Source organism: Glaciimonas soli (assembly GCF_009497155.1).
Lineage (GTDB): Bacteria > Pseudomonadota > Gammaproteobacteria > Burkholderiales > Burkholderiaceae_D > Glaciimonas > Glaciimonas soli.
Genome location: NZ_WINI01000001.1, coordinates 1,208,450 through 1,266,120, shown reverse-complemented (window position 1 = coordinate 1,266,120; position 57,671 = coordinate 1,208,450). Strand labels below are relative to the sequence as shown.

Sequence of the window (57,671 nt, the reverse complement as noted above, 5' to 3'; positions counted from 1 at the left end):
CTGGCCGTAATCAACTGCGTCAGCATTTCGGCCCGATCCGGGGCAAAGTGGGCAATGGCGGCTAATGCAGATTCATCCAGTTCTGTAGCCAATGATGGATGCGCCACCATCAAACGAATAATTTGCCGTTCAAGTCCCACTGGTGCCGGGCGATTGCTACGCGGAGGGGCAATACGAGCGCGCGCAACCGGTTTGCTTAATTCAAATAGCGATTCAATTTCAGTCGGTGCTGATTGCGTTAATTGGGCTAGTCCTCGCACGATTTGTAGTCGTAGCGACGATGGCGGCATGGCTTGAATTAAAGGTTTTGCATCAAATTGCACGCGTGCTCGACCTTCGTGCGTGCTTAAGTCACTTTCACCACTGACTTCGTTCAGCAAGAACTGTGACAGGGGCATAGCGTCACGAACTTGTTGTTCAAATGCCTCATGGCCAAATTCACGAACATAGCTGTCTGGGTCGTGTTCTTTTGGTAAAAATAGAAATTTGATAATTTTGTTGTCAGTGGCGTGCGGCAAGCAGGCATCTAATGCGCGCCGTGCTGCGCGCCGCCCAGCGTTATCACCGTCAAAACTAAAAATCACATGATCTGTCTGGCGTAGTAATTTATGCACGTGCGTGGCAGTGCAAGCGGTACCCAAAGTGGCGACCGCTTGTGGAAAACCAAGCTGTGCTAGAGCGACGACATCCATATAACCCTCTGTCACCAGCACATAACCCGCTTCACGAATCGCTTGTCGCGCTTCAAATAAGCCGTACAGTTCATTGCCCTTTTGAAATAAAGGTGTTTCCGGTGAGTTTAGATACTTAGGCTCGCCTTGACCGAGAACGCGACCACCAAAGCCGATAACTTGCCCTTTGGCGTTGCGAATCGGAAACATGATGCGATCGCGGAAGCGATCGTAGCGTTTTCTGTTGTTACCTTCTTCATCGGTGCGGTCAATGACCAGGCCACACTCTACTAAAGCCATGGCTTCATAATCGGGAAAGACGGCGCGCAGACTATCCCAATTGTCGGCGACATAACCCAAGCCAAATTTGGCTGCAATTTCCCCGGTCAGACCGCGTCCTTGCAAATAGGTAATGGCCTGTGGGGCAGAGCGTAAATTTTGTCGATAAAAATCGCAGGCGATGCGCATCGCATCAGACAACGCCATGCTTTGCGCTTGCAGCGCAGCGCGTTGTGCTGGTGGAATTTTGTCATCGCTTTCAGGCACCACCATGCCGACGTTTTGCGCTAAATCTTTTACTGCATCCACAAAGCCCAGGCCGGAGTACTCAATGAGAAAGCCGATCGCTGTGCCGTGTGCGCCACAACCAAAGCAGTGGTAAAACTGTTTGGTCGGGCTGACCGTAAAGCTAGGGGATTTTTCATTGTGAAAGGGGCACAATCCCATGAAATTTGCGCCGCCTTTTTTCAGTTGCACGTAACGACCCACCACGTCGACGATATCAACGCGGTTGAGTAGGTCCTGAATAAAGGATGGTGGGATCACTGATGAAAAGGAGGTTTGCTTATTTAGTTAGGGCGGCTTTAATCATAGCTGAAACCGTACCCATGTCAGCACGTCCAGCCAGTTTTGGTTTGATAATGGCCATGACTTTTCCCATGTCTTGTGGGCCAAGTGCACCGCTGGCACTGACGGCGGCAGTTACTTCAGCTTGAATTTCTGCGTCAGACAATCCTTCAGGCATATAGGCACTAAGTACTACGAGTTCAGCCTTTTCGATATCGGCCAAGTCCTGGCGACCGCCGGCTTCAAATTGGCTGATAGAGTCTTTGCGTTGTTTGATCATTTTTTCGACGATTGCCAACACTTGTGCATCGTCTAACTCTATGCGTTCATCAACTTCTTTTTGTTTTATGGCCGCAGTGATAAGGCGTATGGTGCTTAGCTTTGCGCTATCTTTCGCACGCATTGCTGTTTTCATATCTTCGGTAATTTGCGCTTTGAGGCTCATGACTTCTCCAATTGAAAATACGTAAGGCTTACACAGCACTGCTTCAGCGCTGTTGTGTGGCGCCGCCTGAGAGCGGCGCACTTTGCGAGGGCAGTTTTGTGTAAATCCTAATATGATTACATTCTAATCAAATGATAAAGATCAAAACCCGCTGCGGCACAACACCGGAGCGGGTTTTTGTATTCTAGTCTATCTACCGCAACATGCGCGGCGTCGGATTAGTATAGTTTTTTCGGCAATTGCTGGCTACGGATACGTTTGTAATGACGCTTCACTGCAGCTGCAAGCTTGCGTTTACGCTCAGCCGTTGGCTTTTCGTAGAACTCACGTGCGCGCAACTCAGTCAGCAGGCCAGTTTTTTCAATAGTGCGCTTGAAGCGGCGCATAGCGACTTCAAACGGCTCGTTTTCTTTAAGACGAATTGTGGTCATGTGAAATTCAAACCATGGTTAGATTGGGAAGACGGCGATTATAGCAAGTCCGAACATTAAATGGAAGTGCTGTATCGGATTTAAATTAATTTAATGATGAATGTTGCGGTAAATCTGCCACATTTCTGCCGCAGATTGTGTGGATTGGCTATTTTAAAGGGCGCTGCGATCGCGCCATAGTGCTATTAGAACACCAGCGATAGAGCCTAGCAGCAAACCTGCTAAAAGAAATAACGACAGCTTAGGGAAGTACGGTCGTTCGGGAACGTAGGTAGCATCCAACACAGCAGTTGGGTAAGTGTTGGAGGGTAATAAACTATCTGTGAGGGCGGACTTTTCCATCGTTAACTCACGTATTTTTTGATCTTGTTTAACTAATACATCGGCAGCAACGACGCGTGATGAGAACTGGCTGTCAGTCTTCAATGCCCCCGTATTTGTGAGTGCCTCTCGCATCTGAGTTTGCCGTGTTTCTGCCTCTGTCAATTGGCGGCTATTTTCTTTTAAGCGCTCCTTGATGCTATTAACTATAGGGTCCATACGTTTGTTGTGAACATCGATTATTGCTTGCGCTGCAGCGGTGAGACCTTTTTTGGCATCCGCTGCAGAGTACGCATCTAGGCTCACTTGAACAAAATTCGTATTCTGCACCACTTTTCCGGTTAATGATTTGCGAAACAAGGCGGCGTACTTGTCGTTTACATCATCGGTTGATTGACCAAGTGCAGTTAAGGCTTGGTCTTCAAGTTCACGCTGATCAAATCGCGCTGCCGTTTGAGCCGGCGGTTCTATTAAGGCAAATGTGGACGGTGCGCCAGTTGGAATTTGCCCGATTTGAAGCATAGTTGTGGCTTGCCACTTTGACGGCAATACATACCAAAACGCAACAGCAAATATCAAGGCAAGCAAAATACAAGTCAAAAGAGTTACCCGCTGACGGATGATGGTTGCCCATACCTTGCTTAAGTCAAGAAATTCTTCGTCTGCGATGGAGTTAGTGAATTCTTTTGAGTGATTGTTTGATGGCATAGTCGCGATATGTAACGTAATACTTCTGCAGTTAAATTTTAGCTCGGTAATGTAGCATCAAATGCTATAGAGTCCAGACTGTTTTGTAACAAAATTCTTTAAAGTGACAGGCCAGTCGCCGTACCCGAGGCCCACGCCCATTGGAAATTATAACCACCTAACCAGCCAGTCACGTCGACTGCCTCACCAATAAAATGCAAGCCGGGAATTCTGTTGACAGCCATGCTTTGTTGCGATAATTCTCGTGTATCAATACCACCTAAAGTGACTTCAGCCTTGCGGTAACCTTCGGAACCGTTAGGCGTTATCGGCCAACGATTGACTGCGTCACCTAATTTTTTCAGCTGTTTATCGGGCATATCCGCGATACGAGCGGCCGGATCGAAACCGTTTGCTTCTAATATGCCGAGCGCCAGTCGGTTTGGCAGCCATTGTGAAAACACATTGCCCAGATTTTTTTTGATAGTGGATTTTTCTGCTATCAGTGTTTCGGCAACATCGTGTTCTGGTAGCAAATTAACATTGAGTGCTTGTTGCGGCTGCCAAAAACTAGAGATTTGTAAAATGGCAGGACCGGATAAGCCACGATGAGTGAATAATAAATCCTCTTTAAAATGGCCCCGCATTTTTTTCTCGCCAGCTTCAACCTCGACTGGCAACGCAATTCCTGCCAATGGTAAATAGGGTTGCCAGCCAGAGGCCTCAAAAGTCAGTGGCACCAAAGCAGGGCGTGATTCCACCAGTTTCACATCAAATTGCCGTGCGATGCGATAAGCGAAATCAGTGGCGCCGATTTTAGGTATAGATAAACCACCGGTCGCGATCACGACGTTATTTGCTAATACGTCGCCGGCGGCAGTCGATATTCGAAATAGCTCGCCTTCTTTAACTATGCTTGCCACGCTACACGGCATGCGCCAGGTTACATTTCCAAGGTCGCATTCTGCTTTGAGCATGCTGATAATTTGCTCCGCACTGTCGTTGCAAAACAATTGGCCTTTGTGTTTTTCGTGATAACCAATGCGGTAGCGTTTTAGCAGATTGATAAAATCTTGCGGGGTGTAGCGGGATAGTGCGCTTTTACAAAAGTGCGGATTTTGCGATAAAAAATGTTGTGGCCCTGCGCCAATATTGGTGAAATTACAGCGACCTCCACCAGAAATGCGAATTTTTTCTGCCAGCTTGGTGGCGTGATCAATCAAAATTACTTTTTTCCCACGTTGGCCAGCGACGGCGGCACACATCATGCCGGCGGCACCTGCGCCAATTACGGCGACATCATATTGTTTTGTCATGCTTATTGAGAGTAATTACTAAAATATCTGAAATACTTATTGAAAATGAATTGGTGGGTTTTGACCCATCCATAATTCTGAAGATAGCCGCATCATGTCATTTAATGAGCCACGCTGTGCAAATGTTTTACGCAACCAATCGGCGTCGCTCAAACAATTGTGTGCCATGTGGCTTAAATGAAGCAGCGTATCTTGCTCCGCATCATTTTGTGCGTATTGTTGCAATGTTTTTAAGTGCGTTAGCAAGTGTTCAAAAACTGGTTGTTTGAACGAGGTCTCCAAGGTTTCTCCATGCGTCGCATAAGCGCCACGCAAACCATAACGACTGGCTTCAAAACGATTGATTTGATACAACAAATAAAAGTTATCAGTAATAGTAAATGGACGTTCTGTTAACAGCCAGCGCGCTAGCAGTTGTGCATAACAGCCCAGATGGGCAGCGTGCTCTATGGTTAGGGGTGTATCGCACACACGAATTTCAACAGTGCCATATTCTGGTTTGGGTCTGATGTCCCAATAAAAATCTTTCATGCTGCCAATAATGTCCATCTGCAGCAATTCACTGTAATAAGTTTCAAAATCTGTCCATCGCTGGAATGTTGGCGCGGTGCCCGACAAAGGAAATGCACGTACTACATTACTGCGCGAAGATGCAAATTGTGTATCCGTACCTTGCGCAAACGGCGATGCGGCCGAGAGCGCAATAAAATGCGGCACGAAACGCGAAAAAGCATGTGTCAGATATAAGGCGTCGTCGCCATTTGGCACGCCGATATGGATGTGTTGACCGAATACCGTAAACGTTTTCGCCAAATAACCATATTTTTCGTGCAGAAAATGAAAGCGTTCATTCGGCGCAATGCGTTGTTCGTGCCAATGCTGAAACGGGTGTGCTCCGCCGCCAGAGATGTCAATATTCAAATGCTGTGCACCTGTATTGAGCGCAGCGCGCAAACCTTTTAACTCTTCTATGAGTTCGTCAACCCGGGTGTGTACATCAGAGTTGAGTTCAATCATCCCTTGCGTCACTTCCAACTTGATTTGCTTTTGCAGAGCGCGCGGTTTGATCCATGCCAGCAGATCAACAGCATCGCTGGCCAGATTGTAATTACGTCGGTTCACCAATTGCAGTTCCAGCTCAATGCCCATGGTAAATGGCGTCGATGCTGTGAACGGCAAAATACTTGCCGATTCACCGGATGATTTGGATGGTTCGGATGGTTCGTTATCTAGCATATCAACTCTCACGTCCGCTTTCGCCTGATTTGATCAGTGCAAACTGGGTAGCGATCGGACCGAATAACTCCAGAACGATCAAGCAACCCGCTAGTAGGGGGAGAACATGGGCAATGGTTTGTGGGTAAAGGTATGAAATTGTTTGCATCAAACCAAGACCAGCTTCTGTCATCGGCAAAGTGCCCAAGGTAATCAGTGCCGCTTGCTTCCATTTGGTTCTGGAGAAATAGGCAAACGTAAACACGCCACAGGCCATCGCCAAAAAGCGTGCCGCTATCACTACCGCAACCGAGGCGCCAATCATCGACAAATCCGTTAAGCGTATTGATGCGCCGATGGTGACGAACAGCAGAATAATAAACAATTCATTCGCCACGCCGAATTCCAGTTCCATCAAATCATATTGATGATCCAAGTTTTTCGACATGATGGCGAAGATCAGCATGGTCAGTAAAACCGGTAACTGCAATGCATTTGCCGCACCTATGGTTAACGTGATGATGGCGATCACCAGGACGAATTGACGACTAGGTTGGCGCCCTAACAAACGCGCCAACGGCATCATCAAACGATAAGTAATGTATGCCAGCACCAACGAACCACACAGTGAATATAAAGTATGCGTGAGCAAGGTCATGAATGGCGTTGTACCTTCATGCGCGATTACCGGCAACAATGCATAGGCAGCCAATATCGCGACAAAATTGTTCAGCGCAGTCATTGCTGCCAGACGACGCGTCACTTGTCCTTCTGCTTTCAGATCGCGCACCACCACCATGATCACAGCCGGTGCTGTTGCAATGGCGAGTACACCGCTTAATAGCGCAACGATTTTTGATGTGCCCAGCCAGATCAACGCACCGCTGACAAAGATGAAACACAATGTGGAACTGAGCAGAACGGTTGCCAGCAACCATTTTTCGCGCCGCAGCCAACCAATATCAACGTAACGCCCAAGCTGATAAATGACCAGCGCAACAGCTATGTCAGCAAAAATATTTGCCAGTTTAAGGACATCGCCAGATAGCAAATCCAGGCCGCCTACACCCAGAATGAAGCCAACTAACAAATAACCAGTGATACGTGGGATCCAGGATGTTTTGGTGACGATGTAACCGCCCACCAGCCCGAATAACAACAAGCTACCGAACAATAATAAAGCATTCCATTGTATCGGCTGCGCTAGAAAAAAAGGTGGAAGAGACCAATCCATGGATGCTCCAAGAGGTTGGTTTGATCAAATTTGGACTAACGAAAAATCGCCCCTGCAACGCTATCCTTGCCGTACGTTTGTACTGCCTTCGTCGGTAGGGTTTAGTCAGCTCGTTGCTGGAGCAATTTTGCGCAAGTCCAAAAATACTGATCCATATCGATTGGGCAACCTTAGCCAGGCTTGGTTCCCTTTAAGATGTGTTCTTCATCGACAACGAGTGACCGATTGTGCCGGATTTTTAGCGCTTTGCATACCTCTAAGCATTGCGTCACTTGTATCGCAATAGAGGATGGAACCGGAATGTTCCCTTTTAAAACGTCACTAATCCATCGTGCGGTTGTGCTTGCATCGCGATCTTCCGGTAAGTCTGGAATTTCGTCCGCAATGGTTTGTTTGGGTACTAATAACGTTTCGGTTCCCTCATGAAACCAGTCGATCTGCTGTGCTCTTTTCGCGCTGGCTACCGTTTCTCCCTCAGTGCCGCGCATCAAAAATATATCGCCGCGGTCAGCCGCTGCGGTGGTGAGAAAGTAGCTGCGCAACATGGTCAGATATTCTGGGTGGGTATATGAGGTGAGGCGCAATGCCGGGGAACTGAACGGTTGCATAATCTTGACTAAAGTATGCGTCGAATTACGCACACCTAAAATGCTGCGCATCGCTAGTAAACGCGCCATTTCTGGTGCTAAGACAGAGATAGGCATGAAAGCTGGCTGAGACTGTGCAAAGCATAGTTCTGCGTCCCCGATTGAGAGAGAAGCAGGATGATTAAGCGCAGCAAAAATTTCTGCGCTAGTGACTCGACCATGATCATGTATCACGCCATGCATCAGGGTAGGCACACCTTCACGCGCTAGAAGTAAAGCTAGCAGCGGTGTCAGATTTGCCATGTGACGCGAGCCGTTATAACTGGGAATGACGATCGGTGCGTAGGTTGATGTCGTGTCATTGACTTGCAATGGGATAAAAGAGGCTTCTGCTGCAGCTAAAAATCCTGCAATTTCTTCCACCGATTCCCCTTTGATGCGCATCGCCAGCAAAATCGCGCCCATTTCCAGATCAGAGACTCTGCCATCAAGCATCGCTGCATACAGCGATTGTGCGTCTTCGCGAGATAAACTACGCGCACCATCTTTGCCGCGACCGATTTCCTTGATGAAGCGTGCGGCGGGAAACATTTCTGTTGAATGATTATTTTGCATGTTTGATCTGCATATGGTGTAAGAACAATTTTACGTAAGTTCTGAATGCGAGGATTGATCAGGTAAAATTGCTGAAACTAACATTTTTGTTCTTCTTTTGCTTATATTTCTGTGTATTCGCCGATGAATCATAGCGACCGTATTTTATCTGGATAACTGATGACATTTGATCCGCGCGAGCTTGACGCACTACGTCCGCAATTGCTGCGATTTGCGCAATTGCAGTTGCGTAATGCTACGTTGGCCGAAGATGCTGTATCGGAAACCATTCTGGCGGTGATGGAGCATCAAGAGCGTTTTCAGCAACAGTCCTCGTTTAAAACTTATGTTGTCGGAATACTCAAACATAAGCTTTTAGATCAATTGCGACGCAGTAAGCGCGAAGTGCAATTGAACAGCAGCGAAGATGCTGATGATGATCGCAGCGATGCGGAAATGGTGGATGCTTTGTTCACGCAAACCGGCCATGCAATGGCAGCTGCGCCGAGCTGGGGTAATCCGGATCACACTTTGCAAAGTAAAGAATTTTTCGAGATTCTGCAATTGTGTGTCGATAAATTGCCAGCTAAAACCGGTCGCATTTTTATGATGCGAGAATGGCTGGAACTTGATACAGAAGAAATTTGCAAGGAGTTATCCATTACGGCGGCGAACGCCTGGGTGCTGTTGTATCGTGCACGAACGCGACTAAAGGAGTGTTTGCAGCAGAACTGGTTTGGCGATCAGGTGAACACCAATAACATTTGATTGTTATTTGCTTATTATTTCATTTTAATAAAATAAATAGTGTTATTTTTTGCTGCCCGGTTCGACTACTTTACATATCATCGCATTCGGATAGATCAAACTAAGCTTAATCATGTCACAAAACCGTTTATTTCCTACCTGCCGAGAAACGCAAAGCCTGTTGTCAGAGGCGCAAGATCGCAATCTGCCTTTATTGCACCGCGTACGTGTTCGTGTGCATTTGTGGACATGCACGGCATGCACGCGTTTTTCTGAACAAATTCATTTTTTGCGCAAGGCGATGCAACGTCTTGGTAAGGATTGAGTGAATTTTAAACGTAGTGAGGCTTATGCAAAACCAACTACAATATTACATTGTAAAAAAATGCACCTATTTGTCTCCCTATGATTGTTCTCGGCGTTGAATCCTCCTGTGACGAAACCGGCATTGCGTTATATGACACGCAACACGGTTTGCTTTCCCATGCTTTGCACTCGCAAGTGGCGATGCACGAACAATATGGCGGCGTCGTGCCGGAGCTGGCATCGCGCGATCACATCCGGCGCGCGATACCTTTATTGGAACAGGTGTTGGCGGGCGCTCACATAGATCGTCATCAAATTGACGCAATCGCCTACACCCAAGGTCCTGGCTTGGCTGGCGCTTTACTGGTTGGCGCATCGGTGGCTTGCGGTTTAGGTTTGGCGCTGGATCGGCCGGTATTGGGCGTGCATCATCTGGAAGGGCATTTGTTATCGCCTTTGTTGGCAAGTGAGCCGCCAACTTTCCCGTTTGTAGCATTGTTAGTCTCTGGCGGCCATACGCAACTGATGCGGGTCGATGGTGTTGGCCAGTACGCATTGTTGGGCGAAACACTGGACGATGCTGCAGGCGAAGCATTTGATAAGTCCGCCAAATTGCTTGGCTTAGGCTATCCCGGAGGTCCCGCCATTTCACGTTTGGCTGAATTTGGCGATCCATCGGTTTATCAATTGCCGCGTCCAATGTTGCATTCCAAGGATTTGAATTTCAGCTTTTCGGGCCTTAAAACCGCCGTGCTGACATTGGTAAAAAAACAAACTACCAATCTTTGTGAGCAGGACAAGGCGAATATTGCACGGGCGTTTGTCGATGCTTTGGTGGATGTTCTGCTTGCCAAATGTTTGACGGCAATGAAGCAAACCGGACTTAAACGTTTGGTGATTGCAGGTGGCGTTGGTGCTAATTCGCAATTACGCAACGCACTTAATGCCGCCGCGCAGAAACGTCGGTTTCAGGTTTATTATCCAGAATTAGAATTTTGCACCGATAACGGTGCGATGATTGCTTTTGCAGGTGCGATGCGCTTGCAATTGAAGCCGGAAGCAGCGCAACGGGATTACGCATTTAATGTAAGACCACGCTGGCCATTAAATGAATTAGGGATTTAAGACCGGGCGAACGCAGGTGAAAATAAAGTAACCTTACAGCAAGGCGTATAATGCCGGGCTGTAGCGCACAAATATGTGCAAAAATATGTCGCCAATAATGTTTTACGGCGATCCTGAAAGAAATTCACACAATTCATTGAGAGTAAGGTCTTAACGACGTAACAATATGTCGATATTGTGTCGAAGTTACGTCTATAGTGCGTAACTGCACGCAACAATTAAGGCCACCAACAAACATGTCCGATATTCAGTCCGAACAGTCGCAGCACCCAGAATCCCGCATTACACCTGAACCTGCGGCTGTTGCACCAGTTGCGCTCGTCGAGCCTATCGCCGCTATTCGCTTCGCGGATTTTGGGTTATCACCCGAAATTTTGCGGGCATTGACTGACCAGGGTTATGTTCATCCGACGCCGATCCAGGCTGAAGCTATTCCCGTTGTGTTGCAAGGCAGGGATGTGATGGGTGCTGCGCAAACGGGAACAGGTAAAACTGCCGGTTTTTCATTGCCTATTATTCAATTATTGCTTGCGCACGCAAATAGCAGCGCTTCACCGGCACGTCATCCAGTACGCGCCTTGATTTTGACGCCGACTCGTGAGTTGGCGGATCAGGTTGCAGAAAACGTCAAAGCTTATTGTCGCCACACGCCATTGCGCGCTACCGTCGTTTTTGGCGGTGTCGATATTGCACCGCAAAGTGCCGCATTGCGCTCTGGGGTCGAAATTGTGATTGCAACGCCAGGTCGTTTGCTCGATCATGTGCAACAAAAAACCATTAACTTGTCGCAAACGCATTTACTGGTGATGGACGAAGCGGATCGCATGTTGGACATGGGATTTTTGCCAGATTTGCAACGTATCGTCAATTTGCTGCCGAAAGAACGCCAAAGCCTGATGTTTTCGGCGACTTTTTCGCCAGAGATCAAAAAACTGGCTGCCAGTTTCCTCAAAAATCCTGTCACGATTGAAGTCGCGCGTAGTAATGCTACTGCCGACAATGTCACGCAAACCATGTACAAGGTCAACGATCAGACCAAACTTGATGCGGTGGCGTACATTATTCGTGAACGCAATTTGAAACAAGTGATTGTATTTTCCAACACCAAAATTGGCGCTTCACGTTTGGCGCGCCATTTGGAAGCCGAGGGAATTAAAGCCTCCGCGATTCATGGTGATAAAACCCAGAACGAACGCATGGCGGGATTGGAGGCATTCAAGCAGGGCGAGATCGAAGTGCTGGTTGCCACCGATGTTGCTGCACGTGGTTTGGATATTGCCGAATTGCCTTGCGTGATTAACTGCGATCTTCCGTACAACGCAGAAGACTATGTGCACAGGATAGGTCGTACCGGCCGTGCGGGTGCTTCTGGTGATGCGATTTCTCTTTACACCGACAAAGACGAGCGTTTGCTGGTTGATATCGAAAAGATGATCAAGCACAAATTTGTTCGCGCTGAATTAACTGGATTTGTACCGAAATTACGCGCACCGGAGCGCGGTAGTGAGCGCAGCCAAGAGCGCGAACGTGCACCACGCGGTGACAGCAGCAATGGCCGAACAGCGGAACGTAGCAGCCAACATACGCGCAGTGCTTACTCAGCCGGTTCGCGTAAAGAAAAAATAGATCCGTGGTTCCTGAAGCCGTACGAACCGTCGGTATCCGCTGTCGATAGTGCGCAGCAGGGGCAAGCTAATGCAACAACAAAACAGCCAAAAGCGAAAGTGGCGGCATTGTTGGGTGGGATACCTAAGCGCTAAATGCACTAGGTTTAAGTGAGATATTTTTGGAGTAGGAAGCCCGGCATTTTGCGCGCTTCCTATTTTTATAGGCAGCTTCTTTCTTTGAATTGCTTATCCCATGCAGTAATCGCCAGCGGCCAGAATGCTGCAATGGTGCCAACCTTCCCAATTTCCAATCCCAGAAACCACGCAGCTTTGCATAAAGTTTGCAGTGGGTGTGACAGATCGAGCGCTTGCGCGCCGTTTTGTTTAGAAAGTTTTTCACCATCAGCATTGGTGATGACTGGCACATGCAGATAACTTGGCGTTGCCAATTTGAGTAGGCGCTGTAAGTAAATTTGCCGCCCGGTAGACGCCAAAAGATCCGCGCCGCGCACCACATGCGTGACGCCTTGATCAGCATCATCGACGACAACGGCAAGTGGATAAGTCCAAAATCCGTCCACACGTTTTAATACAAAATCTCCTGAGTCGCTGGCTAAACATTGTTCTATTGGGCCCAGCAGGCGATCAGTAAATCGGATAGTCGTTTCTGGTGCCGTCATATCGGGCACACGTAAGCGGTAAGAACGAGTAGCTTTACCCACCGATAAACCGGAGCGACAAGTGCCGGGGTAAACCGCTGCGCCATCAGGCGTGATGCCGATTTGTGAATCGACAATTTCTCGCCGTGTACAGCCACAAGGATAGGCCTGTCGGCCCAATTGATCGAATGCCGCCTCATATAACGTGGTGCGGTGGCTTTGTAGAACAATCTCACCATCCGACTTCATTTCTAGTGCTGTGAGTGCCTGCAAAATGGCATCAATGGCACCGGGGACAGTGCGTAGTTCGTCGACATCTTCTATCCGCACCAGCCATTTCCCATCATGCGTTTTGGCATCCAGATAACTCGCCATGGCAGCGACCAAAGAACCATCGTGCAGAGGTCCGGTAGGGGAAGGGGCAAAACGTCCAATGTAAGGTGATCGCTTATGCATAGCAGAAGTGCATCCTTTAACTAACTGATGTTACACACATATCATCTTCATTCCCGCGAACGTCGGAATCCATTTTACGGCAATGCAAAGCGACGTTGACATCATGTCGACCAATATGCGAGGCAGGCTATATAGTCGTTCCTGCGAAAGTGGAGATCCAAGTGTCGACCTCAATATGGATCCCCGCGTTCGCGGGAATGACGGTGGTTAGATTATGACTCCGCGTATTTGTTACCCAAGCAGACTGCGCAAAATTGCCGGATCATTCAAGCGATTGATAAACCATTTAAGTGACTTTCCCAATACTGGCGTACGCCAGGCAATGTGGGTTTTGTTGCTGGGTTTGGCTTCAGATGTTTGCTTTTCGATTAATGCCCCGGATGCTAAGTAAGGTTCGGCCAGTGTACGAGGTAAATGACCGCAGCCCAAACCATAAAGTTGCGCCTTCAATTTGTCGGGAATGCCGGGTACCGTCAACGTATCCTGACCTGTGAGTAAGCCCAGATTCATACTCGGCAAAGCGCGGCTGGTGTCGCCTACCGCAATGGCGCGATGTTGTTGAATGAGATCAGCGCTCAATGGTTCTTCTGCATTTGCCAGAGGATGTTGTGGCGCGACAGCAAATACCCAATCGATGACACCGATAGGATGAGTTTTATAGTTGCCGCTCATGCGCATTGTGTCGGGCCCTTCATGTGGCGCCCCAATCGCCAGATCGGCCCTGTCATTTAATAACGCTTCCCAGACCCCTGACAGGGTTTCATGCGTAAAGCGCAAACGCGTACCAGCATTTTCACGATCAAATTCTGCGATGAGAGGCAATAAACTTTCAAATGGAATAATGCTATCGACGACAATCCGTAATTCCACTTCCCAGCCAGTAGCGGCACGTTTGACACGGCGTTCCAACTCTTCTGCGGCCTGTAATAGATGTCGACCTTCTGTCAGCAACTCCACGCCGGCACTGGTCAGTTTGGCGCGATGGCCACGTCTATCGAACAGCAATACATCCAGATCATCCTCCAGTTTGCGTACGCTATAAGTCAACGCAGACGGAACCCGATCCAATTCAATCGCTGCCGCCGCAAAACTCCCCATGCGATCTATAGTGTCGAGGATATGTAATGCTTCAAGGGTGAGATTCATAGCTTTTATGTCATGAAATGCATAATTGACAAGTCGTTCATATAAATTGAATGTTATATCGAAAATCCGGGTCTGTCTAAAAGAGCTGATCCTATTTATAGTGATAGCTATTGGTTCTAAGTAATGAACAGCACAAGCGGAGAGAAATCATGATCACAGTACGTAAAAGCAGTGACCGCGGCCATGCCAATCATGGATGGTTAGATTCGCATTTCAGTTTCTCCTTTGCAGAATATTATGACCCTGAGCACATGGGGTTTGGTCCTCTGCGTGTGATTAATGAAGATAGAATTCAAGCCGGAACTGGTTTTGGTACGCATGGCCATAAAGATATGGAGATCATTACCTATATCTTGGAAGGTGCATTGGCGCACAAGGACAGCATGGGAACCGGCAGTGTAATTCGACCCGGTGATGTACAGAGAATGAGTGCGGGTTCGGGCGTGCGCCATTCCGAGTTCAATGACGCGCCGACAGAAACTCATCTGCTGCAAATCTGGATCATGCCGAATGTCGCCGGAATCGCGCCAAGCTATGAAGAGAAAAACTTTTCACGCGCGGATAAAGATGGCAAGTTGCGTCTGATTGCCTCCAGTGATGGGCGCGATGGTTCCGTGATGATGCATCAGGACGCTAGTCTTTACGCAGGATTGTTTGACGGCGCGCAAAGCGCCACGCATCCATTAACGGCACAACGCTTAGCGTATATCCATGTGGCCCGCGGTAAAGTGACTGTTAATGGCGAGAAACTAAATGCTGGAGATGCCGTTAAAATAAGCGCGGAGACAGAAGTCCGCATTAATGATGGTGAGCAGGCAGAGGTATTGTTATTTGATTTACCCGTTTGAGATTGCCAGATAAAGTCGCTGCGAAGTACTTTTTTATTTGATTAAATCATTTCATTTTTTAAGGAATTATCATGACTAAAATTGCGATTGTTTACCATTCCGGCTACGGCCATACCAAAAAACAAGCTGAGGCGGTCAGTGAAGGCGTCAAACATGGTGACGCAACACCTGAATTGATTGCCATTGACGCTGAAGGCAATCTGACAGAAGCGCAATGGGCGGAACTGGATGCTGCTGATGGCATCATTTTTGGTTCACCAACCTACATGGGAAATGCTTCATGGCAATTCAAAAAATTTGCAGATACGTCGTCTAAAAAATGGTTTACCGGCGCGTGGAAAGATAAAGTTGCTGGTGGTTTTACTAATTCTGCTTCGCTGAATGGTGATAAACATTCTACGATTGCGTATTTCATGACATTTGCTATGCAGCACAGCATGATCTGGGTTGGTACTGGCATGATGCCAGCTAATACCAAGGCAGCTACGCGTAACGATATCAATAGTTTGGGTGGATTTTCGGGCGCATTATCTAGCAGTCCATCGGACTCATCTCCTGAAGAAGCACCAACATCAGGCGACTTGGAAACAGCTAAACAATTTGGTAAGCGTGTCGCAGAAACTGCACGCAGATTCAAGAAGTAATTTTCCGCATCATAAAAAATCCCGCTGGTGATCACATCATCAGCGGGATTTTTTTGTATTGCCAGACCGGGCGGTTATTGACCGTTATTGCGTTGCTACCTGCGCTACAGCGGCTGGATCTTGTTCAGCAGTCAGTCCGTGCTCCGGTTTGCAAGAAGGGCATGATTTCCCCGCAACGTAAGAGGGCGACAATTGTTCGCGTGGCGTTACGACGGCACGGCAGCCAAAACACTGTACTGTCGCTGTTTCTTGCAATTGCGGATTAAGTGCGGTGCGATAGTCAAACACAAAGCAATCGCCTGTGTAGTGCGCGCCGCCGCATTCTTCAAAATATTTCAAAATTCCGCCTTCAAGCTGATATACGTCAGCGATGCCGATTTCTTGCATATGTATCGCCGCTTTTTCGCAACGAATACCGCCGGTGCAAAAAGTAACGACGGTTTTGTCTTGCAGATCATCTTTGCGGGCCGCAACGACGGCAGGAAACTCGGTAAATTTTTCGATGCGATAATCGATGGTGTTGTCAAAAGTGCCAACATCAACCTCAAATGCATTGCGTGTATCCAACATGACGACTGGTTTGCCGTTATCGTCATGCCCCTGATCTAACCAGCGCTTCAGTGTTTTCGCCTCTACAAAAGGTGCGCGCCCCAATTCCGGTTTGATCAACGGATGTTTCATCGTGATGATTTCCGCTTTTAGTTTGACCAACATACGCGTGAATGGCTGCTGTTCGGAAAAGCTTTCTTTTACTTCAATATCAGTAAAGCGCGCATCTGCACGCAACCAGGCGAGATATTGGTCAATGTTTTCGCGCAAACCTGCCAAAAACATATTAATACCTTCCGGAGTCAGCAATATCGTGCCTTTTAGCTGAAGTTGATTACAGATATCCAGGAATTCAGCGCGCTTTTCAGCTGTGTCATTAAACGTAATAAATTTATAAGCGGCGATATTGACGTAAGTGGGCGTAGACGACATAGAGGGCTCTTTGTTAAATCTCTGTAAATATTTTGTAAAGATAAGTGATGATGAGTTGAGTATCGGCAAACTTGCCCGATGTTGCTCTAACTCATTGATTTAACAGTATTATAAATTGAAAATGCGGCGCAACATGAATTTACATATAGTTTCTTATCAGTATTACGAATGGCGTGAGTGACGATGTAAAATACGCCCCTATGACGACACCGCAATTTACTCACCTCCGCCTGCACTCAGAATATTCCATTGTTGATGGCTTAGTCCGCATCGATGACATTGTTAAAGCCGCAGCATCAGACCAGCAAGCCGCACTCGGTATTTCCGACCTCGCCAATTTGTTCGGCATGGTCAAATTTTATAAAGCCGCACGTGGCAAAGGTATTAAGCCGATTATTGGTTGTGATGTCTGGATCACTAACGACGATGACAGAGACAAGCCATCGCGCTTATTGTTGTTAGTTAAAAATAAGCGCGGCTATTTGCAGTTGTGCGAACTGCTATCGCAAGCATGGCTGGAAAATCTCTATCGTGGCCGTGCTGAAGTGCGCGCTGAATGGTTGGCCGCTTTGCAACAACAAGAGGGCGGCAACGGCTTACTCGCCTTGTCCGGCGCGCATTTTGGTGATATCGGGATTGCGGTTGATAACGGTAATCTGGCCTTAGCCGAGCGTTGTGCCAAACGCTGGATGCAGATTTTCCCCGACAATTTTTATATCGAAGTACAACGCGCCAACCAGCCCAACATGGAGCCGCATGTGCGCCACGCGGTGGCATTGGCGGCTCAATTGCAATTGCCGGTGGTAGCAACGCATCCGATTCAATTTCTCGATAAAGAAGAATTCATCGCGCACGAAGCGCGCACCTGTATTTCCGAAGGTGAGATGCTGGCAAATGCACGCCGTGTACGTCGCTTCAATGATCAACAATGCTTCAAGACGCAAGAGGAAATGGCAGAGCTGTTCGCCGACATGCCCGCCGCATTGCAAAACTCAGTTGAAATTGCCAAGCGCTGTAATTTGACGCTGCAGCTTGGAAAGCCGCAGTTGCCTGATTTTCCGACGCCAGATGGCATGAGCATCGGTGAATTTTTGGTGCAGCAATCTGAAGAAGGTTTGGAACTGCGTTTGCAGCATTTGTATCCAGATGCAGAAAAGCGCGAGCAGAATCGTCAACGCTATCAAGAAAGATTGAAGTTTGAAACCGACACCATTATCAAGATGGGTTTCCCTGGTTATTTCCTGATCGTTGCTGAATTTATTCGTTGGGCCAAAGAAAATGGTGTGCCGGTCGGTCCGGGCCGCGGTTCTGGTGCTGGTTCGCTGGTGGCGTATTCGCTGCAAATTACCGATCTTGACCCGTTGCAGTACAACTTGCTGTTCGAGCGTTTTTTGAATCCGGAACGGGTATCCATGCCCGACTTCGACATTGACTTTTGCCAGGAAGGTCGCGATCGTGTGATTCAGCACGTGAAAGATTTATACGGTAAGGAAGCGGTGTCGCAGATTGCTACTTTTGGAACGATGGCCGCCAAGGGCGCGATTCGTGACGTTGGTCGGGTGCTTGATTTTGGCTACAATTTCTGTGATGGCATTTCCAAACTGATTCCATTTAAGCCAGGCAAACACGTAACGATTGCCGATGCCATCAACGAAGAACCGTTGCTGGCCGAACGCTTGGAAAACGAAGAAGAGGTCAAACAGTTACTCAATCTGGCGCAACAAGTGGAAGGTATTGCCCGCAACATTGGTATGCATGCCGGTGGTGTGTTGATTGCGCCGGGCAAGCTTACCGATTTTTGTCCGCTGTACACGCAAGGCGGCGACGCTGGCGTGGTATCGCAATATGATAAAGACGATGTTGAAGCCGTCGGTTTGGTCAAGTTCGACTTTTTGGGTTTGACGACACTGACCATCCTTGATCGTGCAGTGCGCTACATCAAACAGCTTGATCCGGCGATGGCAGATTTCAGTTTAGAAAAGCTGCCGCTCAATGATAGAGCGTCGTATCAATTACTTACTGCAGCGAAAACCGTCGCCGTTTTCCAGCTGGAAAGCCGCGGTATGCAAGGCATGTTGAAAGATGCTCGCCCGGACCGTTTTGAAGACATTATCGCGCTGGTGGCGTTGTATCGTCCGGGCCCAATGGATCTGATTCCAGATTTCTGTAAACGTAAACACGGTGAGCGTTTCGACTATCCCGATCCGCGTACGGAAGGCATTTTGTCCGAAACCTACGGCATCATGGTGTATCAAGAGCAGGTGATGCAAATGGCGCAGGTGGTGGGTGGTTATTCGCTTGGTGGTGCGGATTTGCTGCGTCGTGCGATGGGTAAGAAGAAAGCTGAAGAGATGGCAGAGCATCGCCAGATTTTCCGTGATGGTGCCGCTAAAGATGGTTTAACAGAAGCCAAGGCCGACGAAATTTTCGACTTGATGGAAAAATTCGCCGGTTACGGTTTTAACAAATCGCATGCTGCCGCTTATGCTTTACTGTCGTATCACACCGCTTATTTAAAAGTCCATCATCCCGCTGCCTTCATGGCCGCCAACTTATCGTTGGCCATGGATGACACCGAAAAAATCAAAATTCTGGTGGAAGACGCACAAGCCATTTGCAAGTTGACTTTGCTACCGCCGAACATCAATTTATCCGATTACCGCTTTACACCGGAAGCAGAGCCAGGCAAAAAGGCTACGTTTATTCGTTATGGCTTGGGAGCGGTTAAAGGTAGCGGTCAAAATGCGATTGAAGCCATCGTCGCCGCCCGTAATGAAAAACCTTTTACGGATTTATTTGATTTTTGCTTCCGTGTCGATAAGCGACAAATCAACCGCCGTACTATCGAATCATTGATACGCGCCGGCGCGTTCGATTGCCTCAACGTTGACCGTGGCATTTTGCTAGCATCAGTGCCTCTTGCAATGGAAGCAGCGGATCAAAAGCTCGCCGCCGCAAATCAAGTCAGCTTATTCGGTGACGATGACAGCGGTTTGGCTGCGCCACCAGAATATGTGAAAGCAGCCCCTTGGAGCGACAAGCAGAAACTGACAGAAGAAAAAACCGTATTGGGTTTTTATTTATCGGGCCACTTGTTTGATATTTATGCGCCTGAAGTACGTCGCTTTGTTCGCACACCGATAGTAAACATAGAGCCATCACGCGATCCGCGGATTATGGCTGGGATCATTTCGGGTATTCGTACCCAGATGACTCAACGTGGAAAAATCCTCATCGTCACACTGGACGACGGTAGCGCCACAGTCGATGTCACGGTCTATAACGAACAGTTTGAGCCGAATAAAGCCTATTTCAAAGAAGATGAATTTTTGATTGTGCAGGGAAAAGTCTCAGAAGACCGATTCAATGGCGGATTGCGCGTATCGGTTGAAAAGGTGATGGATATTGCTGCTGCCCGAAGCCACTATGGGCGGCAACTGGTGCTGTCGTTGACGTCACCAACGCCACGAATAGATGCCTTGCAGTTGAAGGATCTGTTGTCATCACACCGCTCCGGTAACGGACTGCCGCTAACGCTGCGCTATACCGCCGATAGTGTTGCCTGTGAGATTTTACTTGGCGATGATTGGCGGGTTGCGCCTAGCGATGAGTTGCAACTTACCTTATCCGATCAGCTAGGGAAAGAATCGGTGTTGGTCGAGTATTAACTGAGCCAGCGCAATCAATTTATAAAATCTCCGTCATTCCCGCGAACGTGGGAATCCATATTACGCAACGTGGATCCTCGCTTTCGCGAGGATGAAGAAGATGGGTTTTGTGTATATTTTGGAGATTGAATTTGTCGTCATATTTTAAATGGCCAGTATTTATCGCCATCATGTGCTTTCCAGCATTATCAATATCTTTGCATAATGCCGGGAATGCCTGTTTATTTTTTCTTTTCATTCTTGCTCTTATTGCGGCCATATGTCGTTATAAGCCAATGGGAGTTGGTTTTACAACATTGTTGAAGGATTACTGGCCGTTGCATTTGGCGATGATTTCTGCAGTGATTGCGGTGCTATTGAATCAAGCATCGACAGGAAGATTTTCGATTAAATATTACGACACTGCGTTTCGAATTGCTTTGTTCATACCGATTTTCTGGGTAGTGTTAGATGTGCCATTAGCCTGGCTTAAAAAAATACAATGGGCTTTTGTGGCAGGAACCATTCTTGCTTTGATTAAGATTTTTTGGTTTACACAAGGAGGGGAAAGTCGCCCTGCAAATATTGGATTTATGCCAACAATCCCATTTTCAGATATGGGGTTGATGTTTGGCGTCATAGCGCTCCTGACCATTGGTTGGAATGAGCGGCATGAAAAGTTAAAAATGGCTCTCAAAATTCTTGCTTGCTGTGCAGGGGTGTACATCACCATTTTGTCGCTCACAAGAGGTAGTTGGATAGCGATTCCCGTTTTTATGGTGATCATTTTTGCCGTTACAAACGGTTTTAAAATCAAACATAAGTTGATTGTTTTGATAGCAATAGCAGTCGCTTTGAGCGGGGTTTTTGTTTTTAATAAGAATATTCAAACTAGATTTGTTGCAGCAAAATCAGATATGACACTTTATGCTGAACAAGAAAATGCAAATGATTCGTTGCAGAAAAATGTAGATACATCGTTGGGGTTTCGTTTGCAGCTTTGGCACGCATCATGGGAATTGTTTAAAACCAATCCAGTATTTGGTGTTGGCAGAGATAATTTCAGTAGTGGATTAGACGCACTGGCGGAGCGTAAGATCATTACGCCGGATGCCGCAGCTTTTCCGCATTCGCACAATGAAATTTTATTTAATATGGCAATTCTTGGAATATTTGGTTTGTTAGCAACTCTCTCCATTTATTTCGTTCCCGCTTATTATTTTTTCCGAGAGATGAGGCATCCTGATCGGCAAATAAGGATTGCAGCAGCATCTGGCTTGGTGATTTGTCTTGGTTTTTTTATGTTTGGACTGACCGATATGATGTTCTTCTGGAATGTAACGGGAGGAATTTATAGCATGAGCATAGCGGCATTTTTAGCCTGCATTATTAAACGAAAAAAAGAACTTGAATGGGCAACACGATGACGAGTTCATACACCGCAATTTTCAAACGACTAGCCGTTCTTCATAAACCATATAAAAAGCGTTTGGCTTTAGCTTTCCTTGGCATGGTTGTGACCGCCGCCACGGAGCCATTGGTCGCTTATATTTTTAAAATATTGCTGGACCATGGCTTTGTCGAAAAACCGACATTTCCTCTATGGCTGGTTCCTATTGCCGTGATTGGCGCGTTTGTCGCGCGTGGCGCCTCCACATTTTTGACCACCTATATGATGAGTTGGGTTTCTACCCGACTGCTCAACGGGTTGAGACGTGAAATGTTTGACCGGATGCTGCATGTCTCTATCGATTTTTATGCGACCCACACGGTTGGCCGGATTATCAATTCCATTATGTTTGAAGTGCAGCAAATCATGGAAATGGTGACCAAGCTATTTATTTCCATGGTTCGTTGCACTCTGACGATTATGGGTCTGCTGGCCTACATGTTGTACACCAGCTGGACCCTCACATTGGCGGCTTTTATATTGATGCCATTGATGATTGCAGTGGTGCGATTGACGGGAAAACGCCTAAAGAAATTGAATAAAGATTCTTTAGACGTGAATGCCCAATTGACGCAAGTAATCGAAGAGACAACACGCGCTCAGCAAGTCATTAAAATTTTTGGTGGGCAAGAGTATGAGCGCTCACGTTTTGAAGAGCGGGCAGATGCATTGCGTCGCTATAGCATGCGCATGACGAGTACTTTTGCGGCAACGGTCCCTGTGACGCAAATCATGACTGCCTGTGCGATGTCGGTCATGATTATGATGGCCTTGATACAGGCCAGTCATCAGCAAATAACGGTGGGTGATTTCATCTCATTTTTCACTTGTATGATTGCCTTGCTGGCGCCACTCAAACAATTGGCGGAAGTGAACGGGCCATTGCAACGCGGCATGGCAGCTGCTGAGGCCGTATTTAAGCTCATTGATAGTCCTGTCGAACGCAGTGGTGGTAAAGAGCTAGAACACCGAGCATCTGGTCAAATTACCTTTGAAAATGTGTGCTTTTCTTATCCAGAGCAAGAAAAATACGCATTGAATAAAATCAACTTAAAGGTTTCTCCAGGAGAAACTATCGCCTTTGTCGGGATGTCTGGCGGAGGAAAGTCGACTTTAGTTAATTTGATTCCCGGGTTTTATTCAGCGACAGAAGGGCGCATCTTGCTCGATGGTGAACCTATCGAAGATATTTCTCTCAAAAGTTTGCGTGCGCAAATTGCGATGGTCAGCCAGCATGTCGTGTTATTCGATGACACTATAGCCGCCAATATTGCGTATGGCGATTCAGCGCCAGATAAAGAACGTATTGAAGCTGCAGCTAAAGCGGCGCATTTAACGGAAATGATTGCGGCTTTGCCGGATGGATTCGAAACCCTGATCGGCGATAACGGATCACGTCTTTCCGGTGGACAGCGCCAGCGCCTGGCAATTGCACGTGCAATTTATAAAGATGCCCCGATTCTGATTTTAGATGAGGCTACCTCTGCACTTGATAGTGAATCAGAGCGTGCAGTGCAAGCGGCCCTGGATCAATTAATGCTTGGTCGTACGACATTCGTTATTGCCCATCGCTTATCGACGATAGAACGTGCCAGTCGTATTGTGGTGCTGTCAGGTGGCAGCATAGTAGAAATCGGAACGCACGATGAATTATTGAGCCAGCATGGTGCCTATGCAAATTTATATCATTTGCAATTTTCGAAAAATGCAGTGAACGTTGAAATGTAATTTTTATTGCAGTGCTGAAGGTTACTGTTAACCGGCTGTATGTATATAGATTGATACCCTAGATGACGACCCAATTAGTTCCAGTTGATATTTTAAAAAAAGCGGACAAAGTTTTGTTCATCGCCCATCTTGCGATAGGCGATTTTACTTATTTGCAGAACTGTTTCAAATCCTTCTCTGAAGCATATCCGCATATAAAAATACATATTTGGGTGGATGATGTTCGTCGCACCAGCAATGCCGCGGAATGGGAGCATTTGAAAAAGTATGTTCTCTATGACTGGTTAGAAGCCTGCCCATTTTTTGCGAAGGTCTATAAGCAAACGTACAGTCCTGACTTATTTCAACAGTCCATCAAGGAAGCGCAGCTAGAGGAATATCCGTTGGTTGTGTCGTTATCGACGTTGCGGATGCCGATGTATGCAACGTTGGCGCGCGATATCAGCCCGCACGGTTTTGTGACCGGTATGAAAAAAAAGCCGCGTTTTTTTGCATTCGGTGAGCGCGCAGTTTACAAAAAATTGAATGCAACCGTGAACTATGATGCGAAAGGTATGACCGATCAGCATATCAGTGATGTTTATGCCGAGTGGTTTGCCAGTTTATTTGGGTATACCACTGCACCGGCATCACGCTTTCCATTTGTATTAATTCCTGAGCAATGGCAGCACGGAGCTAAAGAGCTAGTGCGGTCATGGGGTTGTGTTCGTGACGAGAATGAAAATCGTCAAACGCGAACATCGGGGAAGCTGTTATTCATTAACTCCTACGCTAAAACGCCAAAACGCTGCTGGCCATTAGAGCATGTGCTTGGATTGGTGACAGCGTTAAAGCAGCAGGCAGAGTGGCGCGATGCACATTTTGTGATCAATGTCGTGCCCGAAGAGATGGCACATGCAAAGAGTTTTTTTGCTAGCCATAGTTCTGAATATAACGCTGAACACATTCATTTATTTAGCGCGCAAGAAAACTTCTTTCAATTGCCGGCATTGTTGGCGCAATGTGATTTGATACTTTCAGTGGAAACAGCGGTTATGCATTTGGCCAATGCTGTTCATGTGCCGGTGATAGCTTTGATGCGCCAGAAAAACCCGGAGTGGGCACCTGTCGATAAAGCAAACAGCACAGTCATTACTGCCGGTAAACGTCGCGATTGGGTTAAAGAAATTACAGTCGACCAAGTCGTTGCTGCATTCGACCAATACGTACAGCATTCACCCAACGTTCAGGTAGTTTGATAATGTCTTCTCCCGTTTTGCATGTTGCCTTTGGCGCCGATGGCGATTATTTTTTGGGGATGGGCGTTGCGATTGTTTCTGTTCTGGAAAACAATCGTAATGTGTCCTTTATTTTCCATGTCTTTACACCTGCCATGACGGAAGAAAATCAACGCAAATTACGTGAGATTGAAGCCACCTATCAAACGGTTATTGATGTCAAAATAATTGATCCATCTATCTTTAACGAATTTGCGGATTTCCCAAGTATTGGACAGTATTCACCGTCCATATTTACGCGTTTGGTAATTCCCGCTGCATTGCAAGGCGTCACAGATAAAGTGCTTTATCTGGATGCCGATATTATCTGTCAGGGCAGCATTGAAGGATTACAGTCTATCGATATTGATGATTGTATTTTGGCTGCTGTTGCTGAAGCTGGAGATATTGTGGGAGAGCAGATAGAGCAACTGCATCTGCAGCACGGACATTATTTCAATTCCGGTGTGCTTTACATTAATGTAAAGAATTGGATTGCCAATGATGTCTGGCAAGAAAGCGTTAAAACTATCCTTGCCAGCGAAAAGAAATTTTGCTTTCCTGATCAGGATGCACTTAATATTGTGCTTGATGGTCAAGTCAAATTTCTGCCATCTATCTATAACTTGATGTACGACTTGTTCTTTGAAACAAAGACAGACAGACGTATAGCTCAAGAAGTGGTTTGCATTCACTTTGTTGGCAGGTTAAAGCCCTGGCATACCTGGTGTTGTAACTCAGCCAATCAAGTATTTTTAAAGTACAAAGCGTTATCGCCCTGGGCTGATGCGCCTCTTTACCCGCCCAAAAATTACAAAGAAATGCGCATGTATGCGCAAGGGTTGAATAAAACCGGACATCAGTTGCAGAGCCTCAAATGGAGTTTGCGCTATTTGTGGAATAAGTATTTTCGCTAATACGTTTTTCAGTCAACCACTGCAAAACTGTCTTTGCTACGGTGGCTGGTAAAATATTTTTCATACATGCGCACGTCATCGCATTTTTTGTTTTGCATCCCTGGCAATCGACAACCGGCTGACACAGTGATTGTGCGCGTGCGCCCAATGCCCCCCATCGACTTGGGTTCATAGAGCGAGCGCCGGGGAATAATCCAATGGTGCGTTGGCCGAACGCTGCGGACATATGCAATGGGCCAGTACCGCTGGCAATTAATCCGTCTGCCATATGAATAAATTCGCTAAATTGTTGCAATGTAAATTGACCGCAGACATTGGTCACGTTGGATAATTGCAGCAATTCTGGTGCATGTTTTTCTATCCATAGGCCTTCAGCGGCGCTTCCGGATACCCATAAATGTAGATCTTGATTGGTGCTTAGTAAATGCGCCAGTGCGACATAGTGCTCAATAGGCCATTCACGGCCATGACCATTTGATTTCGGATGAATAATCAAATTGAATGCGTACGGGCTGATTAAATGTTCCAGAGCAGGATCGCGAGGAATCGCGAAGTGGTACAGATTTTTAATCGTGTCTCGATCCGGAATGGCATTACATCCTAGCGGGCGTAGATAATGAAAATTGAGTTGTGCTTCGTGATCGGTAGAACTGCCTTTGGAAAAACGTAGCCGCCAGTTGCAATGGAACCAGTTGAACCATGTACGATAAGTATTGCCAATCCGGTTGGGGACGTTGGCTTTATGCGCAGCAATTGCTAAACGTTTATCCGGTTGAGCAAAGACGATGGTATCAATGTCTGATGCAGAAAAATAAGCCACTGGATCATCCAATGTTTCCAACTCAACAATTTGATCAACCGTCTGACAAAAGCGCACAACCGGTGCCGCATATGCACGACAAAGAAAACTAATTTTTATCGAGGGGAAATGTTGCTTGAGATAAGCGGTAAGAGGCAGAGTCAATATGACATCACCGATATTGTCGGTGCGGCATATCATGATGTGCTGGCTTTTGATTGGCATTGTTGAAGCGGTCAGTTTTGATAGATAAGGAATTACTTGCTCGCATTAAGTAATACCAAATAATCGATTAGAAAAAAACACCGTCATCCTCGCGAACGCGGGGATCCAAGTTGCGTAAGATGGATTCCCGCGTTCGCGGGAATGACGGAGATGAATTTTATTTATCGATAATAATTCAAATCAGTTTTTTTAGACTTTACTTACATCAAAATAATATCGTACTGTTCCTGCGGGTAAACGGTCTCAACTTGCAGTGAAATCGGCTTCGCAATGAAGTCGCCCAGCATGGCTAAATGCTGTGATTCTTCTTCCAAAAACATATCCACCACGATTTGTGACGCCAGAATGCGGAATTCACGTGGATTGAATTGTTTGGCTTCACGTAGCACTTCACGCAAAATTTCATAGCAAATTGTTCTGGCAGTTTTGACCTGCCCCTTGCCTTGGCAAGCGGGACAAGGTTCACATAGAATATGTGCTAACGATTCGCGAGTGCGCTTGCGGGTCATTTCAACCAAACCTAGTGCTGAAAAATCAGAGACCGATTTTTTCGTGTTGTCGCGCAATAAAGCTTTGTTTAACTCTGCCAAGACTGCCGTTCTGTGTTCGACATTTTCCATGTCAATAAAATCGAGAACGATGATACCGCCAAGGTTGCGAAGGCGCAGTTGACGTGCAATCGCATGTGCAGCTTCCAGATTGGTTTTGAAAATAGTGTCATCAAAATTACGGCCGTTGACAAAGCTGCCGGTATTGACGTCGATGGTGGTCATCGCTTCGGTTTGATCGACAATCACATAGCCACCCGATTTGAGCGGCACGCGGCGGCTTAAGGCACCTTGAATTTCTTCTTCGACTGCGTACAAATCAAACAATGGTCGCTCACCGGTGTAATGAACTACACGTGCGGTGACCGATGGAGTATAGGTGGTGGCGAATTCTTGCAGCTTCAAAAAATTTTCGCGTGAGTCAACCTGAATACTGGAGGTTTCATCATTGACGAAATCACGCAAGACGCGTTGCGCCAGGCTCAAATCCTGATGTAGCAAGGATGGGGCAGGGTGAATTTTAGTCTGTTGAGTAATTGAAGCCCAGGTTTTACGCAGATAGGCGATATCCATTTCCAGATCAGCTTCGGAGGCATCTTCGGCCATGGTACGGATGATGAATCCGCCTTTTTCGTCGGCAGGGACTAACTGTTGTACTTTGCTGCGTAATAGCTCACGCTCGGCTTCATTTTCAATGCGCTGCGAAATGCCGATGTGATGTTCCTGCGGCAGATATACCAGCATTCGCCCAGCTATCGAAATTTGGGTAGAAAGTCGTGCTCCTTTTGTGCCGATCGGGTCTTTGATCACTTGCACCATGAGTGACTGGCCATCGAATAACAACTTCTCTATCGGCGTTTGCACTGCCGGCTGGCCATCGTGTGGGCGAGTTTCCCAGATGTCGGCAACATGCAAAAAAGCCGCGCGTTCCAGGCCAATATCAATAAATGCCGATTGCATACCCGGCAGCACGCGCACGACTTTACCCAGATAGATATTGCCGGCGAGGCCGCGTGACAAGGTGCGTTCAATGTGCAATTCCTGCACCGCACCTTGATAAATCAGTGCAACACGGGTTTCTTGTGGAGTGATATTGACGAGGATATCTTCGCTCATAAAATGCGGATGCCGGCCTGTTGTAAGAGTTTTGAAGTTTCAAATAGAGGTAAACCCATGATGCCAGAATGACTGCCGCGTATGCCTTCAATAAACATCGCGGCGCTACCCTGAATACCATAGCTCCCCGCTTTGTCGTAGGGTTCAGCTGTGACGCAATAGGCGTGAATCATTTGTTCTGACAGCGGCTGAAATACGACCTCCGAAGTTTGCGTGATTTGCTGCGATTTTTCCTGATGTATGACGACAATACTGGTCAAGACTTGATGCGTGCGTCCCGATAACAAACGTAACATCGCCATGGCATCGGCGGTATCTACCGGCTTACCGAGGATTTTGTCATCGATGGTGACGGTAGTGTCCGCCGCCAGTATGGGACGTTGAGGCAATTTTCGGCTATGCATGGCTTGCAATGCAAAGTTGGCCTTTTCTGAAGCGATGCGGGCGACGTAATTTTCCGGCGACTCATGTTCCAACGCGATTTCGCTGACGTCCGGACCGCGGGGCGTTTGGCTGCGCAATAAAAGCACATCAAAATCGACACCAATTTGGCGTAAAAGCTCCCGTCTCCGAGGGCTTTGCGATGCAAGATAGATTTTCTGGTTAACGTTTTTCATGGCCTGATATTTATTATGTTTTTATCATGCTTTAGAGCATGTCGATTGTCTGTCTCTAGACTCGATGGTAAGGGTGATTTTGTGTGATCGACCAAGCGCGATACAGCTGTTCTGCAAGCAATACGCGTACCATGCCATGTGGTAGGGTTAAACTAGAAATGCGCAGTAAAGAATCGGCTTTAGCCTTGAATTCCGGATCCAATCCATCGGCGCCGCCAATGATGAAGGCGACGTCACGACCGTCGTGCTGCCATTGGGTTAGCTGCTGTGATAATTGCACCGAAGTCAGGTCTTTGCCGCGTTCATCCAATGCGATGATACGTACGCCTTTTGGTAAGACCGCTTCAATCCGCGCACGTTCCAGTGCCATGGCCGAAGCGGCAGTGTTACTACCAGTGCGTTCTATGGGTTTGCATTCTTTGAGGACAATACGGCAATCCGGCGGCATGCGTTTCGCATACTCGCCGAATCCCGTTTCTATCCATGCCGGCATTTTATGGCCGACGGCAGCGATGATGAGCTGCATCGCAACCTCGACTTAAGCTGCGTCTTTAGGTTTGGCAGGCGCGCGCTTGGTGGTAGCTTTTACACCTGTTTTGGGTGCCGCTTTTTTAACAACTGCTTTTTTTGGTGCAGTCGCTGCTTTGTGTGCAGCATTTTTCGCGGTGACACTTTTTGACACTGCCACTTTGATTTTTTTACCGACAGCTACTTTTGGGACACCATCGACTTTGACTGGTTTCTTGCGCGCAGGCGCTTTTTTCGGTGTTTCATCTTCTTCTGGCAGCGCTTGCGATGCGGCTAAATGACGCGACACTTTTTTCTGTGTAGCTTCTTCAGCAGCAGTAGGCGCGGCGCGGGAGGAAACACGTTTGGCGGCACCGAATTTGACTTCTTTCTCGCCCCAGATTTCTTCCAGACGATAGTAAGCACGGATGGCCGGTTGCATGATATGCACCACCATGTCGCCTAAGTCGACCAGTACCCATTCTCCGGTGCCTTCGCCTTCCATGCTAAGGATATTGCCGCCGCTAGCTTTGACTTTATCGCGCACCGATGATGCCAGTGCTTTGGTTTGGCGGTTCGAAGTCCCTGACGCGACAACGATGCGATCGAACATACCGGTCAGATGGGATGTATCAAAGACGCGGATTTCTTGCGCTTTAACATCTTCCAGGGCGTCGATGACGATACTTTGTAATTGTTTGATTTCCATTTAATTCTTATAAAGATGGTGTAATTCAATATAGTCTAGCACTGCCTTTGGTATCAGCGCGTCTGGTTTTTGCGTTGAGCCGGATTCGCTACCTGATGTATTACTTGAGGTATTACGTAAAGCAGTGCGTATTTCTGTTGACGAAATATCTATAAAAAGATTTTCTGCCAGATAGGTCAAGCCGTGTGCACTCTGTCGAATCTGCTCCGGCGTAGCCGCACGGCGCGTAAATTCGCGTTTGACCTCTGGTGGTACTTGGTCCGCGTCCATGGCAAAGCCGGGGCGCGAAGCCACGCCCAGATGGGCGTATGCAAATAGTTCATCCCAACCTTGCCAGGTATTGAGATGCAGCAATTGATCTGCACCCATCAAAAATATGATGGAAGTGTCAGGTCCCAGTTCACTGCGTAATGCTTTTAATGTATCTATTGTGTACGTTGCAGTGTGGCGCTGAATTTCTTGCTGATCTATCATTACTTCAACGGTTTGTTGTGCATTAACTACGGTATTTACTACACCGAATGCACGCTTAACCATTTCTACACGATCAGCCGAACTTGCTTCTAAACCATGTTTTTGCCACGGATTCCCCGCAGGAATAACACGCAATTGATCTGGGTGCAGTAATGTCACAAAATAGTTTGCCAGTGCAACATGACCATTGTGAACCGGATCAAAACTACCGCCGAGCACCGCTATGCAGCGGCGATGTTCTGGGGTTGGATGCGTCTTTGCTGTCATCCGTTTATCCAGTCTTTAGGGACTAAAAAGTCTGAATACAAGGCCGCTTCAGCACTACCAGGTGCCGGTTCCCAGCTATAACGCCATTTGACCACTGGCGGCATCGACATCAAAATTGATTCGGTGCGCCCACCAGATTGCAAGCCGAACAAAGTGCCGCGATCATACACTAGATTGAATTCCACATAGCGGCCGCGTCGATATGCCTGAAAATCGCGCTCGTTTTCTGTGTACGGAATATCTTTACGTTTGCTTAAAATCGGGACGTATGCAGGAATGAACGCATCGCCGACGCTTTGCATCATGGCGAAGCTTTGATCGAAGCCAAGCGCATGGAAATCATCGAAAAAGATCCCGCCGATCCCACGTTGCTCTTTACGATGTGGCAAATAAAAATAGGTGTCACACCATTTTTTGAAACGTGGATAAAGCGCATTGTCAGTGCCTTTGTCTGCATCCACATCAAACGCTGTCAACGCATCTCTGCAAGTGCGATGGAAATGTTGCGCATCTTCTGTAAAACCATAAAAAGGCGTCAGGTCAATCCCGCCACCAAACCACCAAACCGGTTCTTGACCTTCTGCGGTCGCTGTAAAAAAGCGCACATTCATATGGACGGTCGGCGCATAGGGATTGCGGGGATGGATCACTAACGATACGCCCATCGCTTCCCATTCACGCCCAGCGATTTCGGGTCGATTGGCAGCCGCCGATGGCGGTAAATTTTTGCCTTTCACATGCGAGAAACCGACGCCGCCGCGTTCCAGAACATTGCCTTCTTCGATGATGCGCGAGATACCACCGCCGCTGATGCTGCTATTCTCACTTCTGGCACGCTCCCAATGGTCAGCCCCAAAAGACTTGCCATCGACAACTTCCAATGCCGCGATGATACGTTCTTGTAGCCCGAGTAAGTAAGATTTGACGACGCTTGCTGAGGGTGTGTTTGCAGTCATAAGGCGAAAAATGCTTAAAAGTGAATAAGAAATGCGCAACAGTGTGCGCATTTCGAAGGGAGCGAGAAATTAACTATGTCGCTTAACTGCGCGCCAGCCAATATCACGGCGGAATTGCGCGCCATCAAAATGAATGCTCTCAAGCACATCGTAAGCATGCTTTTGTGCGACTTTTACGCTGTCTCCCAAACCGACAACGCACAATACGCGGCCGCCGGCGGTAGTTAATTTTTTGTCTGATAAAACCGTGCCTGCGTGGAAAGTCACGCTATCAGCTGTTTCTGCCGGAATGCCGGAAATCAGGTCGCCTTTGACCGGCGCATCTGGATATCCTGCTGCAGCCATCACAACGCCAAGCGCAGTGCGGCGATCCCACTCCAGTTCTATCGTGTCTAGCGTTCCATTGACGGCATGCTCCATCACCGCCAATAAATCAGTTTTGAGGCGCGCCATGATAGGTTGCGTTTCTGGATCACCCATGCGGCAGTTAAATTCGATGGTTTTTGGCGCACCATCGGCGTCAATCATCAAACCAGCGTACAAAAAGCCGGAGAACGGTATGCCGTCTTTGGCCATGCCTTGCACGGTCGGACGAATGATTTCGCGCATCACGCGCGCATGCACTGCGGGCGTCACGATAGGTGCAGGGGAGTAGGCACCCATGCCACCAGTATTTGGGCCCTGATCATCGTCTTTCAGACGCTTGTGATCCTGACTGGAGGCGAGAGGCAAAATATTTTTGCCGTCGACCATCACAATAAAACTGGCTTCTTCACCTTGCAAGAAATCTTCAATTACCACGCGTGCACCAGCTTCACCAAAGCGATTGCCAGCCAACATGTCGTCGACTGCAGTGTGTGCTTCTTCCAGCGTCATGGCGACGACAACGCCTTTACCAGCGGCTAAACCATCAGCCTTGATGACGATGGGTGCGCCTTTTTTATCCAGGTATTGATGTGCTGCAGCGACGTCGGTGAAAGTTTGATATTCAGCGGTGGGAATATGATGACGCTGCATGAAAGCTTTAGCAAAATCTTTAGAACTCTCCAATTGCGCTGCTTCGCGAGTCGGGCCAAAAATTTTCAAGCCGCGATTGCGGAAAACATTCACGATACCACCGGCTAAAGGTGTTTCCGGTCCGACCACGGTCAAGGCAATATGCTCTTTTTCGACGAAATCGGCGAGCTCGTTGTAATCAGTAATATCAACATTATGCAATCGAGAGTCGAGTGCCGTGCCGCCATTGCCGGGCGCGACAAAGACGGTTTGGATGCGAGGAGATTGTGCAATTTTCCATGCCAGAGCATGTTCACGGCCACCAGAGCCAACTACCAGGATTTTCATAGAGTATTCGCGGATTTCTTTTAGTGGAAATTGTGTTGCATTATTCTTCAATGATTGCGTTGGTGAATACTTCCTGAACATCGTCCAGATTTTCTAACGCATCTAATATCTTTTGCATCTTGATTGCATCGTCGCCAGTCAGCACTGTTTCAGCATCCGGTTTCATGGTGACTTCTGCCATTTCGGCTTTAAATCCGGCTTTTTCAAGCTTCTCTTTTAGCGTGACAAAAGCGTAGCGGTCGCATAACACTTCAAAACCGCCTTCGTCATCTGTCAGCACGTCATCAGCACCAGCTTCTAACGCCGCTTCCATCAATTTATCTTCATCTGTGCCTGGCGCATAAAACAACTGACCGCAATGTTTGAACATAAATGCAACGGCACCTTCAGCACCCATGTTGCCGCCGTATTTAGAAAATGCATGGCGCACTTCGGCCACGGTCCGTACTTTGTTGTCGGTCAGGCAATCGACCACAATCGCTGCGCCGCCGATGCCATAACCTTCGTAGCGAATTTCCTCGTAATTTGCGCCTTCCAATTTCCCGGCACCGCGCTGAATGGCACGTGTGACATTGTCCTTCGGCATATTGGCATCGGCGGCTTTGTCGACAGCAAGTCGTAAGCGCGGATTGGCATTGACATCGTCGCCCCCGAGGCGAGCAGCGACGGCTATTTCTTTAATGACTCGGGTCCAGATTTTGCCGCGTTTAGCATCGGTCGCGGCTTTTTTATGTTTAATATTGGCCCATTTACTGTGTCCAGCCATGCGATTCTCTCTTTGTTCTCTTATTTGGATGTGGTTAGGAAAGCATATAATTAGCACGACATTTTACCATAGCGAACTTCTTATCAATTTGACTGAAATTCGTCAGAAACGGACAAAATCATGCCAAATCCCCTTTTATTAGCAAAAAATGCGACATCTGAATTTGTAGTGCTGCCAGCGTTAATCAATCGACATGGTTGCATTACCGGCGCAACCGGTACAGGCAAGACTGTGACCTTGCAAACTTTTGCGCAAGAATTATCGGATATCGGTGTGCCGGTTTTTATGGCAGACGTAAAAGGCGATTTATCTGGTATGGCAAAGGCAGGTGAGCCGTCGTCGAAATTGTTGAAAATCCTGGCTGAGCGCGGCATCACTGAACCAAAATGGGCGGCAGTACCCGTGACGTTTTGGGATGTGTATGGACAGCAAGGTCATCCGGTGCGGGCAACGATTTCAGATCTTGGTCCTTTACTATTGGCACGCATGCTCAATCTCAACGAGACTCAGCAAGGTGTATTTCAACTGGTGTTTAAAATCGCTGATGACAACGGCTGGTTGCTGCTCGATACCAAAGATTTACGCGCGATGTTGCAGCACGTTGGTGATAATGCTGCGAGCTTTAAAACTGAGTACGGGAATGTTTCTGCGGCCAGTATCGGCGCGATTCAACGTGGCATGATTGCGATAGAGGAGCAAGGCGGCAATATCTTCTTTGGCGAGCCTATGCTCAACATCGACGACTTGATCCAGACCGATAGCAACGGCAAAGGCATTGTGAACATCTTGGCCGCCGATAAGTTGATGAATGCACCGCATTTGTATTCGACCTTTTTGCTATGGTTGTTATCGCAGCTTTACGAGCACTTGCCGGAAATCGGTGATCAAGATAAGCCCAAGCTGGTTTTCTTCTTCGATGAGGCGCACCTGTTATTTAGTGAAGCGCCCAAGCCGTTGCTGCAAAAAATCGAACAGGTAGTGCGCTTGATTCGCTCTAAAGGCGTCGGGGTATATTTTGTGACGCAAAATCCGTTAGATATTCCAGGCACCATACTCGGCCAGTTAGGCAATCGGGTGCAACATGCTTTGCGTGCTTTTACGCCACGTGATCAAAAAGCGGTGAAAGCCGCCGCTGACACTTTCCGCCCAAATCCGCAATTAGATACCGCGCAAGTGATTACTGAGTTGGGCGTTGGTGAAGCATTGGTGTCGTTTCTGGATGAAAAAGGCAGTCCGACTATTGTTGAGCGTGCTTATGTTGTTCCTCCAGCGTCGCAAATTGGCCCGATTACATCAGAAGAGCGTCAGCAATTGATGGCCAACTCCGTCGTTGCTGGCGTGTATGAAAAAGCAGTCGATCGTGAGTCCGCCTACGAAATTCTCAAAGCGCAACACACAACAGATAGCGCATCGTCTGACGGTTGGGGGAGATCGGCAGGAGGTGGCGCGGTTGGTTCAGCACCGGCGCCAGCAAATCCCAATAGCAATACAGGCGGCTATTGGAGTAACACGCTGGGTGGTTTATTTGGCGGCAGCGGATCGCCAAAAAATAAAGATACGTTAGTAGAAGCGGTCGTTAAATCTGCTGCGCGGACGATGGGATCGCAAGTTGGGCGGCAGATTGTGCGCGGGGTGTTGGGGTCGATATTTAAAGGCAAGTAAATTTTTTAGCAATCATATTAAAAGGAGTAGTCGGTGCATACGACTATTCCTTTTTTACATCGCATTTTCATAATTCGTCACATCAAAACGAAATTTTCCATACGCATTACAATTCCACCATATCATTTCTATAGAAGAAGCGAGACGTATCATGGTGAAAGCAATCAGAATAAGTAAGACCGGCGGACCTGAGGTGATGGAATATGTTGATGTGGAGGTTGGCGAGCCTGGCCCGGGGGAAGTCAGAATTAAGCATCACGCTTGTGGCTTGAATTTTATCGATGTGTATTTCCGTACCGGATTGTATCCGCAGCCTCTGCCGGCTGGCTTGGGGCAAGAGGCTGCTGGCGAGATTATCTCTGTTGGTGCCGGTGTGCATAACTTCAAAGCTGGCGATCGCGTCACGTATTGCGGTCGCCCTAATGGTGCTTATTCGGAAGAGCGATTGTTACCAGCAGCATTGCTGATTAAGCTGCCCGATGCGATAAGCTATGACACCGCAGCAGCGATGACGTTGCAAGGGTTAACTGCGCAATATTTATTTCGTCAGACATTTCCATTAAAGGGTGGTGAAACGATTTTGTTTCATGCAGCAGCTGGCGGGGTTGGCCTGATTGCGGCGCAATGGGCGCGTGCCTTGGGTGTCAAGATGATAGGTACCGTGAGTACGCCGGAGAAAGCAGCGCTGGCAAAAGCCGCTGGTTGTACCCATGTGATCAACTATAAAACAGAAAATTTCGTCGAGCGTGTCAAAGAAATCACGGATGGAAAAGGTGTACCGGTGGTTTACGATTCGATCGGCAAAGATACGTTTATCGGCTCTCTGGATTGCTTGTCACCGTTGGGAACGATGGTCAGTTTCGGGAATGCTTCCGGTGCCGTGCCGCCATTTAGCTTGAACGAGTTAGCATCGCGTGGTTCTTTATTCATCACACGACCATCGCTGCCTGCTTATGTGGCTACGCGTGAGGCGTTAGATGCCGCCGCCGCCGATCTGTTTCAGATGGTGGAGAGCGGGAAAATCAAGATTGAGATTAATCAACGTTATGCGTTGAAAGATGTTGCCCAGGCGCATATTGCATTAGAATCGCGGAACACCACTGGTTCCACAATTCTTATTCCGTAATGACATCATGACCGACAACAAAACAAAAGAAAATTTGGCGACAATCACTGAAGAAGATGAAGAGTTAGTAACTGATACAAGCGGTACGCCTAAATTTGGTCGCTTGTTAATTATATTGATCTTGGTAGTGGCGTTGATTTGTCTCATTACGATGGGTAGTGAATGGTTGTATACTTAACCGGTCAGGCTAAGCAATTGCGCTAGGCATCTAAGATTAAAATCCAACGCTGTTAATAAAAAAGCTGACCACATAAACTTATGTGGTCAGCTTTTTTGCTATGTAAATCGTTTGTAAAATACGCTTTTATTTGCCGTCCAGCTTCAACTCGACCACATGTGACAGACCACTTTGGCCCGGGAAGTCAGTAAATGCACTACGTACCAGATAAGGCATGACGGTGGCTAACACGCCGATACGGCCTTCGCTATTCACGTTGACTTCATAGAGCTTTTTACCATTGCCGGCGTGCGCGATATCGATATGCAGATGGCGCGTAAACATTTCGTAGTTCGATTCACGTGGGACAATGACGCCAGGTGCCGGACCATACATGCCACCATACCAAAGTGGATCGTACACGCGACCATAGTACCGACCATAAGGCCCGGCACCCCAATATGGGCCGTAGAACGGATATCCAGGCCAGCCAGGATCAACGACTACCGGTTCCACCACGCGCACTTCGCGTGAACTGATTCCATAGTCGAATGACACCTTAAGTTGTGCCGGCGCGCCGTTGGCTACTTGGGTAAAGCCGAGGTGCTGTAATTCTGCTGCGATCAGCGTTTCGTAATTGCGATATTCCAGATCATTGTTTTGTTCGGCCGTTGTTGCAAACGTGTACGACTTGTCAGTCAGATCGGCTGGCCATTCATTGAATGCCGTGACGTTGCTACGGATGACGGAAGCGCAACCAGATAATAGTAAACACGATGCTACGATGCCGAGTCCTAAATAACGCTTGATATTAATTTTCATGACGTGTCCTCGTTTCTATTCTGGTCCATAGATTATTTTTGTATTTCCCCATTTCGCTATTATAGCAAGGGTACAAGAAGCTCAATTATCACTCTTTTACTCAGTTGGATTGCTAACAATTGTTGCTGTTTGTAACTTTATTGAGAGGTAGTTCTTAGCATAAGTCCGCATGAGCTGGTCGGGGCTTTAATCCAGCCAAAAGTGCAGCAACGATGACGAGCGCTTCATAGTTGTCAGCAAAAGAGTAATTTTTTAATAAATGTATGCAGTAAATTTTCAGCAAAAAACCATAGCAAAGCGCCGTAGATTGGTAGAATCGTGCTTTCCACGACTTTCTTTACTCCAATTTTATGCGCAACGATACAGTTTCTACGCCAGCCACTATTTATCGTAAAGATTACACCGTACCATCTTATCTGATTGATACGGTAGAAATGGGCTTTGATTTGGATCCGACAGCTACCCGCGTCGCGACCCGTATAGCTATGCGCCGTAACCCGGCCAGCACCAGCAAAGAGATCGTTTTGTTGGGCGAAGAGTTGGAATTAGTGCAATTGCGCTTGAATGGCAAAGTGCTGAAGCCCAGTCAATATACATTAAAGGCAGGGGTGCTACGCATTGCTAATGCGCCTGCAAAAGTCATTCTTGACGTCGAAACATTGCTGCAGCCGGAAAAAAATACATCGCTCAGCGGTTTATACGTCTCTAATAAAAATTTCTTCACACAGTGCGAAGCCGAAGGTTTCCGCAAAATCACTTATTTCCCGGATCGTCCGGATGTGATGGCGAAATATACTGTCATGCTGCGTGCGGATAAGAAAAAATATCCGGTGCTGCTATCGAACGGTAATTTGCTTGAAGAAGGCGATTTAGGTGATGGTCGTCACTATGCAAAATGGGAAGACCCGTTCAAGAAACCATCGTATTTATTCGCTTTAGTGGCGGGTAAATTGGTCAAGCAGGAACAAAAATATACGCTCAAGTCTGGTCGTGAAGTATTGCTGCAGGTATGGGTAGAAAAAGGCAATCTGGATAAAACCCAGCATGCGATGGATTCCCTGATCAACAGCATTCGCTGGGATGAAGAGCGTTTTGGTCTGGAATTGGATTTGGACCGTTTCATGATTGTCGCCGTCGGTGATTTCAACATGGGCGCGATGGAAAATAAAGGTCTGAATATTTTCAATACCAAATTCGTTCTGGCTAAGCCAGATACCGCGACTGATACCGATTATGCTGGTATTGAGGCAGTGGTTGGTCACGAATATTTCCACAACTGGACTGGTAATCGCGTGACGTGTCGCGATTGGTTTCAGTTGTCGTTGAAAGAAGGTTTGACGGTGTTCCGCGATCAGGAATTTTCAGCCGATATGGTTGGTACTGACAGCGGTCGCGCTGTGAAGCGCATTGATGACGTACGAGTTTTGCGTCAGGTGCAATTCCCTGAGGATGCCGGTCCGATGGCGCACTCGGTACGCCCTGATGATTACGTCGAAATTAATAATTTTTATACAGTCACCATTTACGAAAAAGGCGCGGAAGTGGTGCGCATGTATCAAACTTTGTTGGGACGCGATGGTTTCCGCAAAGGGATGGATCTGTATTTCCAACGTCACGATGAGCAAGCCGTAACATGCGATGATTTCCGCGCAGCGATGGCCGATGCGAATGGCCGTGATTTAACGCAGTTTGAACGCTGGTATAACCAGGCGGGTACGCCGCGTGTGCAGGTAAAAACGCATTATGACGCGGCTAAAAAGGCCTATGAAATCACCTTGTCGCAAGCGTGTCCGGCGACTCCGGGGCAAGCCAAGAAATTACCTTTCCATATTCCTGTTGCGGTTGGTTTATTGGACAGCAGCGGCAATGACATTCCTTTGCGTCTGCGTGGCGAAGCCAAGGACGGTGCAACTACGCGTGTATTGGAACTGACTAAGGCGCAGCAGACCTTCCGTTTTGTCGATATCGAAAAACAGCCAGTGCCATCTATTTTGCGCAATTTCTCTGCGCCAGTTGTGCTTGATATCGACTATACAGACGTAGAGTTGGCTTTCTTGTTGGCGCACGACAGTGACGCATTTAATCGTTGGGAAGCTGGTCAACGATTGGCTGCGCGCAGCTTGTTAGCAATGACCGCTGTTGTACGGGAAAATTACCCTGCCAACATGGAAAAAAATGATAGCTCTTGGATCGATCGACTGCTGTCAGTGACGCCGGCGAATCATGCCGCTCTTAGCGATGCTTTTGGAGCAGCGTTAATAGATCAGTCGTTAGACGCAGCTTTCCGAGACGTGATTTTGAGCTTGCCGTCGGAAGCGACATTGGCAGAGCAATGCGATGTGATTGACCCGCTGGCAATTCATTCGGCCCGTCAGTATCTGCGTCGTACTTTAGCGAACGCGCTTAAAACGGATTTGCTGGCAGCCTATAAAGCCAATGCAACACCGGGCGAATATAGTCCTGATGCGGAAGCGTCGGGTAAGCGTGCATTGAAAAATCTGGCTTTGGCCTATCTGATGGAAGCAGATGACGCCGAATCGCATAAATTGGCGCAACAGCAATATGATAACGCCAACAACATGACTGACCGGTTTGCAGCATTGATGGCACTGGCAAATAGTAGTGCACCGGGAAAAACAGCGGCGTTGGCCAAGTTCTATAAAGATTTTGAACAAGAAGCCTTGGTCATTGATAAATGGTTTTCTTTACAGGCGATGGCACGTACTGCGGACGTTGCTGCTGTACGTGATTTGCTCAACCATCCGGCGTTCACGTTAAAAAACCCTAATCGTGCGCGTAGTCTGATTTTTAGTTTCTGCAATGGCAATCCTGCTAAATTCCATGCGGCTGATGGTAGTGGTTATGAGTTCTGGGCAGATCAAGTGATTGCCTTGAACGGCGTTAATCCGCAAGTGGCTGCCAGATTGTCGCGCACCTTGGATCGTTGGCGCAAATATGCTCCAGCGCTGCAGGAAAAAATGCGCACTGCTTTGGAGCGCGTTGCTGCTGAGAAGAATTTATCAAAAGATGTGTTGGAAGTGATTACCAAGGCATTGGCCAATTAATTTAACCGCAACCGCTGCTCTTTCCTGCAAGTGGGAGAGAGTAGAGCGGAAAAGCATAAACGAGTAATAAGTTTTAAAGAAAGAACACCATGAAACGCATCAGTCTTACGCAACATTTGATCGAACAACAGCGTCAGCACAACAGTATTCCCGCAGAATTGCGTCTATTAATTGAAACCGTTGGGCGCGCGTGTAAAACCATTAGTCATGCAGTTTCCAAAGGTGCTTTGGGTGAAGTGCTTGGCAGCGCCGGTAGTGAGAACGTGCAGGGTGAAGTACAAAAAAAATTGGATATTCTTTCCAATGAAATTTTACTGGAAGCGAATGAGTGGGGCGGCCATTTAGCGGCAATGGCCTCGGAGGAAATGGAAAGTATTCATCCGATTCCAAATCGTTACCCGCAAGGTGAATATTTACTATTGTTTGATCCATTGGATGGTTCGAGCAATATTGACATCAACGTTTCTATCGGCACGATTTTCTCCGTATTGAAAGCACCGGATGGCATGACAACGCCAACTGAAAAAGATTTTATGCAGCCTGGACGTAAACAGGTTGCCGCTGGCTATGCGATCTACGGTCCGCAAAGCATGTTGATACTGACAACCGGGAATGGTGTTCACGCGTTTACTTTGGATCGTGAAACCGGTTCATGGGTGCTCACGCAAAGCAATATGCAAATTCCAGTGGAGACTCAAGAATATGCGATTAATGCTTCGAACGCGCGTCATTGGTATCCGCCGGTAACGCGTTATATCAATGAAATGCAAGCGGGCGCGACTGGACCGTTGAAGAAAAATTACAACATGCGCTGGATTGCTGCGATGGTAGCTGATGTGCATCGCATCCTTACACGTGGCGGTATTTTCATGTATCCCGCCGACAGTCGCGATACCAGCGTGCCGGGCAAATTGCGTTTGATGTATGAAGCCAATCCAATGGCGCTATTAGTGGAGCAGGCCGGTGGTCTGGCGACCGACGGTAAACAGGCGATTTTGGATATTCAACCGACCAAGCTGCATCAACGCGTGCCAGTTTTTCTGGGGTCTAAGGTTGAGGTTGAGCGAATTACGGCTTATAATCAAGAGTGATATATAAACAAAATTTGATCCGATTCATTTTGTATCTACAAAGGGGATAAATACATGCATACCGATGACCTGGGAAAATTAGTCCTTCGTGCGACGCTAGCTATTTTGATTTTGTTTCATGGCGTGTCTAAAATTTTAAGCGGGCCTGGTTATATCGTTGGCTTGTTGAGTCATGCAGGTCTGCCACCAGCATTGGCATATCTGGTGTATGTCGGCGAAATCGTGGCGCCGCTGCTGATTTTATTCGGCGTCTGGAGTCGCATCGGTGCACTGATCGTGGTGGTGAATATGTTGGTTGCGTTTGGCCTGGTTCACAGCAAACAACTGATGATGATCAACGATACCGGCGGCTGGCAGTTAGAACTGCAAGGGTTTTACTTGTTTGTTGCCGTTGCCGTGTTGTTATTGGGAGCGGGTCGTTTTAGTGTGGGTGGCAAAAACGGGTTCTTAAATTAAGCTCTATTCTAAATAGAGTAAAAATGACTTATGTAAATGGCTTATACGTATTTGGTATAAGCCATTTTTTCTAGTTGCAACATGATTAATTTTGCCGCAATTCTTGACCTGTCAGGTTCTTATGGCAGGATATTCAGCATTAGCAGCCGTAATGCATTGTGCTTTCTCTCAAGGTAAAACTGACTGTTGAGTTTTGGCCGAACTGCGAAAGTGACATATCGGCTACAAGCATCTTTTAAGGGCGTTGCGCAATGCGAACGTCGATGCGTTACTCCCCAAGTTAAATGACGCAATGACATCTCACCACGGCTTGTTAGCCCAGTAGCTGGCTTGACTTGGCCTATTGCACGGCGTAGCATTAATTTTCCAATTTGTCGCCTGAGCCACGGCGACAAGTCGATGCTCGTGTGGCTCAATGGAGGTTTATATGAGCTATCACCTAGAAGGTCGTTTGCTTGAGGTTTGCAACTGCAACGTCCTGTGCCCCTGCTGGATCGGCGAAGATCCCGACAATGGTACCTGCGACACCATCGTCGCATGGCGCGTTGACAAAGGAACGGTTGACGGCGTTGATGTCGGCGGCAACACTATCGCGGCCGTGGCTCATGTGCCCGGCAATATCCTGGCGGGTAACTGGACTGCTGCAATCTACGTCGACGATCAGGCATCCAAGGCGCAGGAAGAGGCACTGCTGAAAGTCTACACAGGTCAAGCCGGTGGGCCGGTTGCCGATCTCGCCAAGCTCATTGGCGAGGTGGTATCGGTAGAGCGGGCACCAATCCGTTTCACCGTGGTTGCAGGCAAGGGTGAAATCGAGATCGGCAAAAACTACTATGCTGAACTCGAACCCTATCTCGGCGCGACTGGTGGTCAGACCGTCCTTTCCGACACCATATTTTCGACGGTACCGGGGGCTCCGGTGTTCGTCGGTAAGGCCCCGACCTATCGATCCAAGAATGCAGCCCTCGGTATTGACCTTAACATCAAGAACCACAACGCTTTGCAAAGCACGTTCGTCTTTGACGCATGAGTCTGAGGGCAGGCTCGCAATCACCTGGCATTTCGCGCCACCATCGTGTGTTTCTGCCGATTCTGATCGCACTAGCATGGGTGGCCTTGTGGGCGTGGGCGCGCAGCCCATACGGACGCTATCTTGAGCACGGCGACTGGACGGCATCAGGGCCGGCGGCGTTTCTGTGCCGAGTGATTCCCGCTGGCGATATTGTCGTACCCATGGCGCTCTACACCGTCGCGTGGATACTCATGATTGCGGCCATGATGCTGCCAACCACCTTGCCGTTGTTTGACGTTTTCGACCGATTGACTGCCCAGCGCCCGGATCATGGGCGTCTCCTCATGCTGCTCGGCCTGGGCTACGTGACAGTGTGGGGAGCATTCGGACTCGTGGCGCATCTACTTCACAGTGCAATGCTGATCCTGATCACCAGCGTACCGACATTAGCCTGGCATGGTTGGCTGATTGGCGCTGCGATCATTGCGTTGGCGGGTGCCTTCCAGTTCAGCAGGCTCAAGTACCGTTGCCTGGAAAAGTGTCGCACACCCTTGAGCTTCGTTATCGAACATTGGCGTGGTTATGCGCAAGCGTGGCACGCGTTCGCGCTTGGTGCGCAGCACGGCCTATTTTGTGTCGGATGCTGCTGGGCGCTGATGTTGTTAATGTTCGCGTTTGGCACCGGCAGCCTCGGCTGGATGCTCCTGCTTGCGGCCGCGATGGCGATTGAAAAGAACGTTCGCTGGGGGCAGCGCCTCAGCAAACCGCTCGGTGTCGCGCTGTTGTCTTGGGCTGTCGTATTGGTGGCGACTCATGCATAAAGAGCGCGGTGATCGGCCCACCTTGCAGACCATTGCCCTCACTGCGGTGGCGATACTCGCCTTTGCAGCCAATTCTCTATTGTGCCGGCTCGCGTTACAGCAAGGCGGCATTGATCCGGCCAGCTTCGCATGCATCCGGCTGGTTTCAGGTGCGATCATGCTTACCATCATCGTTCTGTGTAAGTCGGAACCAGTCGTGCCCAACCGTACCGACTGGCTCGCTGTGGCCATGCTGTTTGCTTATGTTGCGTTCTTCTCCTTCGCCTACCTCACTTTGTCCGCAGGTACAGGTGCGTTGATACTATTCGGGGCGGTTCAATTGACGATGTTCAGCGTGGGTTTGCGCTCAGGCGAGAAGTTCGGATTCATCGCATGGCTCGGTCTCGCGCTGGCTGTCGCGGGATTGGTCTACCTGGTATCGCCGGGCGTTGCATCACCGCCGCTCTTCGGTGCTGCGTTGATGGTGGTCGCTGGCGTGTCGTGGGGAGTGTACTCGCTGCGCGGTCGCGGAGTGGCCGACCCGCTGGCCGCCACGGCACGCAACTTCGCGAGAGCGGTGCCGCTCGCCCTTGTGCTGAGTTTGCTTTTCATCGCCCACGCTTACGCGGATGCGACCGGGATCGTCCTGGCTATTGCCTCCGGTGCACTTACGTCCGGCATCGGGTATGTCATCTGGTACGCCGCGCTGAACAACCTTTCCGCAATGCGAGCCGCCACCGTACAGTTGTCGGTGCCGCTGATCGCTTCATTTGGCGGGGTGGTGTTCCTCTCGGAGGCAATCACGCCGCGCCTCGTTGGTGCTTCTGCGGCAATCCTTGGAGGCATAGCATTAGTTTTGACTAGCAGATCGCGGAAACCGCCACCGTAGTATCCCCCGTGAATCTGGCACACCGTGTTCTTGTGCACGTTAATCGCTTGCATTGCGGCCGAGAGTCTGAAATTTATTATTGCTAATCAAACGCGTTGAGATTGGCCGCACCACATCGCGTTACAAGTCTAAAAGAAGCAAATAAAACAGCATAACCGGGCACTTAAATTCGACTGATGAACGAGTCTTTGCATTTAGCACTAAGAATAAAATTGTGAGTTGACTTTACCGCAACGCACCAATTATAATCGCCCCGTTTAGTTTTCATGGAGACCTTTGTGGGTACTTGTTCTGGTGATAGTAGTAACTATTTGTTGATAGTCATCGCTGCGTAGTCTGGCCCACGGATCTCATCTTCTCCGTACCTGACTTCACAGGTATGGTGTCTTGGTCGGATTTTTCCGACACTCAAAATCAAATTCTGCTGTTTTATGCGCGCATGTTGCGCCTTGCTGCCTGTCTTGTTTTTTAGTCAGTAATGCCATCGTGTGCAATGACATCACAAGTTTCACAGTGGTTCCCTACGCGTGGCCGTCTTACGTCCATTACCCATTGCGTAATATTAAGGAATACATATGGAACCCGCTCCTATATCGCTTTTTAGCCGCTGCTAAAGACGCATTGCCTGGTACTTTTCCAGTACCTGCAATTGGTGCATGCACCACCTAATAAATAACGCATAGAACAGACAACGCACGTGGCTACGCTAGCTAGCTGTGCATTTATTGTTGCTGTTCATACGGAGAAAAAAATGAATCTATTTAAGAGTCTGTTTGACGCATTTTTGCATAGCAAAAGCATGCCTCGCCAATTCCGCCGCACCGCTATGCCGGATGTGAACTCATCGGCAAATTTGTCGCGCGCTGTGCCTGATCATTTGTCACGAGAGTTATTGCTCGCATCGCGTGAAGATATTCCTGCCGTGTTAGTGCGCCTGCATGCACATGAGGAAGGGTTAAGCAACGCTGAAGCCGAAAGAATTCGGGAGCGGGTGGGCATCAATGAAGTGGCGCATGAGAAGCCGTCGCCATGGTGGATGGATTTATGGCACTCATATAAAAATCCGTTCAACTTACTGCTTACTGTGTTGGCGATTATTTCCTACGTCACCGATGATATTGAAGCGACTATCGTCATCAGCATTATGGTGGTGCTATCGACCATGATTCGCTTCGTGCAAGAAGGGCGCTCTAACCGCGCTGCAGACAAGTTGAAAGCGATGGTCAGCAATACCGCAACAGTGCTGCGACGTGATAATTCGATTGAGGCCAGTGCTGAAGCCAGGCGCTATTTTGAAATCAATGTTCACGTTAATCCTGCCCATAAAATAGAACTGCCAATCAAAGAACTGGTCCCTGGAGATCTGATTTTTCTATCTGCGGGCGACATGATTCCAGCCGATTGCAGAGTCATTTCTGCCAAAGATCTATTCGTTAGTCAGTCGGCGATGACAGGTGAATCGCTGCCGGTGGAGAAATTTGTTGAAAACCAAGACGGTGTGGGTGGGGATAATCCAATTGAATTGGATAACATTCTCTTCATGGGTACCAATGTGGTTTCCGGTTCAGCTATGGCAGTAGTGCTGACGACAGGTAATCAGACGTATTTTGGTACTTTGGCGGTACGCGTTACGTCTACGGATCGCGCGCCAACCGCATTTCAGCAAGGTGTGAATAGTGTCAGTTGGTTGTTGATTCGCTTTGCCCTGGTCATGGTGCCGATCGTATTGTTGATCAATGGTTTTACCAAAGGTGACTGGAGCGAAGCATTTTTGTTTGCACTGGCGGTGGCGGTTGGGTTGACGCCAGAAATGCTGCCGATGATTGTCACGTCGACTTTGGCCAAAGGCGCGGTGATATTGGCACGTAAAAAAGTGGTGGTAAAACGCCTTGATGCCATTCAAAATTTTGGTGCGATGGATGTATTGTGTACAGATAAAACTGGCACTTTGACACAGGATAAAATTTGCCTGGAGCGTCATACCGATGTGTTTGGACAGGCCTCTGATAATGTCCTGAAGTTCGCTTATTTGAACAGTTATTACCAGACCGGCCTGAAGAATTTGCTAGACCGCGCGGTACTTGATCACGTTGAATTGCAGACGGAATTAAAGCTGGCGCAAGATTACAAAAAAATTGATGAAGTGCCGTTTGATTTTCAACGTCGCCGCATGTCGGTGGTGGTTTCCGAGCGTGAAGATCATCATGAGTTGATTTGCAAAGGTGCAGTCGAAGAGCTGCTCTCTATTTGTACTCATGTGCAAGATGGTGACGACGTTGTCGCGTTAGATGATGCTATGTTGCAGCGCGTATTAGCAGTGACACGCGGGCTGAATCAAGAAGGTTTGCGCGTAGTGGCGGTGGCTGCCAAGGAAGTTCCTCCCCATAAAGCAAATTATGGCGTTGCCGACGAAGGCGAGTTGACGCTAATTGGTTACATCGCTTTTCTTGATCCTCCAAAGGAGTCTACTGCGCCAGCGATCAAAGCATTGGCAGGGCATGGTGTTACCGTCAAAGTACTGACTGGAGACAATGAACTGGTGACAGCAAAAATTTGTCATGATGTCGGGCTGGATGTGCAGGGTGTTGTGTTGGGCCATCAACTTGACAAAATGTCGGACGAAGCACTGGCAATACTGGCGGAGAAAAACAATGTGTTTGCCAAGCTGTCTCCACTGCATAAAGAACGTCTTGTGCGCGCATTACGCAGCAATGGTCACGTAGTCGGTTTCATGGGTGACGGTATCAATGATGCGCCTGCGTTGCGTGCTGCGGATATTGGCATTTCAGTAGATACTGCAGTCGATATCGCCAAAGAAGCAGCGGATTTGATTTTGCTGGAAAAGAGTTTGATGGTGTTGGAAGAGGGCGTGATTGAAGGTCGTAAAACCTTTAACAACATGCTGAAATATATCCGCATGACCGCTAGCTCTAACTTCGGTAACGTGTTCTCGGTATTGGTTGCCAGTGCGTTCTTGCCATTCTTGCCTATGCTATCCATGCATCTGTTAGTGCAGAATTTGCTCTACGATATTTCACAAATAGCCATCCCGTTCGACAATGTGGATAAAGAAGATGTGGAGAAGCCATTGCGTTGGGATTCGCGTTCTTTGGGACGATTCATGGTGTTCTTCGGGCCGATTAGCTCTATTTTTGATATCACCACTTTCGTCATCATGTGGTATGTTTTTCACGCGGATACAGTGGCGAATCAGACTTTGTTCCAATCAGGCTGGTTCGTGGTTGGCTTACTAACGCAGACGATGATTGTGCACATGATTCGTACTCAAAAAATTCCGTTCCTACAAAGTCGCGCTGCGTGGCCGTTAATCATCATGACAATGATTGTCATGGCAATCGGGATATTTTTGCCGATGGGGCCGCTCGCGGGATTCTTTAAATTGGAAGCGTTGCCATTATCGTATTTCCCATGGTTGATAGGTATCTTGGCCGCTTATGTGATGCTGACGCAGGCGATGAAGACCTTTTACATCAAGCGCTTCGGCTGGCAGTAATTATTGATCAATGTTGCGTACAGAGCAGATTCGTAGGGGCGTGATGCGTTGAAAAATCGCGTGCCCCTGCAATTTGCGCAATGCTACGGCTCGCTTTTCTCTTCTTCGGGAGGAAAGGCAAAATAAGAAAGCACAAAAAATTTGAGAGGTACAAATGGTTTTATTCAAAAAATCACACATCATTGTCGTCTTATACCTGACATTCGTGATGCCGGCAGCTTTTGCCGGACATCCCTTCGTTACCGATGATACGAATACACAAGGCACAGGAAACCAACAGTTGGAAGCAAACACTGACTGGGCATCACAAGATGGGGCTAGTGTCCATGAGGGCAATATCACTTACACTGTTGGGGCGTCAGATAAACTGGATGTCTATGTCAATGTTCCCGTTACATATACAACGCCACGTGGCCTGAATGATACGACGCTTGGTGCTAAATGGCGCTTTTACGAAGAGGGTGCGATGAGTTTTGCATTGAGACCTGAGCTCATTCTTCCGACAGGTAATCAACATTTTGGCAACGGCAATGGACGTACTAGCACTACGCTGACTTTGATTGGCTCTTATGACGCTGCGCCGTGGACATTTAATGCCAATATCGGCATCTCTTCTGATCGTTATGATTTGCAAATTGATCGGGATGAGAACCAACGTGCGGTGTGGTATGCGTCAACGGCTGCGTCATATCAGCTAAATGAGCAATGGATGGTGGCGGCTGATATCGGTGTTGCACGTAATTCTGAGCGCGCTCAATCCGTCAACCCTGCTTATTTTTTGACAGGTCTTGTCTACTCGCCGACGAAGAATGTTGATCTTGATGCAGGTATTAAATTTGGATTGAATGAGGCGGAGGTTGCACACCAACTTGGTGTTGGTGTGACCTGGCGGTTTTAATGATGGCTACGCGTCACGTTTTTTTGCGGCGCGTTGGCTGAAGAAGGCCTCGCGCAGAGCTTTGGATTCCGGGCTTAGCAGCAACTCTATGAAAAATTGACTTTCGAGTTGAATGCCTTCATCGAAACTTTGTGTGAGAGTGGCCGCAATGGCATCTACGCATTTCGCTGGTGCAGGAAATGTGTCGGCCTTGGCAGCGATCTTGTCGCGCATCGTTTGTAAGATGACTTCCGCGTTTGCATGATCCATGCTGATATCGCGTATCTTGGGCAGTGGACGGGCATCGGCAATGCTCTCGGCGAAGGTGATTGCATCTTGCAACAGATCGCCATTAATCATCTGATCGAATAACGCGGTGTTGGCGAGTTTTTCTGCTTCCACTGGCACGCCGGAAACGATCATGGCTAGTCCGCGCTCCAGTCCGACGGCGCGCGGTAATCGTTGAGTGCCACCTGCGCCTGGCAAAAGACCGAGTTGTACTTCTGGCAGGCCGCACAATGCGCTTGGTGTAGCGACACGGTAGTGGCAGGCTAGTGACAATTCCAGTCCGCCACCTATGCATAAAGTGTGGATGGCGGCGACGACAGGTTTGGTGGCGTTCTCAACCGCATCTATCATCATATGTAAGTTAGGTTCGGCCAGCATGGCGGGCGTATTGAATTCTTTGATATCTGCGCCGCCTGAAAATACTTTGCCGGCACCAGTGATGACGATGGCTTTTACCGTATCATCGTTGAGTGCTTTGTGAATGCCATCAACGAATGCAGTGCGTGTGGCAATGTTCATCGCATTGACCGGCGGATTGTTTAATGTGATGACGGCCACTGTTCCGTGGCGTTGATAGTCTGTAGTCATGTCTCTTCCAAAAAAATAAAACGGAATTAGGCGAAAATGTTATCCATAAGCGCCGCCGGTAAATAGTAAATCGAAAGTGCGGGCAATGGCAGCGATCAGGCCGGTCGCACCAACGGCGACAGTAAGTACTAAAATCACGGCTAATATCCATGTTGATGCTGATTTTTTGCCGGAAGCGACATTGTGTTGCGCATCCCATTTTTCATCTGGCGTTAAGCCTATGATCAGCGATTCCAGAATCGCAATTAATGCCGAGATAAACAAAGGCAAAAATAGAAACATTTTTTGCTGATCCGGCCATATTAACCATGCCAATAGCGATAATGGCAAAGTGACAAAATGCAGCCAGCCCCATTTATCCTTCATGCCATTCAAGTAAAAACGATGTAGTCCGATGCCGCCGAAAACGGTGGCGAGAAAAGTGGTTAGGGTTTTGTTTTTATGTGGCGTGGTCATGAGTATTGCTGCAGATGTGAGTGGTTGCTAGGCGAAATAACTCTATTGAGTGCGGTAGTGTAACGTAAGGCGTGCTGGTCAAAACGATCAGAATGAAAGTGCGCCAAAATTTTTGCTATAAAGTAATAAACAGAGGGGGAAATGTGAATTAAAACGCAATTTCTGCAGCGTAATGATGCAGCGATGCGACATAGTTTTATATGAATTTGGCAGTATAAGGTTGCGGTGGTGTGGTGAATGGCGTTATAATCCACGGCTTTTTCCGTGCTCGACAACACTTTTTGGAATCATTATGGTCGTTATCCGTTTATCTCGTGGTGGTGCTAAGAAGCGCCCTTTTTACAATATCGTAGTGACTGATTCACGCAATCGTCGCGATGGTCGCTTTATTGAGCGCATTGGTTTTTACAACCCAGTAGCGTCTGGCGCATCGGAAAGCTTCCGTGTTGCTCAAGATCGTTTGACACACTGGCAAGGCGTTGGCGCACAAATGTCGCCAACAGTAGCGCGTTTGGTTGCTGCTGCTCCTAAAGCTGCTTAATAGTATTGCCTTTGTCTAACGTCACGCAATCGGCTCAGCAATCCGGAATGGCAGCAGAAGTTGCGATCCCAGCAGATTTGGTGATGGTCGGTCACATTACCGGGGCCTATGGCATTGTTGGTTGGGTCCGGATTAAACCGTACTCGCCCGATGCTGATGCTTTATTGAGTGCTAAAAAATGGTGGTTGGGTAAGCCTGCGCAGCTTGGCGGGCAAGTTCATCCTCATGATTTGCATGACGTTGAGATGATGCAGGCAAAACACCACAGTGGCGACATTGTGGCGCGTTTGGTTGGTGTCGCCGGGCGTGAGGCTGCTGAAGCACTCAAAGGCTCGGTGGTGCACGTACGGCGTAGTCATTTTCCAGCATTGGAAGATGGCGAGTTTTACTGGTTGGATTTGATCGGTTTAGCCGTTGAGAATCTGCAAGGTGAACAGCTCGGCATTGTCACTGACATGATGGACAATGGCGCACATCCGATTTTGCGCATTACAGTACCTGTAATCGCTGCAGCAGCCGATATGGCTGTGCAAGCTAAGGCACCAGCAGAATTGCTGATCCCGTTTGTGGACCAATTTGTCAAAACTGTTGATCAGGCGGCAAAAAAGATCACAGTAGACTGGGGTCTGGATTATTAAGTCGCAACGAAGCGGGTATGGCGAGGATGGGCATAAATAATGCAATTTGATGTCGTCACGCTATTCCCTGAAATGTTTGCGGCGCTCACGCAGTCGGGTATTACACGACGTGCGTTTGAACAAAAAAAATGCGAATTGGCATTGTGGAATCCGCGTGATTTCACGACCGATAATCATCGCACCGTAGATGACAGGCCTTACGGCGGTGGTCCTGGCATGGTAATGCTGGCCAAACCGCTGGAAGCGGCGATCAACGCGGCTAAGCAACGGCAACAACAAGTTTCTTCGGTGGTGTCTAAAGTGGTGTATTTATCACCGCAAGGACAGCCACTTACGCATCAGCGTGTAATGCAATTCAGTGCAGAGCCGGGTTTGATATTGTTGTGCGGTCGTTATGAAGCTGTCGATCAACGTTTGTTGGATCGCTGTGTTGACGAAGAAATCAGCCTTGGCGATTTTGTTTTGTCGGGCGGTGAATTGCCGGCGATGGCATTGATGGATGCGGTGATCCGGCAATTGCCTGGCGTACTGAACGATGGCGCGTCAGCGGTCGAAGACAGTTTTGTCAACGGCATGCTTGATTGTCCACATTACACTCGTCCTGAAGAATATGATGGTATGCCTGTTCCCCCTGTATTGATGGGTGGACACCATGCTGAAATTGAGAAATGGCGACGTCAGCAGGCGCTTTTGGCGACTGCGAAGAAACGGCCGGACTTGATAGTCAAAGCGCGTATGGCAGGTTTGCTTTCAGCCAGCGACGAAAAGTTTTTGCGCAATGTAGTGAGCGCAGAGAAGTAGTAAAAATGATGTAATTTTTTAAACCCCATCCTCTACTGAGCACGCAGCAATGCACAGGTAATAACAGCGTCAGCAAGATGGCATTTGGAGCTAAAAATGGATCTGATCCAGCAACTTGAGCAAGAAGAAATTGCCCGTTTAGGCAAAAACATCCCTGAATTCGCCCCTGGTGACACCGTTGTCGTTAACGTCAACGTGGTTGAAGGTACACGCAAGCGTGCGCAGGCTTACGAAGGTGTTGTAATTTCTCGTCGTAACCGTGGTTTGAATTCCAACTTCATCGTCCGTAAGATTTCTTCCGGCGAAGGCGTTGAGCGTACATTCCAATTGTATTCGCCACTGATCGCTTCGATTGAAGTGAAACGTCGCGGTGATGTACGTCGCGCTAAGCTGTACTACCTGCGTGAGCGTTCAGGTAAATCGGCACGTATCAAAGAAAAATTGCCACAACGTCGTGTTGTCGCTAAAGCTGCCGAATAAGTTGTTTGGTATGTTTTACATAAAAAAGGACGCCAATTGGCGTCCTTTTTTATTTCACCTTTTTGTTGCGCAATTTACTGTTCAATTTATTTTCATGCGGCCATAATTAAAATATATAACAAGCATATTGCAGAAAAAATAAGATGGTGCATCCTTAAATAGGAAATGTTTTGGTTAAGTTGACTTTTGATCCATTAATGCTGCCAATCGACAACGTGGCCGGCGAGTTGGCATTGTCTCCAGAGCGCTTAAATGCTGCATGGTTACGGCAGCGTTTCGTCCAACCTCCTGTATGGCAGCCTGAAAAAACCGATGAACGCTTACGTCTGCAGACGCAGCAGGTTGAGCCTACCGCAGCATCCGTATTGATGCCAATTGTATTGCGCGACGAAGGGCTTACTTTGCTATTTACGCAGCGCACCGCACATCTGACAGATCATGCCGGGCAAGTGAGTTTTCCGGGTGGGCGTGCTGAAACATACGACACCTCGCCGATAGAGACCGCATTGCGTGAAGCGGAGGAGGAGATCGGCTTGCCACGCGAGCAAGTGGAAGTGATCGGCACTATGCCCGAATATTTCACCGGAACAGGATATCGTGTCACGCCAGTGGTGGGATTGATTACGCCACCGGTGGAATTTAAAGCTGATGCCGATGAAGTGGCAGAGATATTCGAAGTGCCATTGGCATTTTTGATGGATGGCTTGAATCATCAGCTACGTACACTGGATCTGCCGGATGGTTATCGTCGGACTTTTTATACGATGCCCTACGATAGATTTTTTATTTGGGGGGCAACTGCCGCTATGCTGCGTAATCTGTTTCACCTATTGCGGGCATAGTGAGCGCTTAAGCATCAGTTTTTTTGCGTCAAATTTGATTCTGTGACCAGCCTGCGTTATCGTATAGTCATATCCTTGTATTCATAATAATAAACAAGTTTCACGAGATGTAAGTACGACCAAAAAATTGTTTATACCTTGTTGCGCCGCCTTGCCGTACAGTCGTACTATTTGCGTCGATACGCCTGGTCTACACAATTTTTTGCATACTTATTTCCTAACACCTAAGGCTGGTTGATGACTTTTTTCTCTATTCTATTGGCGCTGCTGATCGAGCAACTCAAGCCGCTACGCGCAGACAATCCAGTTTATGCATGGATCAAATATTTCGCTACCAGAATGGAGGCGTGGTTCAATGCAGGGCAGGCGCGTCATGGACGATTGGCGTGGTGTTGCATGATGTTGGCATTGATGGTGCCGACGGCGTTGATTTATTGGTTATGTCTGCATATCGGCTTTGCTGCGGCGTTTATCTGGAATGTGGTGATCGTTTATCTGACGCTGGGATTTCGCCACTATAGTCATTACTTCACCTCTATTCAGCTGGCGCTCAATACTGGGGACGAAACAACCGCGCGGACATTGTTGGCGGAGTGGACTAAGCAAGATACGACCAATATGGAGGTGGGTGAAATTTCCCGGATTGCCGTTGAAAAGGCTTTAATCACCACACATCGGAATGTGTTTGGCGTATTTTTCTGGTTTCTGATGCCGATCGGTCCGGCTTGTGCAGTAATGTATCGTGTGTCTGAGTACTTGGCACGGGCTTGGAATGAGCCAGATCATATGAGAAATGAAAATTTTGGGCGCTTCGCAGCACAAGCTTTCTACTGGATAGATTGGATTCCAGCACGTTTGACGGCAGCTGCATTTGCCGTTGTGGGTAATTTTGAAGATGCAATTTTCGCCTGGCGTAATTTTGCTGGCCGCTGGAAAAGTGAAACTGACGGTATTATTTTGTCAGCCGGCGGTGGTGCCATGGGAGTATTGCTTGGCACGCCTGACGAAAATGCGAGTACGATTCTGCCTGTTGATGCCTCGATTGTAGATGCGAGCGAACTTGATGAGGAGAGTGATGCTCCGCCGGGTGATGCGCCAACGCCGCGCGCATTGCAAAGCACGGTCGGCTTGGTCTGGAGGGCGGTGCTACTCTGGATGTTTTTGTTATTATTGCTGTCTATCGCTATCTGGGTTGCTTAAAAGCACCAAAATGTTTCTACGTTGTTGTGCCGACTGACCTTGCCGTTGTACTGTCGTCGATGCGCCGGGTCTAAAATTTTTTAGCGCACATAAAAGCGGGGCATTTAATGCTCCCGCATTTTTCATCAAGTACTTCTAGTCTTCTATAAGATATAATATGCATGATTTCGTAAGCCTTACTTACTAATCACTGGCGCACCGCCCACAAGGATGGTGAGCATCAATCTGTACGTATTGTTATAGAAGAAATGAGTTGTATGCATGGCCGATACTATTCCACCTGCTAATCTCGCCCGCGAGTTTTTTATCCTAGGCGTTACCACCGACGGTAAGCAATTCCGACCTAGTGACTGGTCTGATCGCTTATGTGGTGTGATGTCATGTTTTCGCCCAGAAAGCGGAGGGCGCAATGCCCATCTGCAATACTCCCCATACGTCCGGCCTATTTTGCTCAATGGGATCCGCTCAGTAGTGGTCAATGAGGATCTGCGTGAGATCGAACCGCTTGCCTATCATTTTGTGGTTAACTTTGCGAAAGATAACAATTTGCAAGTTGTAGATGCCTGCTTGCTTCCAGAGCCATCAACCACCGATAAATCAGGCGTTTGATAGCGCCAAACAACATTAAATTTCATTGCGGAAATAAATTCATTAATTTGCATTGAAATACTGCTTTAATCCCGAAAAGAAATCTCAGCTAGACTTTTCCTAGTTAAACTTGTCGTAATATTTTGAACAAGTAAATAGACAACTTTTGGAATCTGTTCTCAGCTTAAGCTGACCAATCAATTATCGTACCCGTGATGCGCATCGTACATGCGTACGTCTGCGTTTATCGGCATAAATTTATGCGGGCTAGCTTTAGCGGAGGCGATGGTTTTGACAGAAGTCCAATATAGCGGAGCGGAAATGTTTCGAAGAGACCATCCTCTTTTTTTACCTTTAGTAACTTTTGCAACCTTGTTGTCGGGTTTCCTCATCACGATGAGTATGTTTTTGGGTGTGCGTCACCTGGAACATCAAAAAATGCGTTCTGATTTTCATCAAAGTGCCGATATCCATCTGCGTACGGTGGTTAAAGGTTTTGAAGATATGGTGCATGATTTACGCACGGTGACGCAGCTTTTTATCGCCGTTGATAAACCTACGCGTGATCAATTCCGCGTTTTTGTCCAGCCATTGCTACAGCGCTCTCCGTACATCTATGCGCTGAGTTACCAACGGATACTTGCGCCCTCAGAACGCACTGCATTTGAAGCGCAGATGCGCAAGCGTTATCCCGATTTTAAAATTAAAGAACTGGATTGGGCGGATGCTTCGGCAATCGAGACGGAAGAGCCGATCACTTCAAAACAATTACGTATTGTTGACTATATAGAACCGATGCAAGGCAATGAACTTGCATTTGGTCTGGACGTCAGCAATAGTCCGGCGTTGCAAGGCCCGACTGAACGCGCACGCGATACCGGTCTGCCATCGGCCTCCAATTTATTTAACGTTGCGCAATTGCGTAATAATCGATTGGGTTTCGTCATTGTGATGCCGGTGTATCGGCATGGTGCGGTGATAAATACAGTAGAAGACAGGCATCGGGAGGTAGTCGGCTATACCAGCGCAGTGCTTCGTGCGGATCAGGTAGTAGAGAAAATTTTGGAAAATGAGGGCAACCAGCCCTTAGCTAACGTCATACTTCATGTGTATGCCAGCGCGACACCCGATGAGAACGCTTTGGTATATCGCAGCGCTATTAAACCGGTGAAGATGGTGGAAACCAGTGTTTTCGATCATCTGCCAAAATGGTTATTTCAAGATACTCCTGAAACCATTTCACGCACTTTTGATGTCGCCGGGAAGGAATGGTATGTCGTTGCCGCAATCCCTGTGGGACGAATCACTAAAAATCATGAAGGCTCGCTACTGGTTCTGCTGCTTGGCACTTTATTGAGTTTGTTTGGCGCTACTTATGTGTATGTAACCGGAAGGCGTTCAAGACAGATTCAGCAATTAGTCGGCGTGCAGAGTCAGCAAGTGCGCATAGCAACCGAATTAATGAAAGAAGATAGCGTCGCACGGAAACGTGCGGAGCAAGCGCTGCAGCTGCGTGAACGCGCGATTGAATCGAGTGCGCACGCCATTATTATTAGTAGTGCCGCCGCGCCGGACTATGCTATCGA

The 57,671-nt window shown here is 48.0% G+C and carries 53 protein-coding genes (2 of these 53 running past the window's edge); 30 read left to right on the top strand and 23 right to left on the bottom strand.

Going from position 1 to position 57,671, the window contains the following annotated elements:
* From dnaG to ybiB, 8 genes are all read right to left on the bottom strand, one after another.
* Positions 1–1,496 carry the 5' portion of a DNA primase gene (gene dnaG / locus GEV47_RS05760; protein WP_322741545.1) on the bottom strand. The gene continues 301 nt to the left of window position 1, outside the view, so 1,496 of the gene's 1,797 nt are visible here — the first part of the coding sequence; its start codon is at positions 1,494–1,496; its stop codon lies beyond the left edge, outside the window.
* Positions 1,497–1,515: 19 nt separating this feature from the next.
* Entirely contained in the window at positions 1,516–1,962 is a 447-nt protein-coding gene (locus GEV47_RS05755) for a GatB/YqeY domain-containing protein (protein ID WP_153233695.1), read from the bottom strand.
* Between the two features lie 218 nt (positions 1,963–2,180).
* On the bottom strand, positions 2,181–2,393 hold the full coding sequence (gene rpsU, locus GEV47_RS05750) for a 30S ribosomal protein S21 (protein WP_005665410.1): 213 nt from the start codon (positions 2,391–2,393) through the stop codon (positions 2,181–2,183).
* A 153-nt stretch (positions 2,394–2,546) separates the two neighbouring features.
* Positions 2,547–3,422, bottom strand: a complete 876-nt coding sequence (locus tag GEV47_RS05745) for a Wzz/FepE/Etk N-terminal domain-containing protein (protein ID WP_153233694.1) — start codon at positions 3,420–3,422, stop codon at positions 2,547–2,549.
* A gap of 98 nt (positions 3,423–3,520) precedes the next feature.
* Entirely contained in the window at positions 3,521–4,717 is a 1,197-nt protein-coding gene (locus GEV47_RS05740; RefSeq protein WP_153233693.1) for a BaiN/RdsA family NAD(P)/FAD-dependent oxidoreductase, read from the bottom strand.
* A gap of 36 nt (positions 4,718–4,753) precedes the next feature.
* Positions 4,754–5,953 (bottom strand): YbdK family carboxylate-amine ligase, encoded by a 1,200-nt coding sequence (locus GEV47_RS05735; protein WP_153233692.1) that lies wholly within the window; start codon positions 5,951–5,953, stop codon positions 4,754–4,756.
* A gap of 1 nt (position 5,954) precedes the next feature.
* Positions 5,955–7,166 carry a cation:proton antiporter gene (locus GEV47_RS05730; protein ID WP_153233691.1) on the bottom strand — a complete coding sequence of 404 codons (1,212 nt, stop codon included), beginning with the start codon at positions 7,164–7,166 and terminating at the stop codon, positions 5,955–5,957.
* 170 nt (positions 7,167–7,336) lie between these two features.
* Positions 7,337–8,368: a DNA-binding protein YbiB gene (ybiB, locus tag GEV47_RS05725; protein WP_153233690.1), complete on the bottom strand. Its 1,032-nt coding sequence runs from the start codon at positions 8,366–8,368 to the stop codon at positions 7,337–7,339.
* A gap of 159 nt (positions 8,369–8,527) precedes the next feature.
* Here ybiB and GEV47_RS05720 point away from each other — a divergent pair, with 159 nt between their 5' ends.
* The 4 genes from GEV47_RS05720 (at position 8,528) to GEV47_RS05705 (ending at position 12,285) form a co-directional block, all read left to right on the top strand.
* Entirely contained in the window at positions 8,528–9,115 is a 588-nt protein-coding gene (locus GEV47_RS05720) for a sigma-70 family RNA polymerase sigma factor (RefSeq protein ID WP_153233689.1), read from the top strand.
* A 112-nt stretch (positions 9,116–9,227) separates the two neighbouring features.
* Positions 9,228–9,419 (top strand): zf-HC2 domain-containing protein, encoded by a 192-nt coding sequence (locus tag GEV47_RS05715; RefSeq protein ID WP_153233688.1) that lies wholly within the window; start codon positions 9,228–9,230, stop codon positions 9,417–9,419.
* 80 nt (positions 9,420–9,499) lie between these two features.
* Positions 9,500–10,525 (top strand): tRNA (adenosine(37)-N6)-threonylcarbamoyltransferase complex transferase subunit TsaD, encoded by a 1,026-nt coding sequence (tsaD, locus tag GEV47_RS05710; protein WP_153233687.1) that lies wholly within the window; start codon positions 9,500–9,502, stop codon positions 10,523–10,525.
* A 236-nt stretch (positions 10,526–10,761) separates the two neighbouring features.
* Entirely contained in the window at positions 10,762–12,285 is a 1,524-nt protein-coding gene (locus tag GEV47_RS05705) for a DEAD/DEAH box helicase (protein WP_153233686.1), read from the top strand.
* Positions 12,286–12,350: 65 nt separating this feature from the next.
* Here GEV47_RS05705 and gluQRS read toward each other — a convergent pair whose 3' ends face one another.
* Both gluQRS and GEV47_RS05695 read right to left on the bottom strand, forming a co-directional pair.
* Entirely contained in the window at positions 12,351–13,247 is an 897-nt protein-coding gene (gene gluQRS, locus GEV47_RS05700; RefSeq protein WP_153233685.1) for a tRNA glutamyl-Q(34) synthetase GluQRS, read from the bottom strand.
* Between the two features lie 231 nt (positions 13,248–13,478).
* Positions 13,479–14,393 carry a LysR family transcriptional regulator gene (locus GEV47_RS05695; protein WP_153233684.1) on the bottom strand — a complete coding sequence of 305 codons (915 nt, stop codon included), beginning with the start codon at positions 14,391–14,393 and terminating at the stop codon, positions 13,479–13,481.
* Positions 14,394–14,542: 149 nt separating this feature from the next.
* Between GEV47_RS05695 and GEV47_RS05690 the strand changes: the two genes are divergently transcribed.
* Together GEV47_RS05690 and GEV47_RS05685 are read left to right on the top strand one after the other, a co-directional pair.
* On the top strand, positions 14,543–15,241 hold the full coding sequence (locus GEV47_RS05690) for a pirin family protein (RefSeq protein WP_153233683.1): 699 nt from the start codon (positions 14,543–14,545) through the stop codon (positions 15,239–15,241).
* A 71-nt stretch (positions 15,242–15,312) separates the two neighbouring features.
* Complete coding sequence (locus tag GEV47_RS05685) at positions 15,313–15,885, top strand: flavodoxin family protein (RefSeq protein ID WP_153233682.1); 573 nt, start codon at positions 15,313–15,315, stop codon at positions 15,883–15,885.
* Between the two features lie 84 nt (positions 15,886–15,969).
* On the opposite strand, the gene GEV47_RS05680 is transcribed toward GEV47_RS05685, so the two are convergent.
* A complete protein-coding gene (locus GEV47_RS05680; RefSeq protein ID WP_153233681.1) occupies positions 15,970–16,866 on the bottom strand; it encodes a sulfurtransferase in 897 nt (298 codons plus the stop codon).
* 200 nt (positions 16,867–17,066) lie between these two features.
* Here GEV47_RS05680 and dnaE point away from each other — a divergent pair, with 200 nt between their 5' ends.
* The 5 genes from dnaE to GEV47_RS05655 all read left to right on the top strand — a co-directional run bounded on the left by dnaE (position 17,067) and on the right by GEV47_RS05655 (position 25,864).
* A complete protein-coding gene (dnaE, locus tag GEV47_RS05675; RefSeq protein WP_153233811.1) occupies positions 17,067–20,534 on the top strand; it encodes a DNA polymerase III subunit alpha in 3,468 nt (1,155 codons plus the stop codon).
* A gap of 131 nt (positions 20,535–20,665) precedes the next feature.
* On the top strand, positions 20,666–21,940 hold the full coding sequence (locus GEV47_RS05670) for an O-antigen ligase family protein (RefSeq protein WP_153233680.1): 1,275 nt from the start codon (positions 20,666–20,668) through the stop codon (positions 21,938–21,940).
* The gene (gene msbA / locus GEV47_RS05665; RefSeq protein ID WP_153233679.1) at positions 21,937–23,691 is read left to right on the top strand and encodes a lipid A export permease/ATP-binding protein MsbA; all 1,755 of its coding nucleotides are present in this window, start codon (positions 21,937–21,939) and stop codon (positions 23,689–23,691) included. Before GEV47_RS05670 ends, msbA begins: the two co-directional genes overlap by 4 nt.
* A gap of 62 nt (positions 23,692–23,753) precedes the next feature.
* Complete coding sequence (locus GEV47_RS05660; RefSeq protein ID WP_153233678.1) at positions 23,754–24,929, top strand: glycosyltransferase family 9 protein; 1,176 nt, start codon at positions 23,754–23,756, stop codon at positions 24,927–24,929.
* A 2-nt stretch (positions 24,930–24,931) separates the two neighbouring features.
* Positions 24,932–25,864, top strand: coding sequence for a glycosyltransferase family 8 protein (locus tag GEV47_RS05655; protein ID WP_153233677.1), 933 nt, complete (start codon positions 24,932–24,934; stop codon positions 25,862–25,864).
* On the opposite strand, the gene GEV47_RS05650 is transcribed toward GEV47_RS05655, so the two are convergent.
* The 9 genes from GEV47_RS05650 to GEV47_RS05610 form a co-directional block, all read right to left on the bottom strand.
* The gene (locus GEV47_RS05650) at positions 25,821–26,888 is read right to left on the bottom strand and encodes a glycosyltransferase family 9 protein (RefSeq protein WP_153233676.1); all 1,068 of its coding nucleotides are present in this window, start codon (positions 26,886–26,888) and stop codon (positions 25,821–25,823) included. The genes GEV47_RS05655 and GEV47_RS05650 overlap by 44 nt on opposite strands.
* 200 nt (positions 26,889–27,088) lie before the next feature.
* Positions 27,089–28,552 carry a ribonuclease G gene (gene rng / locus GEV47_RS05645; protein WP_153233675.1) on the bottom strand — a complete coding sequence of 488 codons (1,464 nt, stop codon included), beginning with the start codon at positions 28,550–28,552 and terminating at the stop codon, positions 27,089–27,091.
* A complete protein-coding gene (locus GEV47_RS05640; protein ID WP_153233674.1) occupies positions 28,549–29,169 on the bottom strand; it encodes a Maf family protein in 621 nt (206 codons plus the stop codon). The genes rng and GEV47_RS05640 overlap by 4 nt, the downstream gene beginning before the upstream one ends.
* A 55-nt stretch (positions 29,170–29,224) precedes the next feature.
* A complete protein-coding gene (gene rlmH / locus GEV47_RS05635; RefSeq protein ID WP_153233673.1) occupies positions 29,225–29,695 on the bottom strand; it encodes a 23S rRNA (pseudouridine(1915)-N(3))-methyltransferase RlmH in 471 nt (156 codons plus the stop codon).
* 12 nt (positions 29,696–29,707) lie between these two features.
* Positions 29,708–30,385: a ribosome silencing factor gene (gene rsfS / locus GEV47_RS05630; RefSeq protein WP_153233672.1), complete on the bottom strand. Its 678-nt coding sequence runs from the start codon at positions 30,383–30,385 to the stop codon at positions 29,708–29,710.
* A complete protein-coding gene (locus GEV47_RS05625) occupies positions 30,386–31,126 on the bottom strand; it encodes a nicotinate-nucleotide adenylyltransferase (protein ID WP_153233671.1) in 741 nt (246 codons plus the stop codon).
* Positions 31,123–32,082, bottom strand: a complete 960-nt coding sequence (gene hemF / locus GEV47_RS05620) for an oxygen-dependent coproporphyrinogen oxidase (protein ID WP_153233670.1) — start codon at positions 32,080–32,082, stop codon at positions 31,123–31,125. The genes GEV47_RS05625 and hemF overlap by 4 nt, the downstream gene beginning before the upstream one ends.
* Positions 32,083–32,151: 69 nt before the next feature.
* Entirely contained in the window at positions 32,152–33,426 is a 1,275-nt protein-coding gene (gene purD, locus GEV47_RS05615; protein WP_153233669.1) for a phosphoribosylamine--glycine ligase, read from the bottom strand.
* Between the two features lie 40 nt (positions 33,427–33,466).
* Entirely contained in the window at positions 33,467–34,192 is a 726-nt protein-coding gene (locus tag GEV47_RS05610) for a YebC/PmpR family DNA-binding transcriptional regulator (protein WP_153233668.1), read from the bottom strand.
* Positions 34,193–34,312: 120 nt separating this feature from the next.
* On the opposite strand from GEV47_RS05610, the gene GEV47_RS05605 reads away from it, so the two are divergent.
* From GEV47_RS05605 to GEV47_RS19345, 3 genes are all read left to right on the top strand, one after another.
* A complete protein-coding gene (locus tag GEV47_RS05605; protein ID WP_153233667.1) occupies positions 34,313–35,854 on the top strand; it encodes a helicase HerA-like C-terminal domain-containing protein in 1,542 nt (513 codons plus the stop codon).
* A 151-nt stretch (positions 35,855–36,005) separates the two neighbouring features.
* Positions 36,006–36,980: a quinone oxidoreductase family protein gene (locus tag GEV47_RS05600; RefSeq protein ID WP_153233666.1), complete on the top strand. Its 975-nt coding sequence runs from the start codon at positions 36,006–36,008 to the stop codon at positions 36,978–36,980.
* 7 nt (positions 36,981–36,987) lie between these two features.
* Positions 36,988–37,158 (top strand): hypothetical protein, encoded by a 171-nt coding sequence (locus GEV47_RS19345; protein ID WP_194270574.1) that lies wholly within the window; start codon positions 36,988–36,990, stop codon positions 37,156–37,158.
* Positions 37,159–37,284: 126 nt separating this feature from the next.
* Here the strand turns inward: GEV47_RS19345 and GEV47_RS05595 are convergent, their stop codons facing one another.
* Entirely contained in the window at positions 37,285–37,959 is a 675-nt protein-coding gene (locus GEV47_RS05595; protein ID WP_153233665.1) for a DUF4136 domain-containing protein, read from the bottom strand.
* Positions 37,960–38,309: 350 nt separating this feature from the next.
* Between GEV47_RS05595 and pepN the strand changes: the two genes are divergently transcribed.
* From pepN to GEV47_RS05555, 8 genes are all read left to right on the top strand, one after another.
* Positions 38,310–41,024: an aminopeptidase N gene (pepN, locus tag GEV47_RS05590; RefSeq protein WP_153233664.1), complete on the top strand. Its 2,715-nt coding sequence runs from the start codon at positions 38,310–38,312 to the stop codon at positions 41,022–41,024.
* An 89-nt stretch (positions 41,025–41,113) separates the two neighbouring features.
* Entirely contained in the window at positions 41,114–42,115 is a 1,002-nt protein-coding gene (locus tag GEV47_RS05585) for a class 1 fructose-bisphosphatase (RefSeq protein ID WP_153233663.1), read from the top strand.
* Between the two features lie 54 nt (positions 42,116–42,169).
* The gene (locus tag GEV47_RS05580) at positions 42,170–42,571 is read left to right on the top strand and encodes a DoxX family protein (RefSeq protein ID WP_153233662.1); all 402 of its coding nucleotides are present in this window, start codon (positions 42,170–42,172) and stop codon (positions 42,569–42,571) included.
* Positions 42,572–42,998: 427 nt separating this feature from the next.
* Positions 42,999–43,601: a DUF1326 domain-containing protein gene (locus GEV47_RS05575; RefSeq protein WP_153233661.1), complete on the top strand. Its 603-nt coding sequence runs from the start codon at positions 42,999–43,001 to the stop codon at positions 43,599–43,601.
* Entirely contained in the window at positions 43,598–44,404 is an 807-nt protein-coding gene (locus tag GEV47_RS05570) for a DUF2182 domain-containing protein (RefSeq protein ID WP_153233660.1), read from the top strand. Before GEV47_RS05575 ends, GEV47_RS05570 begins: the two co-directional genes overlap by 4 nt.
* Positions 44,397–45,272, top strand: a complete 876-nt coding sequence (locus GEV47_RS05565) for a DMT family transporter (protein WP_153233659.1) — start codon at positions 44,397–44,399, stop codon at positions 45,270–45,272. The genes GEV47_RS05570 and GEV47_RS05565 overlap by 8 nt, the downstream gene beginning before the upstream one ends.
* A gap of 751 nt (positions 45,273–46,023) precedes the next feature.
* Complete coding sequence (gene mgtA, locus GEV47_RS05560) at positions 46,024–48,786, top strand: magnesium-translocating P-type ATPase (protein ID WP_153233658.1); 2,763 nt, start codon at positions 46,024–46,026, stop codon at positions 48,784–48,786.
* A 154-nt stretch (positions 48,787–48,940) separates the two neighbouring features.
* Positions 48,941–49,684 (top strand): transporter, encoded by a 744-nt coding sequence (locus GEV47_RS05555; RefSeq protein WP_153233657.1) that lies wholly within the window; start codon positions 48,941–48,943, stop codon positions 49,682–49,684.
* 6 nt (positions 49,685–49,690) lie between these two features.
* Here the strand turns inward: GEV47_RS05555 and GEV47_RS05550 are convergent, their stop codons facing one another.
* On the bottom strand, positions 49,691–50,539 hold the full coding sequence (locus GEV47_RS05550) for an enoyl-CoA hydratase/isomerase family protein (protein WP_153233656.1): 849 nt from the start codon (positions 50,537–50,539) through the stop codon (positions 49,691–49,693).
* A 39-nt stretch (positions 50,540–50,578) separates the two neighbouring features.
* Entirely contained in the window at positions 50,579–50,995 is a 417-nt protein-coding gene (locus tag GEV47_RS05545; protein WP_153233655.1) for an NINE protein, read from the bottom strand.
* Positions 50,996–51,287: 292 nt separating this feature from the next.
* On the opposite strand from GEV47_RS05545, the gene rpsP reads away from it, so the two are divergent.
* The 8 genes from rpsP to GEV47_RS05505 form a co-directional block, all read left to right on the top strand.
* Complete coding sequence (gene rpsP / locus GEV47_RS05540) at positions 51,288–51,536, top strand: 30S ribosomal protein S16 (RefSeq protein WP_153233654.1); 249 nt, start codon at positions 51,288–51,290, stop codon at positions 51,534–51,536.
* A gap of 47 nt (positions 51,537–51,583) precedes the next feature.
* Positions 51,584–52,174 (top strand): ribosome maturation factor RimM, encoded by a 591-nt coding sequence (rimM, locus tag GEV47_RS05535; protein ID WP_153233653.1) that lies wholly within the window; start codon positions 51,584–51,586, stop codon positions 52,172–52,174.
* 39 nt (positions 52,175–52,213) lie between these two features.
* Positions 52,214–52,975: a tRNA (guanosine(37)-N1)-methyltransferase TrmD gene (gene trmD / locus GEV47_RS05530; protein WP_153233652.1), complete on the top strand. Its 762-nt coding sequence runs from the start codon at positions 52,214–52,216 to the stop codon at positions 52,973–52,975.
* A 96-nt stretch (positions 52,976–53,071) separates the two neighbouring features.
* Complete coding sequence (gene rplS / locus GEV47_RS05525) at positions 53,072–53,455, top strand: 50S ribosomal protein L19 (protein WP_153233651.1); 384 nt, start codon at positions 53,072–53,074, stop codon at positions 53,453–53,455.
* A gap of 170 nt (positions 53,456–53,625) precedes the next feature.
* Positions 53,626–54,297, top strand: coding sequence for a CoA pyrophosphatase (locus GEV47_RS05520; protein WP_228124572.1), 672 nt, complete (start codon positions 53,626–53,628; stop codon positions 54,295–54,297).
* Positions 54,298–54,534: 237 nt separating this feature from the next.
* The gene (locus GEV47_RS05515) at positions 54,535–55,497 is read left to right on the top strand and encodes a CobD/CbiB family protein (RefSeq protein WP_153233650.1); all 963 of its coding nucleotides are present in this window, start codon (positions 54,535–54,537) and stop codon (positions 55,495–55,497) included.
* Positions 55,498–55,758: 261 nt separating this feature from the next.
* A complete protein-coding gene (locus GEV47_RS05510; RefSeq protein ID WP_153233649.1) occupies positions 55,759–56,106 on the top strand; it encodes a DUF3579 domain-containing protein in 348 nt (115 codons plus the stop codon).
* Between the two features lie 300 nt (positions 56,107–56,406).
* Positions 56,407–57,671, top strand: partial view of a bifunctional diguanylate cyclase/phosphodiesterase gene (locus tag GEV47_RS05505; RefSeq protein ID WP_153233648.1) — the 5' end (the start) only. Its footprint extends 1,594 nt past the window's final position; 1,265 of the gene's 2,859 nt are visible here — the first part of the coding sequence; it begins with the start codon at positions 56,407–56,409; the stop codon falls past the right edge of the window.

What these genes read in the sequence shown, in the direction of transcription:
- GEV47_RS05755 (WP_153233695.1), bottom strand. Translation starts at nt 1,962, where the DNA reads ATGAGCCTCAAAGCGCAAATTACCGAAGATATGAAAACAGCAATGCGT.
- rpsU (WP_005665410.1), bottom strand. Translation starts at nt 2,393, where the DNA reads ATGACCACAATTCGTCTTAAAGAAAACGAGCCGTTTGAAGTCGCTATG.
- GEV47_RS05745 (WP_153233694.1), bottom strand. Translation starts at nt 3,422, where the DNA reads ATGCCATCAAACAATCACTCAAAAGAATTCACTAACTCCATCGCAGAC.
- GEV47_RS05740 (WP_153233693.1), bottom strand. Translation starts at nt 4,717, where the DNA reads ATGACAAAACAATATGATGTCGCCGTAATTGGCGCAGGTGCCGCCGGC.
- GEV47_RS05735 (WP_153233692.1), bottom strand. Translation starts at nt 5,953, where the DNA reads ATGCTAGATAACGAACCATCCGAACCATCCAAATCATCCGGTGAATCG.
- GEV47_RS05730 (WP_153233691.1), bottom strand. Translation starts at nt 7,166, where the DNA reads ATGGATTGGTCTCTTCCACCTTTTTTTCTAGCGCAGCCGATACAATGG.
- ybiB (WP_153233690.1), bottom strand. Translation starts at nt 8,368, where the DNA reads ATGCAAAATAATCATTCAACAGAAATGTTTCCCGCCGCACGCTTCATC.
- GEV47_RS05720 (WP_153233689.1), top strand. Translation starts at nt 8,528, where the DNA reads ATGACATTTGATCCGCGCGAGCTTGACGCACTACGTCCGCAATTGCTG.
- GEV47_RS05715 (WP_153233688.1), top strand. Translation starts at nt 9,228, where the DNA reads ATGTCACAAAACCGTTTATTTCCTACCTGCCGAGAAACGCAAAGCCTG.
- tsaD (WP_153233687.1), top strand. Translation starts at nt 9,500, where the DNA reads ATGATTGTTCTCGGCGTTGAATCCTCCTGTGACGAAACCGGCATTGCG.
- GEV47_RS05705 (WP_153233686.1), top strand. Translation starts at nt 10,762, where the DNA reads ATGTCCGATATTCAGTCCGAACAGTCGCAGCACCCAGAATCCCGCATT.
- gluQRS (WP_153233685.1), bottom strand. Translation starts at nt 13,247, where the DNA reads ATGCATAAGCGATCACCTTACATTGGACGTTTTGCCCCTTCCCCTACC.
- GEV47_RS05695 (WP_153233684.1), bottom strand. Translation starts at nt 14,393, where the DNA reads ATGAATCTCACCCTTGAAGCATTACATATCCTCGACACTATAGATCGC.
- GEV47_RS05690 (WP_153233683.1), top strand. Translation starts at nt 14,543, where the DNA reads ATGATCACAGTACGTAAAAGCAGTGACCGCGGCCATGCCAATCATGGA.
- GEV47_RS05685 (WP_153233682.1), top strand. Translation starts at nt 15,313, where the DNA reads ATGACTAAAATTGCGATTGTTTACCATTCCGGCTACGGCCATACCAAA.
- GEV47_RS05680 (WP_153233681.1), bottom strand. Translation starts at nt 16,866, where the DNA reads ATGTCGTCTACGCCCACTTACGTCAATATCGCCGCTTATAAATTTATT.
- dnaE (WP_153233811.1), top strand. Translation starts at nt 17,067, where the DNA reads ATGACGACACCGCAATTTACTCACCTCCGCCTGCACTCAGAATATTCC.
- msbA (WP_153233679.1), top strand. Translation starts at nt 21,937, where the DNA reads ATGACGAGTTCATACACCGCAATTTTCAAACGACTAGCCGTTCTTCAT.
- GEV47_RS05660 (WP_153233678.1), top strand. Translation starts at nt 23,754, where the DNA reads ATGACGACCCAATTAGTTCCAGTTGATATTTTAAAAAAAGCGGACAAA.
- GEV47_RS05655 (WP_153233677.1), top strand. Translation starts at nt 24,932, where the DNA reads ATGTCTTCTCCCGTTTTGCATGTTGCCTTTGGCGCCGATGGCGATTAT.
- GEV47_RS05650 (WP_153233676.1), bottom strand. Translation starts at nt 26,888, where the DNA reads ATGCCAATCAAAAGCCAGCACATCATGATATGCCGCACCGACAATATC.
- rng (WP_153233675.1), bottom strand. Translation starts at nt 28,552, where the DNA reads ATGAGCGAAGATATCCTCGTCAATATCACTCCACAAGAAACCCGTGTT.
- GEV47_RS05640 (WP_153233674.1), bottom strand. Translation starts at nt 29,169, where the DNA reads ATGAAAAACGTTAACCAGAAAATCTATCTTGCATCGCAAAGCCCTCGG.
- rlmH (WP_153233673.1), bottom strand. Translation starts at nt 29,695, where the DNA reads ATGCAGCTCATCATCGCTGCCGTCGGCCATAAAATGCCGGCATGGATA.
- rsfS (WP_153233672.1), bottom strand. Translation starts at nt 30,385, where the DNA reads ATGGAAATCAAACAATTACAAAGTATCGTCATCGACGCCCTGGAAGAT.
- GEV47_RS05625 (WP_153233671.1), bottom strand. Translation starts at nt 31,126, where the DNA reads ATGACAGCAAAGACGCATCCAACCCCAGAACATCGCCGCTGCATAGCG.
- hemF (WP_153233670.1), bottom strand. Translation starts at nt 32,082, where the DNA reads ATGACTGCAAACACACCCTCAGCAAGCGTCGTCAAATCTTACTTACTC.
- purD (WP_153233669.1), bottom strand. Translation starts at nt 33,426, where the DNA reads ATGAAAATCCTGGTAGTTGGCTCTGGTGGCCGTGAACATGCTCTGGCA.
- GEV47_RS05610 (WP_153233668.1), bottom strand. Translation starts at nt 34,192, where the DNA reads ATGGCTGGACACAGTAAATGGGCCAATATTAAACATAAAAAAGCCGCG.
- GEV47_RS05605 (WP_153233667.1), top strand. Translation starts at nt 34,313, where the DNA reads ATGCCAAATCCCCTTTTATTAGCAAAAAATGCGACATCTGAATTTGTA.
- GEV47_RS05600 (WP_153233666.1), top strand. Translation starts at nt 36,006, where the DNA reads ATGGTGAAAGCAATCAGAATAAGTAAGACCGGCGGACCTGAGGTGATG.
- GEV47_RS19345 (WP_194270574.1), top strand. Translation starts at nt 36,988, where the DNA reads ATGACCGACAACAAAACAAAAGAAAATTTGGCGACAATCACTGAAGAA.
- GEV47_RS05595 (WP_153233665.1), bottom strand. Translation starts at nt 37,959, where the DNA reads ATGAAAATTAATATCAAGCGTTATTTAGGACTCGGCATCGTAGCATCG.
- pepN (WP_153233664.1), top strand. Translation starts at nt 38,310, where the DNA reads ATGCGCAACGATACAGTTTCTACGCCAGCCACTATTTATCGTAAAGAT.
- GEV47_RS05585 (WP_153233663.1), top strand. Translation starts at nt 41,114, where the DNA reads ATGAAACGCATCAGTCTTACGCAACATTTGATCGAACAACAGCGTCAG.
- GEV47_RS05580 (WP_153233662.1), top strand. Translation starts at nt 42,170, where the DNA reads ATGCATACCGATGACCTGGGAAAATTAGTCCTTCGTGCGACGCTAGCT.
- GEV47_RS05575 (WP_153233661.1), top strand. Translation starts at nt 42,999, where the DNA reads ATGAGCTATCACCTAGAAGGTCGTTTGCTTGAGGTTTGCAACTGCAAC.
- GEV47_RS05570 (WP_153233660.1), top strand. Translation starts at nt 43,598, where the DNA reads ATGAGTCTGAGGGCAGGCTCGCAATCACCTGGCATTTCGCGCCACCAT.
- GEV47_RS05565 (WP_153233659.1), top strand. Translation starts at nt 44,397, where the DNA reads ATGCATAAAGAGCGCGGTGATCGGCCCACCTTGCAGACCATTGCCCTC.
- mgtA (WP_153233658.1), top strand. Translation starts at nt 46,024, where the DNA reads ATGAATCTATTTAAGAGTCTGTTTGACGCATTTTTGCATAGCAAAAGC.
- GEV47_RS05555 (WP_153233657.1), top strand. Translation starts at nt 48,941, where the DNA reads ATGGTTTTATTCAAAAAATCACACATCATTGTCGTCTTATACCTGACA.
- GEV47_RS05550 (WP_153233656.1), bottom strand. Translation starts at nt 50,539, where the DNA reads ATGACTACAGACTATCAACGCCACGGAACAGTGGCCGTCATCACATTA.
- GEV47_RS05545 (WP_153233655.1), bottom strand. Translation starts at nt 50,995, where the DNA reads ATGACCACGCCACATAAAAACAAAACCCTAACCACTTTTCTCGCCACC.
- rpsP (WP_153233654.1), top strand. Translation starts at nt 51,288, where the DNA reads ATGGTCGTTATCCGTTTATCTCGTGGTGGTGCTAAGAAGCGCCCTTTT.
- rimM (WP_153233653.1), top strand. Translation starts at nt 51,584, where the DNA reads ATGGCAGCAGAAGTTGCGATCCCAGCAGATTTGGTGATGGTCGGTCAC.
- trmD (WP_153233652.1), top strand. Translation starts at nt 52,214, where the DNA reads ATGCAATTTGATGTCGTCACGCTATTCCCTGAAATGTTTGCGGCGCTC.
- rplS (WP_153233651.1), top strand. Translation starts at nt 53,072, where the DNA reads ATGGATCTGATCCAGCAACTTGAGCAAGAAGAAATTGCCCGTTTAGGC.
- GEV47_RS05515 (WP_153233650.1), top strand. Translation starts at nt 54,535, where the DNA reads ATGACTTTTTTCTCTATTCTATTGGCGCTGCTGATCGAGCAACTCAAG.
- GEV47_RS05510 (WP_153233649.1), top strand. Translation starts at nt 55,759, where the DNA reads ATGGCCGATACTATTCCACCTGCTAATCTCGCCCGCGAGTTTTTTATC.